The sequence below is a fragment of the Acinetobacter calcoaceticus ANC 3811 genome (assembly GCF_000399665.1).
GTDB classification, from domain to species: domain Bacteria; phylum Pseudomonadota; class Gammaproteobacteria; order Pseudomonadales; family Moraxellaceae; genus Acinetobacter; species Acinetobacter calcoaceticus_B.
The window spans coordinates 2,127,157-2,169,544 of the sequence record NZ_KB976986.1; the positions used below are offsets into that span (position 1 = coordinate 2,127,157).

General features: G+C 38.8%; 39 protein-coding genes, 3 tRNA genes, 1 other RNA gene and 1 pseudogene (1 of these 44 cut by a window edge). 21 read left to right on the plus strand and 23 right to left on the minus strand.

The annotated features are described in order from the left end of the window. Together rep and F935_RS11200 are read right to left on the minus strand one after the other, a co-directional pair. On the minus strand, window positions 1-1,736 hold the 5' portion of the coding sequence (gene rep, locus F935_RS11195; RefSeq protein WP_016139038.1) for a DNA helicase Rep. 304 nt of this gene lie to the left of the window's left edge; the window shows 1,736 of its 2,040 coding nt (coding positions 1-1,736); it begins with the start codon at window positions 1,734-1,736; its stop codon lies off the left edge, out of view. A 192-nt stretch (window positions 1,737-1,928) separates the two neighbouring features. Further along, window positions 1,929-2,582, minus strand: coding sequence for a YiaD family glycine zipper/OmpA-like lipoprotein (locus tag F935_RS11200; RefSeq protein ID WP_016139039.1), 654 nt, complete (start codon window positions 2,580-2,582; stop codon window positions 1,929-1,931). A gap of 246 nt (window positions 2,583-2,828) precedes the next feature. Here F935_RS11200 and F935_RS11205 point away from each other — a divergent pair, with 246 nt between their 5' ends. The 6 genes from F935_RS11205 to F935_RS11230 all read left to right on the plus strand — a co-directional run bounded on the left by F935_RS11205 (window position 2,829) and on the right by F935_RS11230 (window position 7,193). Continuing rightward, complete coding sequence (locus F935_RS11205; protein ID WP_016139040.1) at window positions 2,829-3,755, plus strand: acyltransferase; 927 nt, start codon at window positions 2,829-2,831, stop codon at window positions 3,753-3,755. A 16-nt stretch (window positions 3,756-3,771) separates the two neighbouring features. Then, window positions 3,772-4,818: a hypothetical protein gene (locus F935_RS11210; protein WP_016139041.1), complete on the plus strand. Its 1,047-nt coding sequence runs from the start codon at window positions 3,772-3,774 to the stop codon at window positions 4,816-4,818. 120 nt (window positions 4,819-4,938) lie between these two features. Continuing rightward, window positions 4,939-5,667 carry a septum site-determining protein MinC gene (gene minC / locus F935_RS11215; RefSeq protein WP_016139042.1) on the plus strand — a complete coding sequence of 243 codons (729 nt, stop codon included), beginning with the start codon at window positions 4,939-4,941 and terminating at the stop codon, window positions 5,665-5,667. A 66-nt stretch (window positions 5,668-5,733) separates the two neighbouring features. After that, a complete protein-coding gene (minD, locus tag F935_RS11220) occupies window positions 5,734-6,546 on the plus strand; it encodes a septum site-determining protein MinD (protein ID WP_004641647.1) in 813 nt (270 codons plus the stop codon). A 2-nt stretch (window positions 6,547-6,548) separates the two neighbouring features. Then, window positions 6,549-6,821, plus strand: a complete 273-nt coding sequence (gene minE / locus F935_RS11225) for a cell division topological specificity factor MinE (RefSeq protein ID WP_003653273.1) — start codon at window positions 6,549-6,551, stop codon at window positions 6,819-6,821. Window positions 6,822-6,905: 84 nt separating this feature from the next. Then, complete coding sequence (locus tag F935_RS11230) at window positions 6,906-7,193, plus strand: PA4642 family protein (protein ID WP_003653274.1); 288 nt, start codon at window positions 6,906-6,908, stop codon at window positions 7,191-7,193. Window positions 7,194-7,234: 41 nt separating this feature from the next. Here the strand turns inward: F935_RS11230 and rhtC are convergent, their stop codons facing one another. Both rhtC and F935_RS11240 read right to left on the minus strand, forming a co-directional pair. Then, window positions 7,235-7,855, minus strand: a complete 621-nt coding sequence (gene rhtC, locus F935_RS11235; RefSeq protein ID WP_016139043.1) for a threonine export protein RhtC — start codon at window positions 7,853-7,855, stop codon at window positions 7,235-7,237. Between the two features lie 156 nt (window positions 7,856-8,011). Continuing rightward, window positions 8,012-11,053: a DNA translocase FtsK gene (locus tag F935_RS11240; RefSeq protein ID WP_016139044.1), complete on the minus strand. Its 3,042-nt coding sequence runs from the start codon at window positions 11,051-11,053 to the stop codon at window positions 8,012-8,014. A gap of 269 nt (window positions 11,054-11,322) precedes the next feature. Between F935_RS11240 and trxB the strand changes: the two genes are divergently transcribed. Beyond that, entirely contained in the window at window positions 11,323-12,273 is a 951-nt protein-coding gene (trxB, locus tag F935_RS11245; RefSeq protein ID WP_016139045.1) for a thioredoxin-disulfide reductase, read from the plus strand. Window positions 12,274-12,329: 56 nt separating this feature from the next. Here the strand turns inward: trxB and F935_RS11250 are convergent, their stop codons facing one another. Beyond that, complete coding sequence (locus tag F935_RS11250) at window positions 12,330-12,629, minus strand: putative quinol monooxygenase (protein WP_016139046.1); 300 nt, start codon at window positions 12,627-12,629, stop codon at window positions 12,330-12,332. A gap of 108 nt (window positions 12,630-12,737) precedes the next feature. On the opposite strand from F935_RS11250, the gene aat reads away from it, so the two are divergent. Further along, on the plus strand, window positions 12,738-13,469 hold the full coding sequence (gene aat, locus F935_RS11255; protein ID WP_035366522.1) for a leucyl/phenylalanyl-tRNA--protein transferase: 732 nt from the start codon (window positions 12,738-12,740) through the stop codon (window positions 13,467-13,469). Window positions 13,470-13,487: 18 nt separating this feature from the next. Further along, window positions 13,488-14,303: an arginyltransferase gene (locus F935_RS11260; protein ID WP_016139048.1), complete on the plus strand. Its 816-nt coding sequence runs from the start codon at window positions 13,488-13,490 to the stop codon at window positions 14,301-14,303. A gap of 41 nt (window positions 14,304-14,344) precedes the next feature. Here F935_RS11260 and rimI read toward each other — a convergent pair whose 3' ends face one another. From rimI to F935_RS11300, 8 genes are all read right to left on the minus strand, one after another. Next, complete coding sequence (rimI, locus tag F935_RS11265) at window positions 14,345-14,800, minus strand: ribosomal protein S18-alanine N-acetyltransferase (RefSeq protein ID WP_016139049.1); 456 nt, start codon at window positions 14,798-14,800, stop codon at window positions 14,345-14,347. Window positions 14,801-14,906: 106 nt separating this feature from the next. Beyond that, window positions 14,907-15,782 (minus strand): metal-dependent hydrolase, encoded by an 876-nt coding sequence (locus F935_RS11270; protein WP_016139050.1) that lies wholly within the window; start codon window positions 15,780-15,782, stop codon window positions 14,907-14,909. A 230-nt stretch (window positions 15,783-16,012) separates the two neighbouring features. After that, window positions 16,013-16,894 carry a metal-dependent hydrolase gene (locus F935_RS11275; protein WP_016139051.1) on the minus strand — a complete coding sequence of 294 codons (882 nt, stop codon included), beginning with the start codon at window positions 16,892-16,894 and terminating at the stop codon, window positions 16,013-16,015. A 204-nt stretch (window positions 16,895-17,098) separates the two neighbouring features. After that, entirely contained in the window at window positions 17,099-18,289 is a 1,191-nt protein-coding gene (gene tuf / locus F935_RS11280; RefSeq protein ID WP_016139052.1) for an elongation factor Tu, read from the minus strand. A gap of 94 nt (window positions 18,290-18,383) precedes the next feature. Next, window positions 18,384-20,522 carry an elongation factor G gene (fusA, locus tag F935_RS11285; RefSeq protein WP_016139053.1) on the minus strand — a complete coding sequence of 713 codons (2,139 nt, stop codon included), beginning with the start codon at window positions 20,520-20,522 and terminating at the stop codon, window positions 18,384-18,386. A 177-nt stretch (window positions 20,523-20,699) separates the two neighbouring features. After that, window positions 20,700-21,170: a 30S ribosomal protein S7 gene (rpsG, locus tag F935_RS11290; protein ID WP_003653285.1), complete on the minus strand. Its 471-nt coding sequence runs from the start codon at window positions 21,168-21,170 to the stop codon at window positions 20,700-20,702. A gap of 160 nt (window positions 21,171-21,330) precedes the next feature. After that, window positions 21,331-21,705, minus strand: a complete 375-nt coding sequence (gene rpsL, locus F935_RS11295) for a 30S ribosomal protein S12 (protein WP_002050319.1) — start codon at window positions 21,703-21,705, stop codon at window positions 21,331-21,333. Between the two features lie 200 nt (window positions 21,706-21,905). After that, window positions 21,906-23,225, minus strand: a complete 1,320-nt coding sequence (locus tag F935_RS11300) for an EcsC family protein (RefSeq protein ID WP_016139054.1) — start codon at window positions 23,223-23,225, stop codon at window positions 21,906-21,908. A 300-nt stretch (window positions 23,226-23,525) separates the two neighbouring features. Between F935_RS11300 and F935_RS11305 the strand changes: the two genes are divergently transcribed. The 5 genes from F935_RS11305 to F935_RS11325 all read left to right on the plus strand — a co-directional run bounded on the left by F935_RS11305 (window position 23,526) and on the right by F935_RS11325 (window position 29,001). Next, window positions 23,526-24,755 carry a beta-ketoacyl synthase N-terminal-like domain-containing protein gene (locus F935_RS11305; RefSeq protein WP_016139055.1) on the plus strand — a complete coding sequence of 410 codons (1,230 nt, stop codon included), beginning with the start codon at window positions 23,526-23,528 and terminating at the stop codon, window positions 24,753-24,755. An 18-nt stretch (window positions 24,756-24,773) separates the two neighbouring features. Beyond that, window positions 24,774-25,226, plus strand: coding sequence for a protoporphyrinogen oxidase HemJ (gene hemJ / locus F935_RS11310; protein ID WP_016139056.1), 453 nt, complete (start codon window positions 24,774-24,776; stop codon window positions 25,224-25,226). Window positions 25,227-25,408: 182 nt separating this feature from the next. Beyond that, complete coding sequence (locus F935_RS11315; protein ID WP_016139057.1) at window positions 25,409-25,969, plus strand: hypothetical protein; 561 nt, start codon at window positions 25,409-25,411, stop codon at window positions 25,967-25,969. 385 nt (window positions 25,970-26,354) lie between these two features. Beyond that, window positions 26,355-27,980 carry an NAD+ synthase gene (locus F935_RS11320; RefSeq protein ID WP_016139058.1) on the plus strand — a complete coding sequence of 542 codons (1,626 nt, stop codon included), beginning with the start codon at window positions 26,355-26,357 and terminating at the stop codon, window positions 27,978-27,980. Beyond that, window positions 27,973-29,001 carry a hypothetical protein gene (locus tag F935_RS11325; RefSeq protein WP_016139059.1) on the plus strand — a complete coding sequence of 343 codons (1,029 nt, stop codon included), beginning with the start codon at window positions 27,973-27,975 and terminating at the stop codon, window positions 28,999-29,001. The genes F935_RS11320 and F935_RS11325 overlap by 8 nt, the downstream gene beginning before the upstream one ends. Before the next feature lie 43 nt (window positions 29,002-29,044). Here F935_RS11325 and F935_RS11330 read toward each other — a convergent pair. The 6 genes and pseudogenes from F935_RS11330 to coaD all read right to left on the minus strand — a co-directional run bounded on the left by F935_RS11330 (window position 29,045) and on the right by coaD (window position 31,332). Continuing rightward, window positions 29,045-29,121 (minus strand) — tRNA-Met (locus tag F935_RS11330). A gap of 157 nt (window positions 29,122-29,278) precedes the next feature. Then, window positions 29,279-29,929, minus strand: a pseudogene (gene cntB / locus F935_RS11335) (carnitine monooxygenase, reductase subunit CntB); the annotation flags it as partial. Between the two features lie 122 nt (window positions 29,930-30,051). Then, a tRNA-Met gene (locus tag F935_RS11340) sits at window positions 30,052-30,128 on the minus strand. A gap of 64 nt (window positions 30,129-30,192) precedes the next feature. Then, window positions 30,193-30,548, minus strand: an RNA gene (rnpB, locus tag F935_RS18070) — RNase P RNA component class A. 27 nt (window positions 30,549-30,575) lie between these two features. After that, complete coding sequence (locus tag F935_RS11345) at window positions 30,576-30,839, minus strand: YfhL family 4Fe-4S dicluster ferredoxin (protein WP_004794186.1); 264 nt, start codon at window positions 30,837-30,839, stop codon at window positions 30,576-30,578. A gap of 1 nt (window position 30,840) precedes the next feature. Further along, on the minus strand, window positions 30,841-31,332 hold the full coding sequence (gene coaD / locus F935_RS11350; protein ID WP_016139061.1) for a pantetheine-phosphate adenylyltransferase: 492 nt from the start codon (window positions 31,330-31,332) through the stop codon (window positions 30,841-30,843). Window positions 31,333-31,466: 134 nt separating this feature from the next. On the opposite strand from coaD, the gene smpB reads away from it, so the two are divergent. Beyond that, window positions 31,467-31,943: an SsrA-binding protein SmpB gene (gene smpB / locus F935_RS11355; RefSeq protein ID WP_004641603.1), complete on the plus strand. Its 477-nt coding sequence runs from the start codon at window positions 31,467-31,469 to the stop codon at window positions 31,941-31,943. A 47-nt stretch (window positions 31,944-31,990) separates the two neighbouring features. On the opposite strand, the gene F935_RS11360 is transcribed toward smpB, so the two are convergent. The 3 genes from F935_RS11360 to rluD all read right to left on the minus strand — a co-directional run bounded on the left by F935_RS11360 (window position 31,991) and on the right by rluD (window position 34,535). After that, window positions 31,991-32,542, minus strand: coding sequence for a flavodoxin family protein (locus tag F935_RS11360; RefSeq protein WP_016139062.1), 552 nt, complete (start codon window positions 32,540-32,542; stop codon window positions 31,991-31,993). Window positions 32,543-32,734: 192 nt separating this feature from the next. Next, window positions 32,735-33,472, minus strand: coding sequence for a peptidoglycan editing factor PgeF (gene pgeF, locus F935_RS11365; RefSeq protein WP_016139063.1), 738 nt, complete (start codon window positions 33,470-33,472; stop codon window positions 32,735-32,737). A 10-nt stretch (window positions 33,473-33,482) separates the two neighbouring features. Next, window positions 33,483-34,535 carry a 23S rRNA pseudouridine(1911/1915/1917) synthase RluD gene (gene rluD / locus F935_RS11370; RefSeq protein ID WP_016139064.1) on the minus strand — a complete coding sequence of 351 codons (1,053 nt, stop codon included), beginning with the start codon at window positions 34,533-34,535 and terminating at the stop codon, window positions 33,483-33,485. A gap of 71 nt (window positions 34,536-34,606) precedes the next feature. Here rluD and F935_RS11375 point away from each other — a divergent pair, with 71 nt between their 5' ends. Beyond that, entirely contained in the window at window positions 34,607-35,770 is a 1,164-nt protein-coding gene (locus tag F935_RS11375) for an outer membrane protein assembly factor BamD (RefSeq protein ID WP_016139065.1), read from the plus strand. Window positions 35,771-35,927: 157 nt separating this feature from the next. Beyond that, window positions 35,928-37,802 carry a DNA primase gene (locus F935_RS11380; protein ID WP_016139066.1) on the plus strand — a complete coding sequence of 625 codons (1,875 nt, stop codon included), beginning with the start codon at window positions 35,928-35,930 and terminating at the stop codon, window positions 37,800-37,802. On the opposite strand, the gene hemA is transcribed toward F935_RS11380, so the two are convergent. Then, complete coding sequence (gene hemA / locus F935_RS11385) at window positions 37,799-39,082, minus strand: glutamyl-tRNA reductase (RefSeq protein ID WP_016139067.1); 1,284 nt, start codon at window positions 39,080-39,082, stop codon at window positions 37,799-37,801. The genes F935_RS11380 and hemA overlap by 4 nt on opposite strands. An 88-nt stretch (window positions 39,083-39,170) precedes the next feature. Between hemA and F935_RS11390 the strand changes: the two genes are divergently transcribed. From F935_RS11390 to F935_RS11405, 4 genes are all read left to right on the plus strand, one after another. Next, a complete protein-coding gene (locus F935_RS11390; RefSeq protein ID WP_016139068.1) occupies window positions 39,171-40,880 on the plus strand; it encodes a tetratricopeptide repeat protein in 1,710 nt (569 codons plus the stop codon). Window positions 40,881-40,884: 4 nt separating this feature from the next. Next, entirely contained in the window at window positions 40,885-41,463 is a 579-nt protein-coding gene (gene lolB / locus F935_RS11395; protein WP_016139069.1) for a lipoprotein insertase outer membrane protein LolB, read from the plus strand. Window positions 41,464-41,481: 18 nt separating this feature from the next. Then, on the plus strand, window positions 41,482-42,315 hold the full coding sequence (gene ispE, locus F935_RS11400; RefSeq protein ID WP_016139070.1) for a 4-(cytidine 5'-diphospho)-2-C-methyl-D-erythritol kinase: 834 nt from the start codon (window positions 41,482-41,484) through the stop codon (window positions 42,313-42,315). Continuing rightward, window positions 42,314-42,388, plus strand: a tRNA-Gln gene (locus tag F935_RS11405). The genes ispE and F935_RS11405 overlap by 2 nt, the downstream gene beginning before the upstream one ends.

Sequence of the window (42,388 nt, forward strand, 5' to 3'; positions counted from 1 at the left end):
ATATAAACATATGGGAATTCCAAACCTTTTGCGGCATGCAGAGTAAGAAGGTTAACTTTGTCCGTATCTTCTTCTTCCTGCTGCTGTTCTAACAGGTCAAGCAGAACCAGTTTTCGAATGACACTTTCAATATTTTTTTCATCAACATCTTCTGCACGGTTAATCAGGTTTTGAATACTGTTAAATAAGTTCTCAATATTATCGAGCTTACTTTTCTCTTGTGCAGGTGTTGCAGACTGTTCACGAACGTAATCCATATAACCCGCTTCGTTCATCATTTGACGAACTTTAGGCACAGGTTCATCGTCTTCCAACAATTCACGCGTAAATGTCGCGATAAAGTCAGCAAAATCATGAAGTTGAGTTTGTGCTTTTTTAGGAAGAACCATGCTTAAACGTTGGTCAGCAGAAGCACCAAGTAAAGACAAATTATTTTCTTGTGAGAATAAACCTAACTTCTCAAGAGTAACCGGACCAATTGCGCGTTTAGGTGTATTAATAATACGCAAGAAAGCACTGTCATCTTCTGGGTTAATAATGAGACGTAAATAACTCATCACGTCTTTAATTTCTGCACGAGCAAAGAACGAAGTACCACCAGAGAGTTTGTAAGGGATTTGCATTTGGCGAAGCTGTGTTTCTAATACACGCGCCTGAAAGTTCCCACGATATAAAACGGCATAATCTTTCCAATTTTTACCGTTCATGAGCTTGTGAGTAAGTAAGTCTTTGACCACGCGCTCTGCTTCATCATCATCATTACGACACGTAATAATTCTGATGACTTCACCATGACCTTTATCACTCCACAATTTCTTATCAAAAATATGTGGGTTATTTTGAATAACACAGTTCGCAGCCTTTAAAATACGGCTGGTTGAACGATAGTTCTGTTCAAGTTTAATAATATGTAAATTTGGGAAATCCTGATTCAGCAAAGCCATATTTTCAGGCTTGGCTCCACGCCATGCATAGATCGACTGGTCATCGTCACCTACCGCTGTAAACTGCCCCATTACCCCAACTAAAAGTTTAACTAAAATATACTGAGCCGTGTTGGTATCCTGATATTCATCGACCAATAAATAGCGAACACGGTTTTGCCACTTATCACGTACTTCTGCATTTTCTTGCAATAAACGTGTTGGCATAACAATTAAGTCATCAAAATCGACTGCATTGTAGGCACGTAAATTACGTTCATAAAGTTGGTAAAGATGGGCAAATTGTACATCTTCAGGTGTTTCACATGTTGAATGTGCTTGCTCTGGCACGATCAGATCATTTTTCCAATCTGAAATTTTCTTCATTGCCTTGGCAATTAATTCTTTGCTTTCTGCACCCGACAAATTATCACGATGCATCAAATCCATCAAAATACGTTTACAGTCGTCTGCATCCAAAATCGAAAAATTAGCTTTTAAAGGTAAATTTTTAAGTTCTAAACGTAAAAGGTTTAAACCAAAAGTATGGAAAGTAGAGACCGATAAACCTTTTGACTCTTCACGTGATAAAAGCTTGGACACACGCTCTTTCATTTCACGTGCAGCTTTGTTTGTAAAAGTCATCGCAGTGATACGATGCGCCGGAATACGGCATTGCTGCACCAAATAAGCAATCTTACGAGTAATTACCGATGTTTTGCCTGAACCAGCGCCAGCAAGCACCAATAAAGGGCCTTGAGTATATTTCATGGCTTCTTCTTGCTTGTTGTTCAATTGACTGGCAGATGACATCGTGTATTACCTCTTAATTTTTCGAGCATGATTATAGTCATCTCTGTTTTAGAAACCCAATAGTAAATCTACGGATATGTATAAATGATGTCTAATAATGCAATTTATGCGCCGCAGTTTGTCGTGGTTATTTATTATTCATAGTCATAAAAAAACCACCCGAAGGTGGTTTTTGAAACAATAAACTAAATCTTATTGTTTTGCATAGATGCTGATTTCTACACGGCGGTTTTGTTCACGGCCAGATGCAGTTGAGTTATCTGCGATCGGGTTAGAAGCACCTTGTCCTTCAGCATTAACTCGGCTTGATGAAAGGCCTTTATTTACTAAATAGTTTTTAACAGCAATTGCACGACTATTTGACAATGGAATATTGATAGAGTCATTACCCGTGTTATCAGTATAACCAGTAACCAAAATCGCGCTCTTGTTATCTTCAGCCAATGTTTGAGCTACTTTGTCTAAAGTTGCATAGAAGTTTGGCTTGATGTTTGATTTGTTTGTATCAAAAGTAATGCTACCAGGCATAATCAATTGAACAGAACCATCTGGATTACGACCAACGTCTACACCAGTACCCGCCATTTGTTGACGTAATTTTTTCTCTTTTTGGTCAAGGTATAAACCACCAGCGCCACCAAGAACTGCACCAATTGCTGCAGCACGGTTGTTTTGACGGCTAGAGTTTGCACTTGATTTAGAAATACCGTAACCAGCTGCTGCGCCAATTAAAGTACCTAATGCGGCTTTATCGTATTCAACGCCACCAAGATTATTACCAGTTGTTTGACAACCAGATAATACTACTGCTGCCCCTACCACTGTCGAAATAACTAATGCACGCATTGCATGCCTCCTCACTTTGTGTGTTTTGTTGTCTGAATGAATAATGAAACAAAAAGGAAGTATAAAACATTGATATTTTGTTAATAATAAACACTTTAGTTACTTTTTTGTAATATTTTGATGCACTTTAAGATGCAACCTCATCACAATTTCTTCATTGTTGTCTAAGATATCGTTGTATTTCATATTATGACAGTTATAGTTGAACAACTTTTCTATGGATTTTAGACATTCGGGGTCATTCATATGTCAACTGCACCCAATAAGCAATCTGCGCTAAAAAAAATTACACGTGGACTCACTGTAGGTACAGTCATTACAGGAAGTACGTTTTTTCATGGTCCACCTGTCCTTGCACTAGGCCTGACCAAACTTTTAAAAAAATCATCAAAAGTCGATGAAACCAATATTCAAATTACAAATAGCTGGTTAGGCGTAAATAATTGGTTAATTGACCATGTTTTACCAAATCTAAAATGGGATATTACGATTGATGAGGGACTTGACCTAAATATGCAAGGTCGATATCTCATGACGTGTAACCATCAAAGTTGGGTTGATACAACGGTAAATCAATATTTTGGTTTAACCCGTATGCCACTCACCCGCTTTTTTACCAAATGGGAACTCATCTTTATTCCTTTCGTTGGACAAGCTTTTAAAATTCTAGGCTTCCCGATGATGAAGCGTCACAGCAAAGAACAGGTTGCAAAGAATCCTGAACTAAAAGACCGTGACATGATGGAAGCACGTAAAGCCTGCGAGCAACTTTTAAGTCAGCCCTTTACATTATTGAATTATTTAGAAGGTACTCGCTTTACTCAAGAAAAACATGACCAGCAAAAATCACCATATAAACATTTACTTAAACCTAAAGCGGGTGGTTTAGCGCTTGCCTTGAATATTTTGGGCGACAAAATTGATGCCTTGGTTGATATGACAATTGTCTATCCAAATGGCGTACCCGGATATAGTGATTTCTGGTTAGGCGATGTTTCAAAAATTGCGGTAAATTTGCGTAAAATTGAAATCCCAGAATGGGTTCTGGGTGGAAACTATGAAGACGATGCGGTTTACCGTGAACGTTTCCAACAATGGGTCCATGAAATCTGGACCGACAAAGATCAACTTATTGAGCAAATGAAATCTCAATATACCTCTACAAATATTTAAGAAAGCATCCGTTATTATGCAAAACAGCGCTGGGAAAAAAACGAAATATCATCAGGTAGATCCAAACAGTCTTTCGTTTAAGCTGTTTTTGATCTATGACATCTTTATGGTGTTTATTATTATTTTTAACCTGTTCTGCCTTGCTATAAATTTCTTTTTAATGAGCAGTATTGGGGCATGGTTCTTTGAACACATTCATTTGCCCCAAATACTGAGCTTTTACCGTAATTCACTACATCCATGGGTAATCACATCAGAAGCATGGTTTATTGGTTTTTTAATTGTTGAACTGCTTGTTCGTTGGAGCATTGCGATCATCAATAAACACCATAAGCGTTGGTTCTTTTTCCCTTTTATTCACTGGTATGAAATTTTAGCCATTATTCCACAGCTTCGTTTTTTACGTTTATTCCGCGCGGGGATTATTGCTTATCGCTTACAGGAAATGGGATATCAAGTTATTCCCGAAAGCTGGCGAAAGACTGGATTATTTTACTATCGCGTCGTGATGGAAGAGTTGTCTGACCGTGTTGTTATTACCGTGATTGATGGTATTAGATATGAACTTCAAACCAGTTCTAGCCATAAACAGATCATTCATGACTTGGTTAATCATCATCGTGAGCAATTTACTGCTACCCTCACAGCATTATTACAAGAGTCTTTAGCCACTGCTTTAAAACAACAAAAGCCAGCAATTACAAAAGGCGTTGGGAAAATTGTAGATCAGGCTATAGTAGACACACCTGAGCTAACCCAATTATTACGCTTAATTCCTTTAGTCGGCGGTCGCATTGAACAGCAAATTCAAAGCATTGGTCAAAGATTAGGTGAGAATATTAGTGCAGGTTTAATTGAACCTTTAATTGAAGGATCGCCAAACAATCCGAATACCACCTATCAATTAATTTCTCAAAAAGTCAGTGAAATAAATATTAATAATCGTCAGCTTGAGCAATTGGTTGAATCTGTCGTGTTCGAGACGCTCGAATCTGTACGAAAACAAGTTAAGGTCAAACAATGGCAACAAACGCTTGCGGAGCATGATCGAATCAAAGAATAAGCATTTACTTAATTTTTTATGAATCTTGCTAGAGAATTGGCATAAATTGTTCTAGCATTTGCCCTATTTACAATAAACTTAGCGCTATTACAGCTCGTTTAACGCCTTGAAGGAAGACTTATGGCTGATATCCGGATTACCGGCAGAATGGTTAACTTTAGCAGGATAACCTTCGATACCAATGATCATGATGTGATCCGCCAGCAATTATCAAATATATTAAATGAAGGTTCCCATCAAGGAACTTTAGTAATTATTGACAGTACAGTTGAGCAAGAATTAATTGCATTAATTCAACTTCTGGTGAGCTTGGGTCTACAGCCTATGGCGGTAATCGACGGTATTTTAGGAGATGAAGCTCGCGCTATTCAATTCCCTGTTTTATCGGCAGATCAACCATTACAGCGTATTAAAGCCACAACAGAACAAGTAGCGATTGTAGAAAAACCAGCTACCGCCCCTGCCTCGTCTTCAGCAGAAACAAAAAAACCACTAAACAAGATAGCGGTTGCTCATATTACCTCTTATCATGATGAAATTTTGCGTACGGGCCAATCCCTCGTACAAGATAACGGCGATATTATTTTGAAAGCTGGCATGAATAGTGGTTCTGAAGTTATTGCATCAGGAAATATACATATTTATGGCACAGTTCGTGGTAGAGTCATTGCTGGTGCGGGCGGGCACGCAGCTGCACGCATTTTTTGCCAATCTTTAGAGGCTGAGCTCGTTTCCATTGCCGGAACGTATTGTGTCGCAGATGATATCCCTAAACATGTGGTAAAAAAGCCAGTACATATTTATTTAAATGAAAAGCAAGAGCTTGAATTCGAAGCGATTGAACTTTAGTTTATTAAGCAAATCACCAAAAAACAGCCCTTTTAAGGGTGAATGACCATAATAGGAGTGGATTCGGTGGCCAAAATTGTTGTCGTAACATCAGGCAAAGGTGGTGTAGGTAAAACTACAACGAGCGCATCTTTTGCAACAGGTTTAGCCCTTCGTGGTCATAAAACTGTTGTGATTGATTTTGATGTAGGCTTACGTAACCTTGATTTGATTATGGGTTGTGAGCGTCGTGTTGTTTATGATTTTGTCAATGTTATTAACAACGAAGCACGTCTGCAACAAGCCCTTATTCGCGATAAAGATATCGAAAACCTTTATATTTTACCGGCTTCACAAACACGTGATAAAGATGCGTTGAGCGACGAAGGTGTTGCTCGTGTTATTGATGAGCTATCTCAAGAATTTGATTATGTCATTTGTGACTCACCTGCGGGTATTGAACGTGGTGCGATTTTAGCCATGTATCATGCAGATGAAGCAATCATTGTAACAAACCCTGAAATCTCTTCAGTACGTGACTCTGACCGTATTATTGGTATGTTAGATAGCAAAACCAAAAAGGTTGAACAGAACGAAGGACGTATACGTAAACATTTATGTATTACACGCTTCAACCCTGAACGTGCAGACCGTCAGGAAATGCTCACCATTGATGATATTTCTAAAGATATTTTACGCGTACCGACATTAGGTGTTATTCCAGAATGTCCAAGTGTATTGCAAGCATCAAACGAAGGTAAGCCAGTAATTCTGTATTCAGAAACTAAAGCTGGTCAGGGTTATGATGATTTGGTTGCTCGCTTTCTTGGTGAAGACCGTCCTTATAGACACATCACAGCTCAACCTAAAGGCTGGTTAGCAAGACTATTTGGAGCGTAGATATGGCAGGATTCTGGAGTAAATTATTTAGCAGTGACGAAAAGCCATCAAGTGCTCAAACTGCAAAAGATCGTTTGAAAGTTATTGTTGCTTCTGAACAAGGTTTAGGCCGTCGTTTAAGCCAAGACAAGATTGATCAGATGAAGAAAGAAATCATGCAAGTGGTTAGTCGTTATGTCAGCGGTGTAGGCGAACAGCATATCCAAATGCAAGTTCGTTCTGAAGCTAATATCGAAATGTTAGAAATGAATATCAATTTACCTGAAGAACGATAATTCTATTTCTGACTATTCAATAAAACAGAATCAAGGCAAAATAACGCAAGTTATTTTGCCTTTTTTAAAACTGAGGAGATTGTCATGGCATTATCACAGCCAGCAACTTTCAATGAAGAATGGTCCGATGAGCGTGTTTTTGCCTACCTCAACCAACTTCCGCCAGCGGGTGTAAACGCAGATTTTCATGTGCTCTACCATGCATTCAAACATATGCGTCCAACAGACTATGAACGTCTTTTGACTCAATTTATTGCGGACGGACGCGATATTAATGCCAAAGACCCTGAAGGCCAACGTATCCATGATGTGATTGCCAAATTTCCGCGTCAATCGGCACCATTTTTAGAAGTTCTAGCAAAGTTTGCTTAAAAATAAAAAGCCTCTTCAAGAGGCTTTTTTCTTATCTCAATTTATCGATTACCAATCAGGAAAATACCAAACACAGTAAAAATACCACCTGAAATACCATCAATCCATTTTGAAAAATTACGATACGCTGCTCTAAAGCTCGGTAATGAAAAAATAAAAGTCACAAAGCAGAACCATAAAATCGTTTCAACCGTAACAATAATAAAGAGTAGCCAGTGAACCTGATCAAGTTGAGGGTTGGCTAAAAATAAAGAGAAAACACTACCAAAATAAATAACAGCTTTAGGATTTGATAGATTCGTTATCAGGCCTTTAATGAAAAATAAGTAAGGTGCTTTTGGTAGCTCTACAGCAACATTGTCTTCTTGCTGCTTTTTTGAAAAAGCTGAACGTAACATCTGATAGCCTAACCAACACAAATATAAGCCACCAGCAATCAGTAACCCTTGCTTTAACCAAGCCATTTTCTCAAAAATTAGATTTAATCCCATGAGCGCTAAACAAGCCCAGAACATAACACCTGCTGTTATACCTGCAACCACTAACATAGCGTCTTTACGTGATCGACTAATCGCTGTTTGAGATACAAGGAAAAAATCAGGTCCCGGAGTAATAAGTGCACAAAAATGGATAAAAGCTAAAGTAATCAGAGCGAGTAACATGTTTTCCTCCAGATTGAATTCATTGTTATTTATTTAGGAAAAATACATTAGCATTTTTTACTATACGTTAAAATCTTTAAGTCATTTATAAATAGATTCGTTTTATTTTAATTATAAAAAAGCCCCCAGAGAGGCTTTTTTATTAGGATTGAGATATTAAACCAAAATATCCCGCTTACCATTAGGTCCCATTGCGCTCACAATGCCGTTCTCTTCCATTTGATCAATGATACGGGCAGCACGGTTATAACCAAGGCTAAATTTGCGCTGTAATGACGATGTAGAAGCTTTGCGGGTTTCTAAAACAAATGACACACATTGGTCATAAAGTGCATCACGGTCAGAACCACCCTCACCGTCTTCAAAACCACGTGAAGTCTGTTCTTCGTCAAATGGCGTCAAGATTTCGTCGACATAATCTGGTTCACCACGTTCACGCCAAGCATCACAAATGCGGTTTACTTCATCATCACTAATAAATGCACCATGTACACGTTCTGGCTCAATTTTACCAGGTCCTAAGAACAGCATGTCACCATGACCGAGCAAATCTTCTGCACCACCAGCGTCCAAAATAGTACGCGAGTCAATTTTACTGTTTACACGTAATGCAACACGCGTTGGAATATTGGCTTTAATCAAACCGGTAATGACATCAACAGATGGACGTTGAGTTGCAAGCAATAGATGGATACCCGCAGCACGAGATTTTTGCGCTAAACGTGTAATCATTTCCTCTGCTTTTTTACCGACCTGCATAATCATGTCGGCAAACTCATCTGCAACAATCACAATAGATGGTAATGGTGTTAGACGAGGTGCGCGTTCTTGCGTTGCCGAATCACTTGGTTTCCAAGTTGGGTCAATTAAATCTTCCCCATTCGCAATTGCTTCTTCAACTTTACGATTGTAGTCACTTAATTTACGAATCTTCAAGAACGACATAAGCTTATAACGGCGTTCCATTTCATTCACACACCAGTTTAATGCGCTTACTGCATCTTTCATGTCAGTAACGACTGGAGTTAATAAATGAGGAATATCATTATAGTTTGCAAGTTCAAGCTGTTTTGGATCGATTAAAATCAAACGTAACTGGTCAGGTGTATATTTAAGCAACATCGATAAAATCATCGAGTTTACTGCAACCGATTTACCAGAACCTGTTGTACCAGCAACTAACATGTGCGGGGCTTTCGCTAAATCAGTTAATACTGGATTACCTGAAATATCTTTACCCATTGCCATACTGATTAATGCACTTGGATCACGATATGTTGGCGTTTCTAATAGCTCAATCAAACGCACCATTTCACGGGCACTGTTTGGTACTTCAATACCAATATACGGTTTACCAGGAATTACTTCCACTACACGAACAGACGCCATCGACATTGAACGGGCTAAGTCACGCGAAATATTCGTGACCTTAGATGCTTTAACACCCGGTGCCAAATCCAACTCAAAACGGGTGACTACAGGTCCCGGTTGAGCTTCAACCACTTGAGCTTTAACATTAAATTCTTGTAGCTTAATTTCAAGTAATTCAGATAAACGCGAAAGCTGCTCTTCAGTGAAGTTAACTTTCTTATTTGGATCAACATTATCGAGCAGCTCAAGGCCAGGTAATGTTGGTAAATCTAAACGCTTCTTGGCAACTTGCATTGCACGAGACATTGGTCGACCAGCTGCATCTGTTAATGGTGCATCTAAATCGAAATCGTCTTCATCAATATCAGGATTTTCCTGAGGTTTCCCAGCAGTTTCCTGCCACGCCTCAATAAACTCTTCTTTTGAAAGTTTATCGGCCTGAATAGTCGTTTGAATAGGAGCTTTTACAAATGCTGAAGACTGAGCATAACTACTTGCTCTGACAGGTTCTGCTGGCGCAATATCTTCATCTATTAATAAATCATCGAAGTCTTCAAAAACTTGTTCATTTGCTAAATTTTTAGGTGACTGATTTACATTCGACAAAGGTGCAGAAGTTTCTTTCGCAATATTCACCGATTGCGAAGGAGGTTCTGCGACTACATGCTGATCTTGAACAAATGGTGTATGCACATCTGTTGCAGTTTTACTGTTTGGAACCGCAGCAAGCAATTCATCAAAAATCTCATCATCATTCCAGTCAAGACCATGTAAATCTTGTTTAGCTGTAGATTGAGTTTGATGAACTTGAGAAATGGTTTGCTGGAATTGCTCATGAGCAGGAGCTTGTTCTGTTGAATCATCAGCTGCTCTTAAAAGCGCATCAATTTCTTGCTTATGGCTCGCATCATCACGTTGTAAAGCACGCCATACTTCACCGGTAGCGACTAAACGTTGACTATCTTTTTCAAGTTTATGGGCTTGCTCAAGCGTATGCTCAAAATTTTGAGTATTTGCAACTGGCGTATCTGCTACAGGCTCAGGTCGGCTTTGCTCTTTGGCTAGCATATCTGCAAATAGACGCTCAGCAACTGCATCATGTCGTGTTGCTGCTGGTTGTGATGGAGTACTTTCAGATTGAACTGAAGCCACTTTCTCACTTGAAACATTTGTCTCTGCGTTTTCTGCAACTTTAACTGCCGCTGCTTTGTTAGCAGGCTGAGTCGTTAAATCATAATCCGATTCGTTCGGTGATACATTTTTATAAAATAAATCTTGTAAATAACTTGGTGTCGCTTTGAGCGTAACCCATGTTTTGCTCCATTGCACCCCAAATGCAAGAGTAAACAAGACCACTCCGAAAGCCAGTAAAAATAAAGTCGCGCCGTAAATTGTTAGCAATTGAGATAGGCTCTGACCTAACTCGTAACCAATAATTCCCCCAGCCGCATTATCTAAAGTATCTGCCGGTAGATTCCAGTGTAAATAAAGCAGGCTAGACACAACCAGAATTAAAAAGAATTGTGCAGCATAACGAAATGGGCGGTTTAAAAAACTACGTGGCCACCACACCTGAATTGCTTCAATAAAAAGGAAAATTGGAATAAGCAAACTTGCCCATCCTAAAAAACCAAACAGCAAATCTGCAATCCATGCGCCAGCAATACCACTCGCATTGGATACTTGCTGAGTATCACTGGAAATATGCATCCAGCCCGGGTCAAATGGTGTATATGTTACTGTCGCCAGAAACATATAAATGCCAAAAGAAACCAAGAATAATGTCATCAATAAGCGCTGTGCATAAACACTCGACACCGCAGTCATATACTGTCCTGTAACCCATTTAATTATTGGTTTAGAGATGTGAAGAACTACATTTTAGATCTTCAACGAATGAACTTTATATTATGCACCTGTTCTTACAAAAAAGGTGCATGATTCTTTACAGTTGTTGTTAACATGAGGCACTTCTACATTGTTATATAACTTAATTCGATTGACCTGATCAATATTATCCACATTGATTTAACGCTATTGATCGGCAAATTCACGTATAATTTTCAAAATTCTCGAAATAAATAAGGATACCCTCAATGAGTGTTCGTCATTCTCGGTTAGTTATTCTCGGTTCTGGTCCTGCGGGCTATAGTGCAGCTGTCTATGCAGCGCGTGCAAACCTTAAACCTACTCTAATTGCAGGTTTACAACTAGGTGGGCAGCTTACAACAACAACCGAAGTTGACAACTGGCCGGGCGATCCTGAAGGTTTAACAGGTCCTGCATTAATGGATCGTATGCAAGCACATGCTGAACGCTTTGGTACAGAACTCGTCTATGACCATATTAACGAAGTAGACTTAAATGTACGTCCTTTTGTTCTTAAAGGTGATATGGAAGAGTACACATGTGATGCTTTGATTATTGCAACTGGTGCTACAGCTCAATACCTTGGCCTAGAATCTGAACAAAAATTTATGGGACAAGGCGTAAGCGCATGTGCAACATGTGACGGTTTCTTCTATAAAAACCAAAAAGTAATGGTTGTAGGTGGTGGTAACACCGCTGTTGAAGAAGCGCTTTATTTATCGAATATTGCTGCACATGTAACTTTAGTACATCGCCGTGATAGCTTACGTTCTGAAAAGATTTTGCAAGATCATTTATTTGCCAAAGAAAAAGAAGGCAAAATCAGCATTATCTGGAATCATGAAGTTGAAGAAGTATTGGGTGACAATACTGGCGTAACAAGTGTTCGCCTTAAATCAACTCAAGACGATACTAAGCAAGACGTAGAAGTTCATGGTCTATTCGTTGCAATTGGTCACAAACCAAATACTGGAATGTTTGATGGTCAATTAAACTTACGTGATGGCTATATTCAAGTACAAAGCGGTACTTCTGGTAATGCAACAGCGACTTCTGTAGCTGGTGTTTTTGCTGCTGGTGATGTCGCTGACAGTATTTATCGTCAAGCCATTACTTCTGCTGGGTCAGGCTGTATGGCTGCTCTAGATGCTGAAAAATATCTAGATAATCTCGGTTAATTCAATCGATGCAAAAGACATCCAATAAAAGATTGGGTGTCTTTTTTTTATGATGTTCATCTCTTCATATTTTCAAAATGGTCTAAATGTGTAAAACGTCCAGAACTCGTCTGGTATTGGTCAATCTGAGGAACTAACCGTTGAAAGTGCTCAGACTGAACATGTCGATCTAAAGCGACTCGATCTACCCATTCCTCAATAAAAACAAAATGTCCTAAATTTTTTATATCATGATATAAATCGTACGCAACACATCCTTCTTCACATCTCGTTTTTTCAATGAGTTCTTGATAAAGGGGTAAAACAAAATCAATTTTTTTAATATCAATAAAATCTTCTGCAATAATTTTTAGCATTACGCCAACCTTTTCCATGTATACATTCATGCTAAAGATGAACAATAAAAATTGTCAATGATGCTCAGTTACGTTAATTTTGAATTATTCCATTTTATTTTATTTTCTATGCAGAAACTTCCACTCTCTCAATTCATTTTCCCTGACCCCATTGAATCCGATCCGGATGGTCATGGTTTAATTTGTATTGGAGCTGATCTCTCCCCTTCTACCCTATATGAAGCATACACCCATGGTCTATTTCCTTGGTTCAATGAAGATGAACCTATTTGTTGGTGGAGCCCAGAGCCTCGTTGTGTGATCTATCCTCAAAATTACAAGCCAAGCAAGTCACTGCTTAGAAACATGAAAAAATATGACTATACAATTACTGTTAATCATGCGTTCGAAGAAGTTATTCGCTCATGTTCTCTACCAAGAAGTTATGCAGATGAAACTTGGATTAGCGAAGATATTATTCAAGGCTACTGTGAAATGTTTAATGCTGGCTATGGTTATAGCGTGGAAGTTTGGGAGCAAGACAAACTTGTAGGAGGTTTATACGGCATTACGATTGGTAAAGGATGCTTCGGCGAGTCAATGTTTAGTAATGAGACAGATGTTTCAAAAATGGCTTTTTATACATTAATGCTGATTGGACAAGAAAATCAGTTCCCTTGGGTAGACTGTCAACTTGTAAATAGTCACTTAATTAGCTTAGGAGCTTGTACACTTTCTCGTCAAGACTACTTAAAATCGTTACAAGATGTAATTATTCACCCCTCTATCAATTGGAAAAAGTATCAAGAACGTGTATTTTCAAGTAAAACAATAGCGTTAGATGCAAAATTAATGGAATGATAACAGGAGGGACCAATCATGAAATCATATCACCCGAAGTCCCTTTTAAATGATCTGCAGTATTACATTACTCCACCTCATGATTGCAGCTACCTAGAAAATAAATCGGCGCGCATGGTGTTTTTAGACCCTATTCATCGGATTGATGTGGTCACTCTTTCAGAACTTTCCCGTTTAGGATTTCGTCGTAGCGGTGACTTCGTTTATCGCCCTGAATGCCACTTATGCAGACAATGTTTGTCTTGTCGTGTTCCAGTTGCCGAATTCCAAATGAACAGCATGCAAAAAAAAGCGTGGAAACGAAATCAAGATCTGACCATGACTATTTTGCCGACTCAGCAAGCAGCACAAATTCATTATGATTTATATGAACGCTATATTAATGAACGCCATGCTGATGGTGACATGTTTCCACCTAGCTTAGACCAGTTTGAAAAGTTTTTAGTACATAGTTGTACAGATAGCTTTTTCCTTGAGCTTTGGAAAGATAACCGTTTAATCAGTGTGTCTACCTGCGATCTAATGGATGATGGACTGTCTGCGGTCTATACTTTCTTTGATCCAGATGAGCATCGCAGATCTCTTGGTGTGTACTCTATTCTGAACCAAATCGAATATGTTAAATCGCTTGGTTTAGAATATCTTTATTTAGGCTACTGGGTGCCGCACTCAGCCAAAATGAATTATAAATCGCAATACACCCCTTTAGAACTTTTACTCGATGGGCAATGGCGCCGTTTAAACAGATCCTTATCACCAGACGAAATTCAACAGTTAGGTACGTCGCTTATGACAACATTACCTTCTGAATGGAACAATTTAATTATTAAATAATTATGATCTGGCTTTCTTATGAAAAGCAATTAGATCAAAATTTAGAATAAAGAAGCAAAATCATCGGTACAGGTTTTTACCATAATGACTGCATGTTCCCGCCCTCCTTCTGGGGTAGGATAATAATTGCGACGGAGGTCGATTTGGTGAAAACCTGTTTTTTCATATAAACCGATAGCGGCTTTATTACTTTCACGAACTTCTAAAAATATTTGTACTGGCTGATTTTTTAACTGATCAATTGATGCATTTAATAATTCATATCCTAAGCCCTGACCTTGCACCTTAGGATCAACTGCCATGAGCAATAAATTTGCTTCATCTAACACTGGTTGTAAAATACAAAAGCCAACGACTCTATTTTTTGACTCAATGACGGTACATTGATAAGAATTTAAAGATTCTACAAATTGCTGTCTTGACCATGGATGTGTTTGCACTGATTTTTCGATTTGTACAACAATATCAACATCAGTGTTTTGCATAATACGAATCATGGGTTCCAGTACAATCAAAGTTTTAAAGTAATGCGTATTATAAAAACTTCACAAGAAAAAACGAGTAAAAAAAAGGACAATTAAATTGCCCTTTTATCATCTTTTTTTAAAGACCTAGTTTTTCACGCCAAGTTGCTAACAATGCTGTAGTGTCAGAATCATTTGGGTGAAATTTTGGTCTTAAGAAATCAAGTAACTCTGGAATTTGACGGGTCATAAAACCTTTACGTCCATACATGAACTTAAGCATGTACTTAGTATCTTTCCATGTTAATTTTCCATCGGTTTTTAATAACTTAGCAGTGAAATGTGTCTGAGTTGCAAAAATTAATGCCATTGCAATGATTAAAGCTGTTGAACGCATGAAATAGGCTTTCGGACCTTGCCCATACATGCTTGTGTACACATCAAATGCCACAGCTTTGTGTTCATTTTCTTCTACAGCATGCCACATCCACAAATGATACATCGTGTCATCTTGGAACATTGCTTGTATTTCAGGATTCTGTAAAAGTTCAGCTGCAATCGTAGACGTAAAATGTTCTAGAGCACATGTTCCAGTCAAATCAATCATTTCTTTAGTGTAGCCAAAAGGTTTCATTAATTTGGTTACAACAGCCGTACCCATATTAATGACTTTTCCTGTTTGCTTTTCCATATGACGTACATCATATCCATAAGCCTGAGCAGAGGCATTAAATGCTAAATGCTCTTTCGAATGCATTGCTTCTTGACCAATAAAAGCACTTATTTCTTTTTGAAGATCTGGATCGGCAAGCTTTGGATCATTTCGAACAGCACGAGTACTATTTACAAAGAACTGCTCACCTTCTGGGAAAAGAGCCGATAATGCGGTCATAAAATGAGTTAATCCTGCATCATAATTCGCCCAATAGCGTAGGACCTGAGCAAACTCAAAGTCCATACGACGCACAGGAAAACTAGCACCAGCACGATTTGAAATATTTACTTTAGCATTCATCTCAGACTCCTTTTAAGTGAATAGCTAATTCACATATAACTTTATTTATTTTCTTAATATTTATAATCATACGTCTTTCAATGTGCCAATTAAGTGCAGATGAGGACAGAGAAATATCAGATGAGGTCATTAATCACCCCATAAAAGTGCATTGATCTGCTAATAGTTATTGTGAGCACCTAAAAGAAAAGGGCTACTCATGAGCCCTTTCAAATAAACATAGATTTAACTTACAAACCTAATTTTGCTTTCCATGTTTTCAATAGACCCACTGTATCTAAATCATTTGGATGAAAACCAGGCTTAAAGTAAGCCAGCATTTCTTTAGCCATACCAGTAATAATGCCTTTCGATGGACTATATGCGTATTTATAAATCACCGATAGCTCATCTAGATTTAACTTGTTGTCTTGCTTTAATAGACGAAGCACAAAAGAAGACTGAATCAAGAAAATCAAAGTCATTGCAAATACGAGAGAACTCGTACGTAAGGCATAAGCTTTTACGCCCTTACCAAACACACCTTCATACACGTCAAAAGCTACGGCTTTATGCTCATTTTCTTCGATAGCATGCCAATACCACATAGTTGACATGGTTTCGTCTGTCATCAACTCTTGAATATGTTTATTGACTAATAACTGTGAAGCAATCGTAGCAGTAAAATGTTCAAGTGCTGTTGTAGCAGTTAGATCAACCATGTCTTTGGTCATACCAAAAGGTTTGACAATTTTTACAAAAGTTTTGATTGCTGTTTGAATTGCTGTGTCAGTAAACTTCTCTAACGCATCTACATCGTGACCAAACTTTTGAGCAGAGGCATTAAAATTCACATGCTCTTGAGTATGCATTGCTTCTTGCCCAATGAAGGCACTAATCTCTTTTTGTAATACTTCATCATCGTTAATAGATGGATGATAACGTACAGCCCGTACGCTATCTATGAAGAATTTCTCACCTGCTGGAAACAAGGCTGACAATGCTGTCATAAAGTGTGTTAGTCCAGCAGAACCATTCATCCAATATTCTGGTACATCATTAAAGTCAAAATTCATACGACGTACTGGAAAACTTGCGCCTGCACGATTCGTAATATTCACTTTAGCATTCATACCCAAAGCTCCTTAATAAGCAACCCAAGTTACTCAAACTTTATTGTTCGTTTTCTTGATTCTTATCATACAAAGTTAATAAAAAGGATTAAGTGTAAATAAGGACATTGAAATATCAGTTAAGGCCAGCTTTTATAGTAATTGTTAGACATTTAGATATAAAAAAAGCGCTCTAAAAAGAGCGCTTTTTTTCACTGAAAGTGATTATGCAGTTACTTTCGCAACAACACCAGCACCTACAGTACGACCACCTTCACGGATCGCAAAACGTAGACCTGGGTCCATTGCGATTGGGTGGATTAATTCTACTGACATTTCAACGTTGTCACCTGGCATAACCATTTCAACGCCGTCTTGTAATTGGATTGCGCCAGTTACGTCAGTTGTACGGAAGTAGAACTGTGGACGGTAGCCGTTAAGGAATGGAGTATGACGACCACCTTCTTCTTTAGAAAGTACGTATACTTCTGCATCGAATTTAGTGTGCGGCTTGATTGTACCTGGTTTAGCAAGTACTTGACCACGTTGTACGTCTTCACGCTTAGTACCACGTAGAAGAACACCACAGTTCTCGCCTGCACGACCTTCGTCAAGCAATTTACGGAACATTTCTACGCCAGTTACAGTCGTTACTACTGTGTCACGAATACCAACGATTTCAACTGATTCGCCAACTTTAACGATACCAGATTCAACACGGCCTGTTACTACAGTACCACGACCAGAAATAGAGAATACGTCTTCGATTGGCATTAAGAATGCTTTGTCGATAGCACGTTCTGGTTCTGGAATGTAAGAATCAAGCGCAGCAACCAATTCGATTACAGCAGATTCGCCATACTGACCTTGGTCACCATTAAGTGCAGCAAGCGCTGAACCACGGATGATTGGAGTGTCATCACCTGGGAAGTCATAAGTAGAAAGAAGTTCACGAACTTCCATTTCTACTAATTCAAGTAATTCTTCATCATCAACAAGGTCACACTTGTTAAGGAACACAAGAATATAAGGTACACCAACCTGACGAGAAAGAAGGATGTGTTCACGAGTTTGTGGCATTGGACCATCAGTCGCAGCACATACAAGGATCGCGCCGTCCATCTGAGCAGCACCAGTAATCATGTTTTTAACATAATCGGCGTGGCCCGGGCAGTCTACGTGAGCGTAGTGACGGATTGGAGAATCGTATTCTACGTGTGAAGTATTAATTGTAATACCACGTGCTTTTTCTTCAGGTGCCGAGTCGATTTGTGAGTAATCTTTCGCTTCACCGCCGTAAGTTTTTGCACAAATAGTTGCAATCGCAGCAGTTAAAGTTGTTTTACCATGGTCAACGTGACCGATTGTGCCCACGTTTACGTGTGGCTTATTACGTTCAAACTTGGCTTTAGCCATGATGATCTTCCTTTATAAACTGCTCATGCAGGGTCACTGCACGAGCGCTTGGTTTTTAACTAAGAATTAGTTTGGGCTTATAGTAATCGAAAGATTACTCGTCGTCACCTTTTTTACCGCCAGTCTGGAACTTAGCGATGATGCCTTCAGCCACGTTACGTGGAGTTTCAGCGTATTTAGCGAATTCCATAGAATAAGTCGCACGACCTTGAGACATAGAACGCATTTGAGTCGCGTAACCAAACATCTCAGCCAATGGAACTTCTGCTTTAATTGCTTTAGTTCCACCAGGAAGATCATCCATACCTTGAACCATACCACGACGACGGTTTAAGTCACCCATGATATCGCCCATGTAGTCTTCTGGAGTTTCTACTTCAACTTTCATGATTGGTTCAAGAAGGATAGGATCAGCTTTCATGAAACCGTCACGGAAAGCGTACGAACCAGCCATTTTGAACGACAATTCATCAGAATCGACATCGTGGTAAGAACCATCAAATAATGTCGCTTTGATACCCACAACAGGGTAACCAGCTAATACACCATTCTTCATACGTTCTTGAATACCTTTGTCAACCGCACCAAAGAATTCTTTAGGTACAGTACCGCCGACAACTTCTTCAGCGAATTGGTATTCTTTACCAGCTTCTTCAACATCCATAGGCTCTAAACGAACATATACATGACCGAATTTACCTTTACCACCTGTTTGACGAACGAACTTACCTTCTTGCTCAACAGTCTTTTTGATTGTTTCGCGGTAAGCAACCATTGGTTTACCAATGTTCGCTTCAACACCGAATTCACGCTTCATACGGTCAACGATGATGTCAAGGTGAAGCTCACCCATACCAGCAATAATTGTTTGACCAGATTCTTCATCTGTACGAACGCGGAACGATGGATCTTCTTTCGCCAAACGACCTAAAGCAATTGACATTTTTTCTTGGTCAGCTTTAGTTTTTGGTTCAACAGCCAATGAAATTACTGGCTCTGGGAATTCCATACGCTCAAGTGTAATGATGTTTTTCTCATCACATAATGTATCACCAGTAGTAACGTCTTTAAGACCTACACACGCTGCGATATCACCTGCACGGATTTCATCAAGATCTTGACGTTCGTTCGCATGCATTTGCACGATACGACCGATACGTTCACGCTTAGATTTAACTGGGTTATAAACCGGATCACCTTGTTTAAGAACACCAGAATAAACACGTACGAAAGTTAAGTTACCTACGAATTTGTCGTTCATGATTTTGAACGCTAACGCAGAGAACGGAGCTTCGTCAGATGCTTCACGAGATGCTTTAGTTTCAGCTTTGTCGTCAAGAATACCTTCAATTGCTTTAACTTCTGTTGGAGAAGGTAAGAATTGAATTACAGCATCCAACATACGTTGAACACCTTTGTTCTTGAACGCTGAACCACAAAGCATAACTTGGATTTCAGATGCTAATGTACGAGCACGAAGACCAGCAATGATTTCTTCTTTAGAAAGATCGCCTTCTTCTAAGTATTTGTCCATTAACTCTTCAGATGCTTCAGCCGCAGCTTCAACCATCTTAGTACGCCAATCGTTCGAAATATCAACGAGGTCAGCAGGAATATCACCGTATTCGAACTTCATACCTTGAGATGCTTCATCCCAGATAATCGCTTTCATTTCGATAAGGTCAACAACACCAGCAAACGTATCTTCTGCACCAATTGGCACAACGATAGGTACAGGATTACCACCTAAACGAGTTTTAACTTGCTCAACAGCACGGAAAAAGTTTGCACCAGTACGGTCCATCTTGTTCACGAATGCTAAACGAGGCACTTTATATTTGTTTGCTTGACGCCATACAGTTTCAGACTGAGGTTGTACGCCACCAACTGCACAGTAAACCATGCACGCACCGTCAAGAACACGCATAGAACGTTCAACTTCGATTGTGAAGTCTACGTGTCCCGGGGTGTCAATTACGTTGATACGGTGTTGTTCGAATTGGTTACCCATACCAGACCAGAAACAAGTTGTAGCAGCCGAGGTAATTGTAATACCGCGCTCTTGCTCTTGTTCCATCCAGTCCATTGTTGCTGCACCATCGTGTACTTCACCAATTTTGTGAGATACACCTGTGTAGAACAAAATACGTTCTGTTGTAGTTGTTTTACCTGCGTCGATGTGCGCAGAAATACCGATGTTACGGTAATTACTAATTGGGGTTTGGCGAGCCATTATGTCTACATTCCTAAATGTTATATTTAAAACAGGACGCATCAATTAAATTGATGCGCACAAATATCCAAGCAGGCAACTTAAATACCCGCAAAGCTCCCACTTTGATAAAGAGCAATGTTGAATCGAGCTGCTGTACGCATGAATATTCTCCTGATTAGGGACTGTTTTATCCGCTTAGAAACGGTAGTGAGAGAAGGCTTTGTTGGCTTCAGCCATACGATGCACGTCTTCACGTTTTTTGATTGCTGAACCTTTACCTTCAGCTGCATCAAGCAACTCACCAGCAAGACGTAAAGCCATCGTTTTTTCAGAACGCTTAGCAGCAGCATCTACTAACCAACGCATTGCTAAGGCAGTACGACGGGATGGGCGTACTTCCATAGGTACTTGATAAGTAGCACCACCAACACGGCGTGCTTTTACTTCAACCATAGGACGAACTTTTTCAAGAGTAGTCTCGAAAAATTCAACTGGGTCTACTTTGTTTTTTTCTTGAACACGTTCTAAAGCACCGTAAACGATACCTTCAGCAACAGATTTTTTACCATCTTGCATTACGTGGTTCATGAATTTAGCGATTGTTTGGCTGCTAAATTTTGGATCTGGAAGGATCTCACGAGCAGCGACTACGCGACGTCTTGGCATTTTAATACACCTAATAATATGACACTTCAGGATAATCCAGCAGTTTGTACAAGTGTCATGTACACGACGCTGGCCTTACTATACGTCGCTTGAATTACAAATCTATGAAGAATTCAAACAAGCGAAACGCTAAAGGGCTTATTGGACTAGTTTCCTAGAATTACTTCTTAGGACGCTTAGTACCGTATTTAGAACGTGATTGATTACGATCTTTAACACCAGCACAGTCTAATGAACCACGAACGGTATGGTAACGTACACCTGGTAAGTCTTTAACACGACCACCACGGATAAGAACAACACTGTGCTCTTGTAGGTTATGACCTTCACCACCGATGTAGCTAGATACTTCAAAACCTGAAGTTAAGCGAACACGGCAAACCTTACGCATAGCTGAGTTAGGTTTTTTAGGTGTAGTTGTATAAACACGTGTACAAACACCACGACGTTGTGGACAAGCCTTCAACGCAGGAACTTTGGATTTTTCAACCAAAGTCGTACGACCCTTACGGATCAACTGATTCGTTGTTGCCATATGGCAATTCTCCCGTTATTAAAAAACCTTAAAAAGAAAACACCTCTTTTTAAGGGCACATAATTGTAAGCTAAGATGCAAAAATGGTCAACATGGCAATACGTACCAAATGTTGACCATATCAATCTTTGACAGGATAACTTACAAATTTAAATAGAGTTCAGATTTTATTTTTAAAGCTCTTATTTGTAAGCGTATTGTTAAGAGTATTTTTTACCATCCTGATCCTCTTCATCTTCCTCAGGAGTTAGAGCTGGTTTTTGCTCCGTATGCTCATGTTCCTCTACATGTTTATCAGCAAGTTGCTCGATACCTTGATGAACATTTTCCTGAATTTTCTCTTCACTCTTTTTACTTTCAGTAGGCTTTAAGACAATAGATACTTTTGAAATGACATCATGATTTTCTACTTTATGATGATGTGCAGCATGAATATTGCCATCTTCACCCACATTTAAAAGACGCGGACTAGCTTTCTGAATCAGTGTTACCGCAGCATAATAAGCCTGTAGCGGAGATAAATGCTCACTTGGATGTTCATTTAAATAATGTCTTGCAGCGCCAAAGATAGCCTGTGCTTTGTGACCAACATCTTCTTGTAGTTTCCAACTATATCCCGCGCTTAAAACAGCGCCAGCAACTGGTGTAACTTTGCCAAAGGCTGAGAGTTTAGGAATACGATTTAACCAACTCCATTTAAACTCTCCATCTTCATCAACTAGCCATTTCTTTAAAGTATCTAAATCGGTAGTTGAACCTAACACTTGCTGAAATTGATGAATATCTTGTGTTTCCAACATATTCCGCAATGTTTTTAAAGCCAATAATAAAGTTTGCTTTTCAGCAATCAGGCTAATATCAACTTCTTTAAAGATAAATTCGACAACGTCTTGGTCTGTAACTTCCAGAAGATCAAAGCCATGTGATCTTCCAGTCTGATAAATCGTTCTTAAAACCAACACAAGTGAAACAGGAATATCTACAGCAGCACCAACCACACCCGATATGCCAGTAATTGCTCCTTGTATTGTCGCAATTAATTTATTTTGCTCGATGAGCGCCTGACTTAAACGTTGAGAACGGCCCGTATCCTTTGTTAACTCAAACAAATCTTTAGCACCCGCTTCTTCTAAGATTTTTTCAGTTAAGGTGCTTTTTGAACTAAAGTCATTCAGCCAATCAAATAAATAGCCTGAGATTTTTTCATCCCAATCTGGGGAAAGAAATGTAGCCACACCATTTACTTTTGTAAAATGTCGCCCAAAGACCTGCCGAGTTACTTTCGGCAATTGTTCACGTAGCATTTGTTGAGGACTTTCATATTGCTCAACTTCAAATGGGCTTTTTGTTCTCGATTTTCCTTCAACCGTTTTACCAGTTGGAATTGGTTCAATTACCTTACTTACATCACCTGATTGGTTCTGTTGTAAGATACTCAATCCTGTAGAACTGAGCTTTTTAGCCACTCCGAAGACCTGAGAAAACAAATTGTCAGATTGATTATTATTAAATTTTGTCATCAAGTACCTCGATTTTTTAATTTATCTAATTAGACATAAATACTAGGTGGAATGTGGATTTATCTCAACTTGAATGTGTGTATTTTAGTTAACCCTAAATGCAACATACCATGTATTTAGTTATTTTTTTTAAATGTAAAATTGTCATAAAGATTTGCCATAAGAAATAAAAATCCTTTCTGCTATCATGTTAACAACGAAAAAACATGAGTCTTGTTTTCTTACAGCTATATTCTCCTATTCGTTTTCGTAGCTGTTGATCACGCTAGACTCTTAATATCACCATAAAGGGACCTGTAGATGAAACGTGTTGTAATCACTGGTATGGGTATTAACTCATGTATCGGTAACTCTTTAGAAGCAGTTACTCATTCACTTCAAAATGGAATCTCCGGGACACGTTTTAACCCAACTTATGCTGAACTCAATTTTAAAAGTCATGTGAGCGCTGCTGCAGACCAAGATTTTGATCATATTGACCGTAAGTTAAAACGCTTTATGGGCGTATGTGCAATGTACGCTTACAATGCTGCTGTATCTGCTGTTGAACATGCAGGTCTTACTGCTGAGCAAATTGGTGGTAATCCACGTTACGGTATCGCAGGCGGTTCAGGTGGTGGTTCAACTGCATCTGTTGTTGAAATGACAGAGCTTTTAGAAACTAAAGGTGCACGTAAAGTAGGACCTTTCTTCGTACCACGCAACATGTCAAACACTATTACTGCAAACGTAGGTGTTGCATTTAAATTGCAAGGTATTGCTCATACCATTACGAGTGCTTGTGCAACTTCTGCTGATGCAATTGGTTATGCATACAACCTTATCCAACTCGGCAAACAAGACCTTATGCTTGCTGGTGGTGGTGAAGAAGATCATTGGTCTCAAAGTTTATTGTTTGATGCAATGGGCGCACTTTGCTCGAAATATAACGAAACTCCTGAAACAGCATCTCGTCCATATTCAGCAGACCGCGACGGTTTCGTTATTGCTGGCGGTGGTGGTTTCGTAGTACTTGAGTCACTTGAACACGCTCAAGCACGTGGTGCCAAAATTTTAGCTGAAGTCGTTGGTTATGCTGCAAACAGCGATGGTGCAGACATGGTTGCTCCAAGCGGTGAAGGTGCTACACGTTGTGTATTAATGGCGCTTGAAGAAGCTAAGCAACATGGTGTAGACAAAATTGACTATGTAAATACACATGGTACATCTACTCCAGCTGGTGACATTACAGAACTTAAAGCAATGGAACGTGCATTTGGCGAAGGCAATGTACCTCCTCTTAGCTCAACTAAATCTATGACAGGTCATAGCTTAGGTGCAGCTGGCGTACAAGAAGCTATCTACTCTGTTCTAATGATGCAAAATGACTTTATTGCACCAAACATCAATGTGACTGAGCTTGATGAAGGCGCAAAACCTTTTGATATCGTACTTGAAAAACGTGATGCAAAATTGAATACTGTAATGAGTAACAGTTTTGGCTTTGGCGGTGTTAACGCTTGCCTTATTTTCAAAAAGTGGGATGCATAATCCCACGTAGGATTATCGATGGATGCACCTTCTGATGCTTTTTTGTGGGTAAAAGCATTACATATTATTGCTGTGGTTTGTTGGTTCGCTGCTTTGTTCTACTTACCACGGCTATATGTTTACCACGCCATGAGTGAAGATACTGCTAGTCATCAACGCTTTGAAGTAATGGAACGTAAGTTGTATCGCGGAATCATGTGGCCTTCTATGATCGCCACCTTAATTACCGCCCACTTTCTTGTAGATTGGGGCGATGCAACTCGACATTACCATCAGGCAACATGGTTTTACCTTAAAGTTGGATTAGTTGCTTTATTAGTCATCTATCATTTGGCATGTGGCTACTACCGTAAAAAACTTATCGGAAATGCTCACTACAAATCACATAAGTTCTGGCGCTTCTTTAATGAAATGCCAACCTTAATTTTATTTGCAGTTATTATTTTAGTTGTCGTAAAGCCTCAGTTTTAACTGGGGCTTTTGCTTTTTAGACAATTTTTTTGATTTAGATCCTAAGAACTCTCAGAGTGATTCATATATTCACCTTTGTTCAATCAAAAGCATAAAATCAATGTTTTCTTAAGGTTGTATGCAATGAATCAATCTGACTCTTTATTTACTAATAAGTAATCTATACTATTCTAAAGAAATAAATGAACTCATTTAATGGCAAAGCTATGCTAATCCTTACTGCCCTTAAACGCTCAACCCAACAACAATTTATACGTCTTACGCTTTTTATTTTTCGTCACTTAAAAAACTATCCGATTAGATATTTAACTGCTCAAGAAAAAGTATTAGCACAACTCGTTTTCGGTGACATGCTCAATTGTGAGCAACCTAAAATTATTGCTACTCGCTACCTTCCTTGGCAATCTTGCGGTATTTTTATGGCACCAAACGGAAATATCTATGTTAATTCTTCCGATTACAGTGAAAATTACGCTCTAGAATCTAAATTCATGCAGGGTATTTTTATTCACGAACTCACACATGTCATGCAATATCAAAAAGGTATTCATGTACTACTTGAAGGCGCATTGTTGCAATCGGCCTATTATCTTAGCTTAAAAAAATACAACCCCTATAAATACACCTACTCTCCCCACAAGGCATTTAGCTCGTATAATATTGAGCAACAAGGTGAAATTGCCCGTGACATTTGCTCTGGAAAAATCCCAAATATTATCTGTTCACCTCAACTTCATTTGTAACTAAATAATCAATCTTGCTTTGGACGTAACATTTTTTGCTTAATGTAAATGAGAATTCTTATAAATCAGAAATACTTACTTAAACTAGAAAATCACTCTTATTTAATTCAAATTATTGAAAAAAGTATAACGCGCTTATTCCAAATTGGCTTCTGATAAGGCAGTATACAAACAATAAAAATAATGAAGCCTGTTTCTATTCTATACAGAAAATCTCGTTATTTTTACGCAGAAAATATGTGATTGGTATATATTATTGATCTTGACATTTTTGTTTACTATTTTAATTGTTTACTATCGCACCATACACATCGTTGAAAAATTATATTTATAAAAATCAACACTGTGTGTATCTATATTCGTTATGATCTAGGATTAGGTTTGAATGAAAAGTTTTAAAGTTGCCCTTGCTCAGTTTTCTCCGCATATTGGCAATATTGACTCAAACACCAAAAAGATGATTGAGCAAGTAAATCAGGCGAAAAAACAAAACGCCGACCTGATTATTTTTCCCGAGCTTTCTGTTATTGGTTATCCAGCTGAAGACTTACTGCTACGTCCAAATTTAAATAAACGTATGCAAAAGGCTTTTGCTCAACTTGCCGAAGTTAAAGATATTGTCATGGTTTTCGGATTTGTGAACCAGACAGAAGATGGTCAACGTTATAATTCTGCTGCTGTCATGAAAGACGGTCAAGTTTTGGGTGTTTTTAACAAACACAATTTACCAAACTATGGCGTCTTTGATGAAAAACGTTATTTCCAAAAAGGACATCAGCATTTGGTGTTTGAATATCTTGGACATAAGTTTGGCGTATTGATTTGCGAAGATATCTGGTCAATTAATACCGTAAAACAGTTAAGCCAATTAAATGTGGATACTGTTCTTGTATTAAATGCATCACCATATGAAGTCGGCAAACCACAGCACCGCACACAAACCTTGAGTGAACTTGCAAAACAACTTCATCTAAACATTGTGTACGTTAACCAAGTGGGCGGACAAGATGATTTAATTTTTGATGGCACAAGTTTTGTCAGCAATAAAAATGGTGAAATTGCTTTACAAGCACCAAGCTTTAAAGAAGATCTTTACATCGCTGAATTTGACCCCAAAAACAAATCATTTAAAGTCATAGAATCTGCTCCTGCTTTAGAAACCTTTGCAGAGATCTATCAAGGTTTAGTGCTGGCAACACGTGATTATGTAGAGCGCTCAGGCTTCCCAGGTGTAATTTTAGGCTTATCTGGCGGTATTGATTCTGCCCTTACACTTGCTATTGCTGTTGATGCAATCGGTGCAGAAAAAGTACAAGCCGTAATGATGCCTTATACTTATACTTCTCAAATTAGTGTAGAAGATGCGGCTGAACAAGCTCGTCGTATGGGTGTAACTTTCGGTATTGCTGAAATACATTCAGTTGTAAATAGCTTTATGCAAACCTTGTATCCTTTCTTTGGCAACTCACCAGCAGATACGACCGAAGAGAACTTACAAGCGCGTGCACGCGGCACATTACTCATGGGCTTATCAAATAAATTTGGTAATTTAGTACTCGCTACTGGCAACAAATCTGAGCTTTCAGTTGGCTACTGTACACTTTACGGTGATATGGTTGGTGGCTTTGCAGTTCTAAAAGATGTTTATAAAACTATCGTGTTTGAATTAGCGAAATACCGCAATAGCTTAAGTGAAACTCCTGTTATTCCTGAACGTGTTATTACTCGTCCACCTTCAGCAGAACTTCGCCCAGACCAAAAAGACCAAGACTCTTTACCAGCATATGATGTATTAGATGCCATTCTTTACGCATACATTGAAGAAGATTTAAGTCAGGCAGATATTATTGCCAAAGGTTTTGATAAAGAAGTAGTTGAAAAAGTCATCCGTTTAGTTGATCGTAATGAATATAAACGTCGTCAAGGCGCGATTGGGCCGAGAATTACTTCTCGTGCATTTAGTCGTGAACGACGTTATCCGATTGTCAACGGTTGGACAGCGAATGACTGAGCAGAAAAACTCATCAAAAACTACAACACTTGCTCAAGCACTTTTGCTTGAGCAAGTGGAATTTTTCAAAAAACAATTATCTATAGAAAACTCACCTATTTATTTCCAGCAGTTCATTCAACTCTTTATGCAACATGCTGACGAAATCAAGCTGCATGAAGTAGTTGATTTAGAGCAACTACAAGCCGTTGTGAAACGCTATGCTTTTGAAATGCAGCTAGGTGCTGGTTTACTTGAGTTTATTGGGGAAATTGCGCAGCGTATTTACCTATCTGCTATGAAGTCCCCAATTCAGCTACAAGATTTGGTATCTGATCACCAATTTGAAATGTGGCTCTCCAAATTTTTAGAAATGGAACATATTCCTCTTTATCTCAATCAGTTTTTAAGAAGCAGTCCTTCTGTACAACAACTTTGCCAATATATTGCAACCTCAACCTTAGAACAAAAATTACCAAAATTTCTAAGCACATCTAGAGTTGATGACTACCACTTTGAGTGGCAACATAAACTCAAAAAATTCTCCTTTCTACAGCAACAACGTCTTGAGCATAAACTTGAAACTTGGATTGCTAGCTTTATTCATGAGCAACTCACAGAATTAAGTCTTTTATCGAGTGAAGATTTAGAAAGTCTGATACGACATGTATGGGAAGATCTTAGACATAAAAAAATGTATGAGTTTATGAAGCAATTAACTCCTCTTGATGTTGAAGAGTTCTTTGTTTTAATTTACGAATACTGGAAAGAATTACGCCAGTCACAATTTATGCAAGATCTTATTCTGTATGGCGTAGAAGTTTTTTATGACTTTTATAAAGACGAAAGTTTATTTGAAGTATTAAGTGAGATTGGTTTAACTGAAACCGATTTACAAACTGAAGCCTTACGTTTTTACCCTAAGGTCATGAATGCCTTTAATGAACACGGTATTTTAGAACCGTTACTTCAAACGATTTTAGCTCCTTTTTATCAAAGCTCAAAAACACTCGATATTATTGAAAAACATTTTAATGAGTAAAAAAAAGACAAAAAGAAACCATGCATGAGCATGGTTTTTAAAATGGTGGCTATGACGAGACTTGAACTTGTGACCCCCGCATTATGAGTGCGGTGCTCTAACCAACTGAGCTACATAGCCGTAAACTGTGTGCGCATTATCTATAGTTCTACAGAACAGGTCAAGAGTTCAAAACCACTAAATCCCATCAAATGAACAAATAAGATTCAGTTCATCATTATTTGTTCATTTTTTAGAAAATTTGTGTTTTAAATAATTGATCAGCCACAGAAATATATTAGAGATTTAATACTAGTTTTTTTCCTTTTGCTCTTGATACACAAATCATCATGCTCTTTTGTGAAGCCTTTTCTGCATCACTTAAGTATTGATCGAAATGTTCGGCCTCACCTTCTAAAATAGCCGTTTCACATGTACCGCAAACCCCTTCTCTGCATAAACATTCCACATCAATATTTAATGTTTCAATGGCTTGTAAAATTGTCTGATTACTTTGTACTTCAATTTCCTGATTAGACTTAGCAAGTACAACAGTAAATGCTTCACCATCTTCAGGAACTGTTGAAGCAAATTGTTCCCAGTGGATATATTCATCGCGGTAACGGTGCTTGTTACAACAATCAATCACAGCATCAATCATTGGTTTCGGCCCATAGACATGTGAGCCCTTAGGTTGTGATGAAATCAATTCATCCAAATTTAATGCACAACCTTCTGAATCAACATAACTAAACATATGCTCAACATGTTTCTGCTTTAACTCATCTAACAAAGCCGCATGTTCAGGTGAACGGTAGGCATAATGTAATTCAAACTCAGTACCACGTGCTGCAAGCTCATCCATTTGAGGCAAGAATGGTGCAATACCAATACCACCTGCAATTAAGATATGTTTATTACCTATTTCGGCTAATGGAAATAAATTTTTAAATATTAATAAATTAATCAAAAATCCAATAACATCTCATTATTATAAAATCGATCTTTAGAACTACGCTTTATCGGGAAATGAGCATAAAAAAAGACCACGCAGGAGCGTGGTCTATAAAATGGTGGCTATGACGAGACTTGAACTTGTGACCCCCGCATTATGAGTGCGGTGCTCTAACCAACTGAGCTACATAGCCGAAAACTGTGCGCGCATTATCTTAGTTTCTTTAATGCACGTCAAGAAAAATTTTTAAATAAATTAGGTGAAGTGAGCCTATAAGCCGGGTTCTGTCGAGGATGGTCATTCCTCTAGGCGTACAATCACTCATACGCTCAAGCGACCTACCCGAATCCAGTACGGGCCGTACCTCAGGATTCCTATTTGGTCTTGCTTCTGGTGGGGTTTACCATGCCGTGAACTGTTACCAGACACGCGGTGCGCTCTTACCGCACCCTTTCACCCTTACCTCACGAATGAGGCGGTCTACTCTCTGCTGCACTTTCCGTCGGCTTTCACCGCCCAGGCGTTACCTGGCACCCTGCCCTATGAAGCCCGGACTTTCCTCCCCTGCTTCAGTCACGAAGACCTCCACAGCAGCGACCATCCAGCTCACTTCAGGGGCGCATATTAACAAATTTATTTACTAATTGCTCGTGCTTTTTTGAGCAATTAATTTTTTATATTTGTCGAAGAGCTGTTCTTCAGTTTCCTCATGCTGCGGATCTTTAGGAATACAATCTACAGGACAAAACAATTGGCATTGCGGTTGATCATGATGACCAACGCATTCAGTGCACAAATCTGGATGAATTTCATAAATCACTTCACCCATGAAAATTGCTTCATTCGGGCAAACTGGTTCACAAACATCACAGTTTATGCATTCATCGGTGATATATAACGACACGTTACCAACCTTGTTGATGTTTACGTTCAAAGGCCTCAACCACCGCTTGCGGAACAAACTTGGTTACATCCCCTTTTAAACGAGCAATTTCCCGAATCAATGTCGAAGAAATAAATGAATATTGCTCAGATGGTGTTAAAAACACCGCTTCAAAATGTGGATCAAGTTGACGGTTCATATTGGCAAGTTGAAATTCATATTCAAAATCAGAAACCGCTCTCAAACCACGAAGTACTGCTGTTGCCTTTTGCTCTCTGAAAAAATTAACCAGCAGACCATCAAAGCCGACAAATTCAACATTTGATAGATGGCTTAATGAGCTTTGGGCCAGTTCAACTCTTTCTTCTAGACTGAACAAAGGGTTTTTATGATGTCCAATTGCAATTGCTACTACAACCTCATCAAACATTCTTGATGCTCTAGTAACTAAATCAACGTGTCCATTCGTGATGGGGTCAAATGTTCCAGGATAAATTACACGCGTTTTAGACATCCGCTAGTACTCTAATTATATTGTGAACCTATTTTAGCAAAAGTTATACATGAGGCGAAATATTCATGTGCAGGAAAAACTTCACCTTAGCATCAGTTTACGGCACAATAGGCATAATTGTGGAAGTTTGAATTATGGCGAAAGCAACAGTAGTGAAAAAACACAATGGCGGAACAATCGCACAAAACAAACGTGCCCGTCATGATTATTTTATCGAAGAAAAATTTGAAGCAGGCATGTCACTTCAAGGTTGGGAAGTAAAATCCTTACGTGCTGGACGTATGACTTTGACTGAAAGTTATGTGATTTTCAAAAATGGCGAAGCATTTTTACTTGGCTCACAAATTCAGCCTTTATTATCAGCTTCGACTCATGTTGTACCTGAAGCAACACGTACCCGTAAGTTATTGCTCTCCCGACGTCAGCTTGAACACCTAATGGGTGCAGTTAACCAGAAAGGTTACTCATGCGTTCCTTTAGCGTGTTACTGGAAGGGTCATTTAGTCAAACTAGAGATTGCACTTGTGAAGGGTAAACAGCTTCATGACAAACGTGCAACTGAAAAAGACCGTGACTGGCAACGTGATAAAGCTCGTATATTTCATAAGTAATAAAATAAAAGCCTCTTTTCAGAGGCTTTTTTACGTCGTGAAGTTCATTAGTTTAATCTGTATAAAAGACCTGCAATATATTCACCAAACCATTTAGCTGTATCTAAATCGCCTTGTGGAGGAGTAATTTCGACAGGCGCATTATCTGACTGGGTCATCAAACCCAAGCAACTCGATAATCGGTTTAAATCTTTTTCACTATGCCCTGTCGTCATTAGAGGTAAACCTGACCAAAGCATGCCATGCTGCATGGCAAAAATATTTAATTGTTGTAATACCGCGAGTTTATCGCCGCTTAATCCACCCGAATTTGCAAAGCCAGCCGCAAGCTTGCCTTGCCACAAACGTTCTTTCCAACGTTTAGAAGTACTGTCCATAAATTTTTTAAAATCGGCAGTCATACTTCCCATGTAAGTAGGTGATCCGAAAATAATACCTTGTGATGCATCAAGCGCATCCCAATCAATATGCTCAATATTCATTAAATGTACTTTCACCCCCATCACCTCTGCACCAGCAGCAATAGCAGAGGCCACCTTGGCGGTATGACCATATGGACTGTGGTAAACAATTGAGAGATGTTTTTCAGGCAAAGACATAAGATTAAAATTTTGAGCGATTTTTTCTATTTTATCATTTTATTAGCGCTTGCTAAACCTACATCTATAAATATGAAATCGAAGAGTATGAATACACTTCACAATCCTAATATCGTTAAGCTAAATAAAAACTCTCTTACTTTGTTTAATTACTACAAAATAAGAGAGTGAATTTACTGTTATCTATGAAGCTTAGATAAAAACAAAGGTAGCCATACGCCCAGTCTTTGCATCACGACGATAAGAAAAATATTCATCGCTCTGTTGATATGAACATTGGTCTCCACCTAAAACCTGCTTCACACCTAGACTCTGCAAAATAAAACGTGCAATTGCATATAAATCTGCATGAAATTTATTTGGAGCTGCGCCCTCAACAAAAGCTGTTTCCAATTCAGGATACTTATCACAAAAAGCAGCCTTTACTTCAGCCCCGATTTCAAAACAAGGTTGGCTAATCGCAGCTCCTAACCATGCCCAAGCTGGAGGGCGATGCATAGCGGCAACTGTGTTTTCAACAATCCCACCTGCTAAACCACGCCAACCCGCATGTAAGTTTGCGACTTCGGTACCCTCGGCATTACCCAACACAACAGGTAAGCAATCAGCAGTCATCATCATTAAAGCATGGCCTTTGGTTTGAGTGACCAAACCATCACCAATTAAAGCCTTAAAAGGAATTTGTTCATTTACTGTATGGCAAATCGTACTATGTGTTTGAGTCATCCATGTCATTTTTTTAACACCGAACTTAGCAAACTCATCTAGCAATATCATGCGATGTTGCTGAACACGTTGTGCCTCATCGTTGACATGTAAAGCCAGATTAAAGCCAGACAACTCAAGTTGATCCGTTGCTAATGCAAAAGGATGTTGGACACGTGTCTGTCCTACACATACGCCTTGAGGTAAACCTTGAACAAATTCCATATACGCGTCCTTAGTATGCAGCGTTTTCTGAACGTAATACATTTACTAAATGTGTAAAATCTTCAGGCCACGGCGCTTCAAATAGCATTTCTTCACCAGTACGAGGGTGTTTTAAACCCAATTTAGCTGCATGCAATGCTTGGCGTTTAAAACCACGCAAAGTATCAATGAGTAATTCAGACGCCCCTGCTGGTACACGTACACGGTTCATATAAATCTGATCACCGATCAGTCCATAACCGATATAACTAAAATGGACACGAATCTGATGAGTTCGACCTGTTTCAAGACGAGCTTGTACACGAGTAAAATCTTTAAAGCGTTCTTTTACATTGTAATGGGTCACAGCATCACGCCCGCCCGGTAAAATCGCCATTTTCACACGGTCAACTGGATGACGCTTGATAGGCTCATCAATCGTACCGCCAGCAATAACATTGCCATAAACAACCAAGTCGTATACGCGGTAAACCGATTTATTTGCCAACTGTTTACTTAAAGAAAATTGTGCTTCAAGGCTTTTGGCAACAACTAACAAACCGCTAGTATCTTTATCAATACGATGTACTAAACCGGCGCGAGAAAGTTCCGACAATTTAGGGAAATGATAAAGCAAAGCATTCACTAAAGTTCCAGAACTATTGCCCGCCCCTGGATGTACCACCATACCGACTGGCTTGTTAATGACTAAAATTTCGTCATCTTCATAGACAATATTAAGTGGAATATTTTCAGGTTGACTCGTGGTCTGAGCTTCAAGCTCAACTTCGAGTGTAAGCAGCTCTGTCCCTTCACAACGGTTCTTAGGCTTGACAATATTACCATTCACCAACAGATGGCCATCCTTCAACCATTGTTTAAGCTTTTCACGTGAAAACTCATTCCACACCAAGGCCGCAACCTGATCGATGCGTTGTCCCAGATAGGTTTCATCTAACTGAACTTGCAACGATAAACGTGTTGCAGTTGTATCAGAAGTATGGTTATCTGCATCCTCAGAATCTTCAAGTAAATTGAAGTCGGTTTCAGATAAGTTTGTGTTTGAAGATTGTGTTGAAGTCATTTGATCATTGAGATAAAAGTGGTTTAATAGCGCAATTGTAGCTCATTGCCCAACATAACAGAGGAGTTTTTATGTCGCTACCACGTTATAAAATTACGATGCTTGCCTTATCTTTAGGTTTAGCGTCTGCATTTGTGGGCTGTAGCAGCAATCCAAGTAAAAAAGAAGTGGTCGATAGTGGCCCCCAATCTAGTGAACAAGCTTACTTTGAAAAGGCCCAAAAGTCGCTTGACCGCGGTCAATATCTTGATGCGACCAAGTCTTTAGAGGCAATCGATACTTATTATCCGACTGGGCAATACGCACAACAAGCACAACTTGAACTTCTATATTCAAAATTTAAACAAAAAGATTATGAAGGCACGATTGCCTTAGCTGAACGTTTTATTCGTTTAAATCCTCAACATCCAAATGTAGATTATGCGTACTATGTTCGTGCTGTAGCGAATATGGAGCAAAACTACGACAGTTTGATGCGCTATACATCTTTGCAACAATCTCACCGTGATGTGAGTTATTTAAAAGTTGCTTATCAGAATTTTGTTGATTTAATTCGTCGTTTTCCAAGTAGCCAATATTCAGTTGATGCCGCTCAGCGCATGAAATTTATTGGACAAGAGCTTGCTGAAAATGAAATGACTGCTGCACGCTTTAACATTAAACGTAAAGCTTGGATCGCAGCTGCCGAACGTTCACAATGGGTAATTGAACACTATCCACAAACGCCTCAAGTTCCAGAAGCATTAGCGACTTTGGCATATAGCTATAACCAATTAGGCGATAAAGCGACTTCACAACAATATATTGAAGTTTTAAAGCTTAATTACCCTAACTTGGTGAAAAAAGACGGCACAGTTAACATGCGTGCTGCGCGTAAAGAAGGCAACTGGATTAACCGTGCAACTCTAGGTATTTTTGGTCGTGAATCTACGGCTGCAACGCCAGAAAGCACAGCTGAAGCAGAAGCTCCAAAACGTGGTTTCCTCAATCGCGTAAGCTTTGGTTTAATTGGTAATTCGAATAAAGAAGAAACTGAAGAACCAGAAAAAACAACTGTTGAAGCTCCAAAGTCAGAGCGTAGTTGGACAAATCGTTTAAGCTTCGGTTTATTAGATAAACCTGAGCCACAACCAGCAGAAAATACAACTGTTGCCCCTGCTGTTAGTTCTACAGATGGATCAACTGATACTCAATCAGATGATGCAACACAAGGTACTAACGACGCAGCTCAATAAGTTACAAATTTTAAAAAGCACCAATAAACAGGCAAGTGATACCACTTGCCTGTTTGTTTTTATAAAATATTAAAATATTTATTGTGTAGATCTTGCCTCATCATGTCAGAATATTCTGACCCACTCTCTCATCAGTTTTAATACGGTTATTTGAATTATGGCAATTCCACAACATACGATTGATCAAATTTTAGATCGCACAGATATTGTCGATTTGATTGGTCAGCGTGTGAAACTGAAAAAGACGGGACGTACATATTCCGGCTGTTGCCCTTTTCATCAAGAAAAATCCCCATCGTTCCATGTCTATCGTGACAAGCAGTATTATCACTGCTTTGGGTGTCAGGCCAACGGTAACGCGATCCGTTTTCTCATGGATATTGATAACCGAAATTTTATAGATGTGATGAAGGAGTTATCGAGTAGCGCCGGAGTCGAATTACCTAAAGATAATACTGAAAATAAAAAGCTGTCTTATACCCGCCAGGTTACGAAAGCACCAGTTGCTAAAGCAAATACAGCAGAGCCTGTAACTCCAATTCCGCAACAACCAACTGATGAAAACTATAACACGCTTGAACCTGTGTTTTTTGATGACCCATTTGCTCAATTTGAGCAGCCTTTTAGTTTTGATGAACCAGTTCAAGAAGGTAATTTATATGACTTACTGGAAAATATTGCTCAGTTCTATGAGCATCAATTACCTAATAGTCAAAAGGCAAAAAATTACTTTAAACAACGTGGCTTAACTAATCAGACTATTCAGTTTTGGCGCTTGGGCTATGCTCCAGAAGACTGGCAACATTTAGAAAAAGCTTTTCCTTATGATATTGATGGTTTAAAACAACTTGGACTTATCCGTTCAAGCGATAATGGTCGTGATTTTGACTTATTACGTGACCGCGTTATTTTCCCGATTCGAGACCCTAAAGGTCGCGTTGTTGGTTTTGGGGGACGTGCTTTAAATGATGAAATCAAACCTAAATACATCAACTCTCCGGACTCAGAAGTATTTCATAAGAATCAGCTGCTTTATGGGCTTTATGAAGGTAGAAAACTTAAGTCTAGCGACTGGTTAATGGTTGAAGGCTACATGGATGTCATTGCGCTTCAGCAATATGGCATTACAGGTGCCGTCGCAACTTTAGGGACTGCAAGTAATACAGAACATCTTAATATTTTATTTAAACAAAATAGCCGTATTACCATTGCTTTTGATGGTGATGCTGCAGGTCAAAAAGCAGCACGTAGAACATTAGAAATTGCTTTACCACTTCTCAATGATGGGCGCGAACTCAAATTTTTCGTGCTACCGAATGACCACGATCCTGACTCTCTTATCCGTCGTGAAGGACTTGAAAATTTCCAGAAGCTATTACAACAGGCCCCTCTTCTGTCTGATTTTGTCTTTGCCCATTTAACGGGTCAACACGACATTAGCACCCCAGAAGGCAAAAGCTTAGTCATGGGAGAACTCAGAGAACTGACTGAACTATTACCCAAACAGGGCTCTTTCCGTTATTTACTTAATCAATCTTTCCGTGAAAAACTCGGATTAGGTAAACGTTTTACACCACAAATCAGCCATGATGCCTCGCTCTCATTTAATATTCACACTAAAGATGAAGACTTCGCGATCGCGATTTTAATGAATCACCCTTTTCTTTATATTCATTTTGAAGGGTTACGTGCCTATATTCAGCAAGATGAATTGTTGGCAAAAGTTCTGGCTATTTTAAATCGTATTTTTGATGACTTACCAGATGATCAAGAGTTAGCAACTTATTATGTGCTTGGTGCTTGTAGTAGTTATTGTCATGAAATTGCCGATATTATGCAAAGAACCAATATACAGGCATTAACACAGGCACCTGAAGTGGCTGACAAGTTAGCTCAAGAATATGCTTTAGGCCTAAAAGAAAGATACTTACGTCAAAAGCTTAAGTCGCCAATTTCACTGATTGAATCAAGAAATCTAAGACAACAACTCAATGAACTAACAAAACAAATTAGCTTAAGATTGCTGTCTTAATGTTTTGGCTTACGCTCATGATCAAACACATCCTGTAAATGCTGTTGTAGCCATTCTAAATAATCAGGATTTTCTGCCTTGGCAGCTTCACGTAGCAAAATAGATGTCGGATGCATCAGCTTTTGCGTCAAACGATGCGCGAATTGCTGCAATACTTGTTCAGCATTTTCACCATGATGCAAAGCCTCTAATGCATGCGTAAGCTCTTGTTGGCTAATTTCTTCACTATGTTGGCGGTAAGCGTGAATTGTACTGCCAGCCTCTTTAACTTTTTGATGAGTAATTAGCTGGGTAGCTAACTGATTAACCATGACTTCTGCTTCAACAGCAGCCTGGCGTCGTTGAGCAAGGTTCTCATCGATCACGCTTTGTAAATCATCAACACCATACAAATAGACGCCATCAAGTGCTTCAACTTTAGGATCTATATCACGAGGCACTGCTAAATCAACCATTAACATTTGTTGATAGCGACGTTTCTTTAACGCAGCCTTAACATCTGGATAAGCAATAACTTGATATAAACTCCCAGTACAACTCGACACAACATCAGCACGATACAAATTTTCAGCCAATGCTGCAAAATCAATAATTTCAACTTCAACTTGATGTGAAATCTCTTGAGCCAATTGGTCAGCACGCTCACGGCTACGATTACAAATAATAATTTTAGCGACGCCCATTTCAGCCAAATGTTTAGCAACCAAACTATTCATTTCACCCGCAGCAACAACCATTACTGTAAGTTTTTCTGGCTTACTAAAGACCTGTAAAGCTAATTGTGCAACCGCATACCCCATCGAAACTGCATGACTACCCACCGCCGTTTCGGAACGTACACGTTTAGCTGCATAAAAAGCATATTCAAAAACACTGTTTAATTCAGGAGAGACGGTTTGAGCTTCTTTAGACAATGCTAAAGCACTTTTAACCTGCCCTAAAATTTGTGGCTCACCTAGCATGAGAGAGTCTAGACCACTCGCCACTCGCATTAAATGTGTAATTGCCTGCGTGTTCTCGTAACGATAAACATGATGAATTAAGTGCTGTACATCAATATTATTGGCATCGGCTAACCATTTCAGAAGGCTTTCGGCATTTTCCGCCATGGCATACACTTCTGTGCGGTTACACGTCGAAACGACCACCAAATCCTTTAAGTTTTGATGATGTTTTTGTTCGGCAAACAAACGACTTAATCGCTCTGCATTGAAAGCAATTTTTTCGCGGAGTTCGACAGAAGCTGTTTGATGGTTGACACCCAATGCAAAGAAAGACATATCAGATCATCATTTCGCTAAATTTATGCTATTGTGCAACATCGGTGTCATAAAAAGCATTACTTTGGATCAATAAAAATTGCGTCAAATGAATAGCCGTATTAATTTTAACGGTGCTTCGATAAGACAGTATTCTACCACATTCTTATTGTTAGGTAGCATGTCCTCGCATGTCTATGCACGTCCTGTGCAAGAGACCTATGCCGTGCATTCTTTTGATCAGGCATTAGAGCAAACTATGGTCGCTGAATTTGCTCTGGCTTATGATGATATTCCTAACGCTTTGCACAATTACACAGTCCTCGCAATTAAAAGTAACTCTACTTCAATTAAACAGCGGGCTTTAGACGTTGCTCTTGAATATAATGATTTTCAAGCTGCTTTAAACATTGCTACACATTGGGTAGCCCAAGAACCCAAAGATGTCCCTGCTTTATTTTATTTGTCACATATCGCTTTAAAAACACATGAATACCAGCTTGCCGCTGAAACATTAGATAAAATTTTAAAAATAGATCCAACTGCTGATTTAGAACAAATTTTAGCGAGTATCGCCCCAGAAAATGCTCAAGATCGAGATGTATTATTAACAGCTTTACGTTCTAGTGCAGAAAAAGATAACCCTTCTATTTTAGCGCTCATCGCCAACTTAGAAGCCCAAAATGGCCAATTAGAATCTGCTCTAACCAACATTAACAAAGCATTACGCCGACGTCCTAAAGTGACGAGCTTTATTTTAATGAAAGCAAACCTACTCATTGCTCTTAGCGATCAAGAAGGTGCGCTTAAATGGTATGCAAAATCCAGTCGTAAATATAAGAAAAATTTAGACATTCGTTTAGCTGAAATTCGCTATCTTATACAACTGAATCAATCTCAACTGGCTTTAGAAAAGCTCGAAAACGTTATAGAAGCCAATCCTAAAGCTGAAGAAGCATTGTTTATTGCAGGCTTAACCAGTATTGATTTAAAGCAATATGACAAAGCAGAACAATATCTTGTTGACCTACGAAACTCTGCAAAATATCAAAATGAAGCCTATTACTATTTAGCCATTAATGCAGAACGCAAACAGCATTATGAAACCGCAAAAGCATACTATCGTTTAGTTGATGGCAGTTTATACGTTGTTTCCAGACGCAATCTGATTGCAATATATGATAAACAAGAAAATTTACATGATGCTTTACGGTTCCTTACTCAAGAACGCGTAAATTATCCTCAACATGCAAGTTTCTTATATCAAGCTCAAGCTGAAATCTTAAAGAAAATGGGCAATAAAAAAGCTGCATTAAATTTATTAGATGAGGCGATAAAGAATTTACCAGATGATCCGGAACTCATTTACGCAGAAGTTTTATTACTTGATCCATATACTGACCGCGATAAACTCGACAAAACATTAAAGCAATTATTACAACTTGAGCCTAACAGTCCAACTTACCTCAATGCATATGCTTATACACTAGCCCTGCAAAACCGTAGGTTAAAAGAAGCGCGTCAATATGCAGAGCAAGCCTTAGAATATGCGCCAGAACAAGCCTCAATTCTTGATACGCTTGGTTATATTGCATTTTTACAGAATGATTATGAAGCTGCGGCAGAGGCGTTGGGCAAAGCTTATGAACTTAGCCACAATATAAATATTGGCGTTCGTTATGCTAAAGCATTGTATATGCAAGGATCATTAACTCAATTTAGCGCTGTGTTACAACAACTGAAACAAAAACATGCCAATGATCCACAATTACAACAGCTTGATGCGTTAATTTTACCTACATCTGCAAAAAAGAGTTAAATATATGAGCAAATTTGCCCAACTGTGCACAGCGATCTGTGGGTCAAGTGTATTATTTCTAACCGGTTGTCAGCATTTTACTCAACCTAAACCAGCGGTTACCCAACAAGTTCAAGATGAAAAACACTTCAATTTACAAGGTAAAATCGGGGTTCGCACACCACAGCAAACTGGCAGTGCTTTTTTCACATGGGTTCAACAACAAGATAATTTTGATATTGAATTAAGCGGTATTTTAGGTGTAGGAAAAACTCAAATCCAGGGTAAACCTGGTGAAGTGAAGTTAAATAGTTCAAAAACTGGATTAATTACTGCTGCCTCTCCAGAAGAACTTTTAGAGCGTGCAACGGGTTGGCAAGCACCAATCACTCATTTAACGAGCTGGATTTTGGCCAAACCTGCAACCTTAAATGCTCAGATCAGTAAAGATAATGAAAATCGTGTAAACCAACTCATTGAAGATGGCTGGACGGTTAATTTCAGCTATGATGGCGAACAAACTTTGCCAAACAAGCTAGTTTTAAAGCAAGCTCTTGCTGAAGATAAAGAAAACCGTATTACAATGGCCATCCAAAACCGCTAAATCTAATTATATAAATCTATGATTCGAGTTCCTTCTCCAGCTAAACTCAACCTGTTTTTACATATTACAGGCCGACGCGAAAATGGTTATCATGAGTTACAAACCATTTTCCAACTTATTGATTTATATGACTGGATGACATTTACACCGACTTTGGATGAACACATCGAAATTGATGGATTGAGTGAAGTCCAGCCTGAAGACAACCTGATTTATCGGGCTGCTCAAATTCTAAGACCGCATGCAAAAAAATTCTGCGGTCTACACATCAAAATTGAAAAAAATATTCCAATGGGTGCAGGTCTGGGCGGAGGTTCATCCAATGCTACCACAACCCTAATTGTGTTAAATCAATTATGGGAATGTGGATTAAATCAGGAACAACTTGCGGACTATGGTGTGAGGCTGGGTGCCGATGTTCCTATTTTTATTTATGGTAAAAATGCATGGGCTGAAGGTATAGGTGAACATTTATCATTCATAGACTTAGATCAAAAACAGTTCATTATTTTAAAACCTGATTGTTTTATCAGCACTCAATTGCTTTTTTCACAAAAAACATTGACAAGAGACTCTAAGACCACTAAATTTTGCGCCTATCAGTTAGAACCTTCTAATTTTGGAAATAACTTTGAGCCATTAGCTCGGCAGTTATACCCTGAAGTAGAAGAAGCAATGCGATATTTAGATCAGTTTGGTCAAGCAAAGCTTACAGGTACAGGTGCTTGTGTTTTTATTGAAGTAACGAATGAAATGAATATTGATGAAATTCTTAACCATTCACCATGTAAATCTTACTTGGTAAATAGTTTAAAAGAATCTCCTCTTAATCATTTTAAGGTTACATGTTAGGGGCGTCGCCAAGTGGTAAGGCACCGGGTTTTGATCTCGGCATCCGTTGGTTCGAATCCAGCCGCCCCTGCCA

What these genes read in the sequence shown, in the direction of transcription:
- hemJ (WP_016139056.1), top strand. Translation starts at nt 24,774, where the DNA reads ATGGATGCACCTTCTGATGCTTTTTTGTGGGTAAAAGCATTACATATT.
- F935_RS11360 (WP_016139062.1), bottom strand. Translation starts at nt 32,542, where the DNA reads ATGTCTTTGCCTGAAAAACATCTCTCAATTGTTTACCACAGTCCATAT.
- F935_RS11230 (WP_003653274.1), top strand. Translation starts at nt 6,906, where the DNA reads ATGGCATTATCACAGCCAGCAACTTTCAATGAAGAATGGTCCGATGAG.
- rpsG (WP_003653285.1), bottom strand. Translation starts at nt 21,170, where the DNA reads ATGCCAAGACGTCGCGTAGTCGCTGCTCGTGAGATCCTTCCAGATCCA.
- hemA (WP_016139067.1), bottom strand. Translation starts at nt 39,082, where the DNA reads ATGTCTTTCTTTGCATTGGGTGTCAACCATCAAACAGCTTCTGTCGAA.
- aat (WP_035366522.1), top strand. Translation starts at nt 12,738, where the DNA reads ATGCAGAAACTTCCACTCTCTCAATTCATTTTCCCTGACCCCATTGAA.
- smpB (WP_004641603.1), top strand. Translation starts at nt 31,467, where the DNA reads ATGGCGAAAGCAACAGTAGTGAAAAAACACAATGGCGGAACAATCGCA.
- F935_RS11275 (WP_016139051.1), bottom strand. Translation starts at nt 16,894, where the DNA reads ATGAATGCTAAAGTGAATATTACGAATCGTGCAGGCGCAAGTTTTCCA.
- rluD (WP_016139064.1), bottom strand. Translation starts at nt 34,535, where the DNA reads ATGACTTCAACACAATCTTCAAACACAAACTTATCTGAAACCGACTTC.
- fusA (WP_016139053.1), bottom strand. Translation starts at nt 20,522, where the DNA reads ATGGCTCGCCAAACCCCAATTAGTAATTACCGTAACATCGGTATTTCT.
- minC (WP_016139042.1), top strand. Translation starts at nt 4,939, where the DNA reads ATGGCTGATATCCGGATTACCGGCAGAATGGTTAACTTTAGCAGGATA.
- F935_RS11380 (WP_016139066.1), top strand. Translation starts at nt 35,928, where the DNA reads ATGGCAATTCCACAACATACGATTGATCAAATTTTAGATCGCACAGAT.
- coaD (WP_016139061.1), bottom strand. Translation starts at nt 31,332, where the DNA reads ATGTCTAAAACGCGTGTAATTTATCCTGGAACATTTGACCCCATCACG.
- tuf (WP_016139052.1), bottom strand. Translation starts at nt 18,289, where the DNA reads ATGGCTAAAGCCAAGTTTGAACGTAATAAGCCACACGTAAACGTGGGC.
- F935_RS11320 (WP_016139058.1), top strand. Translation starts at nt 26,355, where the DNA reads ATGAAAAGTTTTAAAGTTGCCCTTGCTCAGTTTTCTCCGCATATTGGC.
- F935_RS11325 (WP_016139059.1), top strand. Translation starts at nt 27,973, where the DNA reads ATGACTGAGCAGAAAAACTCATCAAAAACTACAACACTTGCTCAAGCA.
- F935_RS11300 (WP_016139054.1), bottom strand. Translation starts at nt 23,225, where the DNA reads ATGACAAAATTTAATAATAATCAATCTGACAATTTGTTTTCTCAGGTC.
- F935_RS11390 (WP_016139068.1), top strand. Translation starts at nt 39,171, where the DNA reads ATGAATAGCCGTATTAATTTTAACGGTGCTTCGATAAGACAGTATTCT.
- F935_RS11270 (WP_016139050.1), bottom strand. Translation starts at nt 15,782, where the DNA reads ATGAATGCTAAAGTAAATATTTCAAATCGTGCTGGTGCTAGTTTTCCT.
- pgeF (WP_016139063.1), bottom strand. Translation starts at nt 33,472, where the DNA reads ATGGAATTTGTTCAAGGTTTACCTCAAGGCGTATGTGTAGGACAGACA.
- ispE (WP_016139070.1), top strand. Translation starts at nt 41,482, where the DNA reads ATGATTCGAGTTCCTTCTCCAGCTAAACTCAACCTGTTTTTACATATT.
- rhtC (WP_016139043.1), bottom strand. Translation starts at nt 7,855, where the DNA reads ATGTTACTCGCTCTGATTACTTTAGCTTTTATCCATTTTTGTGCACTT.
- F935_RS11305 (WP_016139055.1), top strand. Translation starts at nt 23,526, where the DNA reads ATGAAACGTGTTGTAATCACTGGTATGGGTATTAACTCATGTATCGGT.
- F935_RS11205 (WP_016139040.1), top strand. Translation starts at nt 2,829, where the DNA reads ATGTCAACTGCACCCAATAAGCAATCTGCGCTAAAAAAAATTACACGT.
- F935_RS11200 (WP_016139039.1), bottom strand. Translation starts at nt 2,582, where the DNA reads ATGCGTGCATTAGTTATTTCGACAGTGGTAGGGGCAGCAGTAGTATTA.
- F935_RS11315 (WP_016139057.1), top strand. Translation starts at nt 25,409, where the DNA reads ATGAACTCATTTAATGGCAAAGCTATGCTAATCCTTACTGCCCTTAAA.
- F935_RS11260 (WP_016139048.1), top strand. Translation starts at nt 13,488, where the DNA reads ATGAAATCATATCACCCGAAGTCCCTTTTAAATGATCTGCAGTATTAC.
- trxB (WP_016139045.1), top strand. Translation starts at nt 11,323, where the DNA reads ATGAGTGTTCGTCATTCTCGGTTAGTTATTCTCGGTTCTGGTCCTGCG.
- F935_RS11375 (WP_016139065.1), top strand. Translation starts at nt 34,607, where the DNA reads ATGTCGCTACCACGTTATAAAATTACGATGCTTGCCTTATCTTTAGGT.
- minE (WP_003653273.1), top strand. Translation starts at nt 6,549, where the DNA reads ATGGCAGGATTCTGGAGTAAATTATTTAGCAGTGACGAAAAGCCATCA.
- F935_RS11240 (WP_016139044.1), bottom strand. Translation starts at nt 11,053, where the DNA reads ATGACTGCGGTGTCGAGTGTTTATGCACAGCGCTTATTGATGACATTA.
- rpsL (WP_002050319.1), bottom strand. Translation starts at nt 21,705, where the DNA reads ATGGCAACAACGAATCAGTTGATCCGTAAGGGTCGTACGACTTTGGTT.
- F935_RS11210 (WP_016139041.1), top strand. Translation starts at nt 3,772, where the DNA reads ATGCAAAACAGCGCTGGGAAAAAAACGAAATATCATCAGGTAGATCCA.
- lolB (WP_016139069.1), top strand. Translation starts at nt 40,885, where the DNA reads ATGAGCAAATTTGCCCAACTGTGCACAGCGATCTGTGGGTCAAGTGTA.
- rimI (WP_016139049.1), bottom strand. Translation starts at nt 14,800, where the DNA reads ATGATTCGTATTATGCAAAACACTGATGTTGATATTGTTGTACAAATC.
- F935_RS11250 (WP_016139046.1), bottom strand. Translation starts at nt 12,629, where the DNA reads ATGCTAAAAATTATTGCAGAAGATTTTATTGATATTAAAAAAATTGAT.